At 69.2% G+C, this 57671-nt stretch carries 47 protein-coding genes and 4 pseudogenes (2 of these 51 cut by a window edge); 31 read left to right on the top strand and 20 right to left on the bottom strand.

All coding sequences use genetic code 11. The features are described from left to right. Window positions 1–808, top strand: the 3' portion of a protein-coding gene (thrS, locus tag NRF20_RS07955; RefSeq protein ID WP_413752288.1) for a threonine--tRNA ligase. The gene continues 467 nt to the left of window position 1, outside the view; the window shows 808 of its 1275 coding nt (coding positions 468–1275); its start codon lies beyond the left edge, outside the window; its stop codon occupies window positions 806–808. A 78-nt stretch (window positions 809–886) separates the two neighbouring features. On the opposite strand, the gene NRF20_RS07950 is transcribed toward thrS, so the two are convergent. Both NRF20_RS07950 and NRF20_RS07945 read right to left on the bottom strand, forming a co-directional pair. Continuing rightward, a complete protein-coding gene (locus NRF20_RS07950; protein ID WP_398630691.1) occupies window positions 887–1642 on the bottom strand; it encodes an IclR family transcriptional regulator in 756 nt (251 codons plus the stop codon). Then, window positions 1566–1922, bottom strand: coding sequence for an SDR family oxidoreductase (locus NRF20_RS07945; protein WP_413754543.1), 357 nt, complete (start codon window positions 1920–1922; stop codon window positions 1566–1568). Before NRF20_RS07945 ends, NRF20_RS07950 begins: the two co-directional genes overlap by 77 nt. Window positions 1923–2432: 510 nt before the next feature. Here NRF20_RS07945 and NRF20_RS07940 point away from each other — a divergent pair. From NRF20_RS07940 to NRF20_RS07915, 6 genes are all read left to right on the top strand, one after another. Beyond that, complete coding sequence (locus NRF20_RS07940; protein ID WP_413752287.1) at window positions 2433–4040, top strand: sensor histidine kinase; 1608 nt, start codon at window positions 2433–2435, stop codon at window positions 4038–4040. Next, window positions 4037–4444, top strand: coding sequence for a roadblock/LC7 domain-containing protein (locus tag NRF20_RS07935; RefSeq protein ID WP_093896207.1), 408 nt, complete (start codon window positions 4037–4039; stop codon window positions 4442–4444). The genes NRF20_RS07940 and NRF20_RS07935 overlap by 4 nt, the downstream gene beginning before the upstream one ends. Beyond that, on the top strand, window positions 4441–4812 hold the full coding sequence (locus NRF20_RS07930) for a DUF742 domain-containing protein (RefSeq protein WP_189279429.1): 372 nt from the start codon (window positions 4441–4443) through the stop codon (window positions 4810–4812). Before NRF20_RS07935 ends, NRF20_RS07930 begins: the two co-directional genes overlap by 4 nt. Continuing rightward, the gene (locus NRF20_RS07925) at window positions 4793–5407 is read left to right on the top strand and encodes a GTP-binding protein (RefSeq protein ID WP_413752286.1); all 615 of its coding nucleotides are present in this window, start codon (window positions 4793–4795) and stop codon (window positions 5405–5407) included. Before NRF20_RS07930 ends, NRF20_RS07925 begins: the two co-directional genes overlap by 20 nt. Before the next feature lie 65 nt (window positions 5408–5472). Continuing rightward, window positions 5473–7065: a cytochrome P450 gene (locus NRF20_RS07920; protein ID WP_398630694.1), complete on the top strand. Its 1593-nt coding sequence runs from the start codon at window positions 5473–5475 to the stop codon at window positions 7063–7065. Window positions 7066–7162: 97 nt separating this feature from the next. Then, window positions 7163–8509, top strand: coding sequence for a 6-phospho-beta-glucosidase (locus tag NRF20_RS07915; RefSeq protein WP_413752285.1), 1347 nt, complete (start codon window positions 7163–7165; stop codon window positions 8507–8509). Here NRF20_RS07915 and NRF20_RS07910 read toward each other — a convergent pair. The 7 genes from NRF20_RS07910 to NRF20_RS07880 form a co-directional block, all read right to left on the bottom strand. Continuing rightward, window positions 8506–10536, bottom strand: coding sequence for a hypothetical protein (locus NRF20_RS07910; protein ID WP_413752284.1), 2031 nt, complete (start codon window positions 10534–10536; stop codon window positions 8506–8508). The genes NRF20_RS07915 and NRF20_RS07910 overlap by 4 nt on opposite strands. Then, window positions 10533–11726 carry a VWA domain-containing protein gene (locus NRF20_RS07905; RefSeq protein ID WP_266355958.1) on the bottom strand — a complete coding sequence of 398 codons (1194 nt, stop codon included), beginning with the start codon at window positions 11724–11726 and terminating at the stop codon, window positions 10533–10535. Before NRF20_RS07905 ends, NRF20_RS07910 begins: the two co-directional genes overlap by 4 nt. Continuing rightward, window positions 11723–14071, bottom strand: coding sequence for a DUF5682 family protein (locus NRF20_RS07900; protein WP_413752283.1), 2349 nt, complete (start codon window positions 14069–14071; stop codon window positions 11723–11725). Before NRF20_RS07900 ends, NRF20_RS07905 begins: the two co-directional genes overlap by 4 nt. Continuing rightward, entirely contained in the window at window positions 14071–15207 is a 1137-nt protein-coding gene (locus NRF20_RS07895; RefSeq protein WP_413752282.1) for an AAA family ATPase, read from the bottom strand. Before NRF20_RS07895 ends, NRF20_RS07900 begins: the two co-directional genes overlap by 1 nt. Beyond that, the gene (locus tag NRF20_RS07890) at window positions 15204–18851 is read right to left on the bottom strand and encodes a DUF4132 domain-containing protein (RefSeq protein ID WP_413752281.1); all 3648 of its coding nucleotides are present in this window, start codon (window positions 18849–18851) and stop codon (window positions 15204–15206) included. The genes NRF20_RS07895 and NRF20_RS07890 overlap by 4 nt, the downstream gene beginning before the upstream one ends. 265 nt (window positions 18852–19116) lie before the next feature. Continuing rightward, window positions 19117–19557: a hypothetical protein gene (locus NRF20_RS07885; protein ID WP_266355952.1), complete on the bottom strand. Its 441-nt coding sequence runs from the start codon at window positions 19555–19557 to the stop codon at window positions 19117–19119. Then, window positions 19551–20009 carry an ATP-binding protein gene (locus NRF20_RS07880; protein WP_398630701.1) on the bottom strand — a complete coding sequence of 153 codons (459 nt, stop codon included), beginning with the start codon at window positions 20007–20009 and terminating at the stop codon, window positions 19551–19553. Before NRF20_RS07880 ends, NRF20_RS07885 begins: the two co-directional genes overlap by 7 nt. Before the next feature lie 207 nt (window positions 20010–20216). On the opposite strand from NRF20_RS07880, the gene NRF20_RS07875 reads away from it, so the two are divergent. From NRF20_RS07875 to NRF20_RS07855, 5 genes and pseudogenes are all read left to right on the top strand, one after another. Next, on the top strand, window positions 20217–21077 hold the full coding sequence (locus NRF20_RS07875) for a helix-turn-helix domain-containing protein (protein ID WP_266355948.1): 861 nt from the start codon (window positions 20217–20219) through the stop codon (window positions 21075–21077). Beyond that, entirely contained in the window at window positions 21077–21313 is a 237-nt protein-coding gene (locus NRF20_RS07870; protein WP_093896218.1) for a DUF397 domain-containing protein, read from the top strand. The genes NRF20_RS07875 and NRF20_RS07870 overlap by 1 nt, the downstream gene beginning before the upstream one ends. A 73-nt stretch (window positions 21314–21386) precedes the next feature. Next, the gene (locus tag NRF20_RS07865) at window positions 21387–22196 is read left to right on the top strand and encodes an SAM-dependent methyltransferase (protein ID WP_266355946.1); all 810 of its coding nucleotides are present in this window, start codon (window positions 21387–21389) and stop codon (window positions 22194–22196) included. Window positions 22197–22355: 159 nt separating this feature from the next. Next, window positions 22356–23116, top strand: a pseudogene (locus NRF20_RS07860) (GlxA family transcriptional regulator); the annotation flags it as partial. Window positions 23117–23146: 30 nt separating this feature from the next. Beyond that, a complete protein-coding gene (locus NRF20_RS07855) occupies window positions 23147–23596 on the top strand; it encodes a YchJ family protein (protein ID WP_398630703.1) in 450 nt (149 codons plus the stop codon). A 26-nt stretch (window positions 23597–23622) separates the two neighbouring features. On the opposite strand, the gene NRF20_RS07850 is transcribed toward NRF20_RS07855, so the two are convergent. From NRF20_RS07850 to NRF20_RS07830, 5 genes and pseudogenes are all read right to left on the bottom strand, one after another. Next, window positions 23623–25698, bottom strand: a complete 2076-nt coding sequence (locus tag NRF20_RS07850; protein WP_398630704.1) for an MDR family MFS transporter — start codon at window positions 25696–25698, stop codon at window positions 23623–23625. 58 nt (window positions 25699–25756) lie between these two features. Further along, window positions 25757–26584, bottom strand: coding sequence for a hypothetical protein (locus NRF20_RS07845; RefSeq protein WP_413752280.1), 828 nt, complete (start codon window positions 26582–26584; stop codon window positions 25757–25759). A 237-nt stretch (window positions 26585–26821) separates the two neighbouring features. Beyond that, a pseudogene (locus tag NRF20_RS07840) lies at window positions 26822–27010 on the bottom strand (acyl-CoA dehydrogenase family protein); the annotation flags it as partial. Between the two features lie 22 nt (window positions 27011–27032). Then, window positions 27033–27296, bottom strand: a complete 264-nt coding sequence (locus tag NRF20_RS07835; protein WP_398630706.1) for a hypothetical protein — start codon at window positions 27294–27296, stop codon at window positions 27033–27035. A 220-nt stretch (window positions 27297–27516) separates the two neighbouring features. Then, entirely contained in the window at window positions 27517–28731 is a 1215-nt protein-coding gene (locus NRF20_RS07830) for a helix-turn-helix domain-containing protein (RefSeq protein WP_398630707.1), read from the bottom strand. Window positions 28732–29504: 773 nt separating this feature from the next. Here NRF20_RS07830 and NRF20_RS07825 point away from each other — a divergent pair. Further along, on the top strand, window positions 29505–30119 hold the full coding sequence (locus tag NRF20_RS07825; protein ID WP_398630708.1) for a hypothetical protein: 615 nt from the start codon (window positions 29505–29507) through the stop codon (window positions 30117–30119). A gap of 157 nt (window positions 30120–30276) precedes the next feature. After that, a complete protein-coding gene (locus tag NRF20_RS07820) occupies window positions 30277–31788 on the top strand; it encodes a DUF6801 domain-containing protein (RefSeq protein WP_398630709.1) in 1512 nt (503 codons plus the stop codon). A 94-nt stretch (window positions 31789–31882) separates the two neighbouring features. On the opposite strand, the gene NRF20_RS07815 is transcribed toward NRF20_RS07820, so the two are convergent. Continuing rightward, a complete protein-coding gene (locus NRF20_RS07815) occupies window positions 31883–32815 on the bottom strand; it encodes a hypothetical protein (RefSeq protein ID WP_398630710.1) in 933 nt (310 codons plus the stop codon). A gap of 946 nt (window positions 32816–33761) precedes the next feature. Here NRF20_RS07815 and NRF20_RS07810 point away from each other — a divergent pair. The 14 genes from NRF20_RS07810 (at window position 33762) to NRF20_RS07745 (ending at window position 47137) form a co-directional block, all read left to right on the top strand. Next, complete coding sequence (locus NRF20_RS07810) at window positions 33762–34751, top strand: ABC transporter ATP-binding protein (protein WP_398630711.1); 990 nt, start codon at window positions 33762–33764, stop codon at window positions 34749–34751. Further along, a complete protein-coding gene (locus NRF20_RS07805) occupies window positions 34748–35602 on the top strand; it encodes an MlaE family ABC transporter permease (protein ID WP_398630712.1) in 855 nt (284 codons plus the stop codon). Before NRF20_RS07810 ends, NRF20_RS07805 begins: the two co-directional genes overlap by 4 nt. 6 nt (window positions 35603–35608) lie before the next feature. Further along, window positions 35609–36412 carry an MlaE family ABC transporter permease gene (locus NRF20_RS07800; RefSeq protein WP_114247782.1) on the top strand — a complete coding sequence of 268 codons (804 nt, stop codon included), beginning with the start codon at window positions 35609–35611 and terminating at the stop codon, window positions 36410–36412. Continuing rightward, a complete protein-coding gene (locus NRF20_RS07795; RefSeq protein ID WP_398630713.1) occupies window positions 36412–37710 on the top strand; it encodes an MCE family protein in 1299 nt (432 codons plus the stop codon). The genes NRF20_RS07800 and NRF20_RS07795 overlap by 1 nt, the downstream gene beginning before the upstream one ends. Further along, on the top strand, window positions 37707–38738 hold the full coding sequence (locus NRF20_RS07790; RefSeq protein ID WP_398630714.1) for an MCE family protein: 1032 nt from the start codon (window positions 37707–37709) through the stop codon (window positions 38736–38738). Before NRF20_RS07795 ends, NRF20_RS07790 begins: the two co-directional genes overlap by 4 nt. Continuing rightward, on the top strand, window positions 38735–39754 hold the full coding sequence (locus tag NRF20_RS07785) for an MCE family protein (RefSeq protein ID WP_413752279.1): 1020 nt from the start codon (window positions 38735–38737) through the stop codon (window positions 39752–39754). Before NRF20_RS07790 ends, NRF20_RS07785 begins: the two co-directional genes overlap by 4 nt. A gap of 1 nt (window position 39755) precedes the next feature. Further along, window positions 39756–40883 (top strand): MCE family protein, encoded by a 1128-nt coding sequence (locus NRF20_RS07780; protein WP_413752278.1) that lies wholly within the window; start codon window positions 39756–39758, stop codon window positions 40881–40883. After that, complete coding sequence (locus NRF20_RS07775) at window positions 40880–42124, top strand: MCE family protein (protein WP_398630717.1); 1245 nt, start codon at window positions 40880–40882, stop codon at window positions 42122–42124. Before NRF20_RS07780 ends, NRF20_RS07775 begins: the two co-directional genes overlap by 4 nt. Then, on the top strand, window positions 42121–43377 hold the full coding sequence (locus tag NRF20_RS07770) for an MCE family protein (protein ID WP_413752277.1): 1257 nt from the start codon (window positions 42121–42123) through the stop codon (window positions 43375–43377). Before NRF20_RS07775 ends, NRF20_RS07770 begins: the two co-directional genes overlap by 4 nt. Further along, window positions 43374–43892: a hypothetical protein gene (locus NRF20_RS07765; RefSeq protein WP_413752275.1), complete on the top strand. Its 519-nt coding sequence runs from the start codon at window positions 43374–43376 to the stop codon at window positions 43890–43892. Before NRF20_RS07770 ends, NRF20_RS07765 begins: the two co-directional genes overlap by 4 nt. A gap of 19 nt (window positions 43893–43911) precedes the next feature. Further along, a complete protein-coding gene (locus NRF20_RS07760; RefSeq protein ID WP_398630720.1) occupies window positions 43912–44511 on the top strand; it encodes a hypothetical protein in 600 nt (199 codons plus the stop codon). A gap of 66 nt (window positions 44512–44577) precedes the next feature. Further along, entirely contained in the window at window positions 44578–45108 is a 531-nt protein-coding gene (locus NRF20_RS07755) for a hypothetical protein (protein WP_398630721.1), read from the top strand. A 51-nt stretch (window positions 45109–45159) separates the two neighbouring features. Further along, window positions 45160–45900 carry a hypothetical protein gene (locus NRF20_RS07750; protein ID WP_398630722.1) on the top strand — a complete coding sequence of 247 codons (741 nt, stop codon included), beginning with the start codon at window positions 45160–45162 and terminating at the stop codon, window positions 45898–45900. Between the two features lie 22 nt (window positions 45901–45922). Then, window positions 45923–47137, top strand: coding sequence for a lytic murein transglycosylase (locus NRF20_RS07745; protein WP_398630723.1), 1215 nt, complete (start codon window positions 45923–45925; stop codon window positions 47135–47137). On the opposite strand, the gene NRF20_RS07740 is transcribed toward NRF20_RS07745, so the two are convergent. Then, window positions 47120–48187 carry an ATP-dependent DNA ligase gene (locus NRF20_RS07740; protein ID WP_398630724.1) on the bottom strand — a complete coding sequence of 356 codons (1068 nt, stop codon included), beginning with the start codon at window positions 48185–48187 and terminating at the stop codon, window positions 47120–47122. The two genes, NRF20_RS07745 and NRF20_RS07740, sit on opposite strands and share 18 nt — an antisense overlap. Before the next feature lie 98 nt (window positions 48188–48285). Here NRF20_RS07740 and ligD point away from each other — a divergent pair, with 98 nt between their 5' ends. Next, complete coding sequence (gene ligD / locus NRF20_RS07735; protein WP_398630750.1) at window positions 48286–49296, top strand: non-homologous end-joining DNA ligase; 1011 nt, start codon at window positions 48286–48288, stop codon at window positions 49294–49296. Then, window positions 49293–50372 (top strand): ABC transporter permease, encoded by a 1080-nt coding sequence (locus tag NRF20_RS07730; protein ID WP_398630725.1) that lies wholly within the window; start codon window positions 49293–49295, stop codon window positions 50370–50372. The genes ligD and NRF20_RS07730 overlap by 4 nt, the downstream gene beginning before the upstream one ends. Window positions 50373–50384: 12 nt before the next feature. On the opposite strand, the gene NRF20_RS07725 is transcribed toward NRF20_RS07730, so the two are convergent. Next, a complete protein-coding gene (locus NRF20_RS07725; RefSeq protein ID WP_398630751.1) occupies window positions 50385–52538 on the bottom strand; it encodes an OmpL47-type beta-barrel domain-containing protein in 2154 nt (717 codons plus the stop codon). Window positions 52539–52612: 74 nt separating this feature from the next. Next, complete coding sequence (locus NRF20_RS07720; protein ID WP_398630726.1) at window positions 52613–55105, bottom strand: ThuA domain-containing protein; 2493 nt, start codon at window positions 55103–55105, stop codon at window positions 52613–52615. A 298-nt stretch (window positions 55106–55403) separates the two neighbouring features. On the opposite strand from NRF20_RS07720, the pseudogene NRF20_RS07715 reads away from it, so the two are divergent. Beyond that, window positions 55404–56355 (top strand): annotated as a pseudogene (locus tag NRF20_RS07715) (multicopper oxidase domain-containing protein); the annotation flags it as partial. A 52-nt stretch (window positions 56356–56407) separates the two neighbouring features. Here the strand turns inward: NRF20_RS07715 and NRF20_RS07710 are convergent. Together NRF20_RS07710 and NRF20_RS07705 are read right to left on the bottom strand one after the other, a co-directional pair. Beyond that, a pseudogene (locus tag NRF20_RS07710) lies at window positions 56408–56587 on the bottom strand (pentapeptide repeat-containing protein); the annotation flags it as partial. 66 nt (window positions 56588–56653) lie between these two features. Continuing rightward, a protein-coding gene (locus NRF20_RS07705) for a DEAD/DEAH box helicase (RefSeq protein ID WP_398630727.1) crosses the window boundary here: on the bottom strand, window positions 56654–57671 show its final stretch. 1196 nt of this gene lie beyond the right edge of the window; only the last 1018 of its 2214 coding nucleotides appear in the window; its start codon lies beyond the right edge, outside the window; its stop codon occupies window positions 56654–56656.

The following is a 57671-nucleotide window of genomic DNA, read 5'->3' as shown; positions in this document are numbered from 1 at the left end:
CGAGGAAGCTCAGGCCGCGCTGGAGCTGATCCGCCGGGCGTACCGGGCGCTGGGCGTCCGCCCGGCCCTCTTCCGGCTCTCCCTTCCGGGACCCGGCGGGAAGTACGTCGCCGCCCCCGAGATGTGGCAGCGGTCGACCGCCCTGCTGACCGAGGTCCTCGACCACTCCGGCCTGCCCTACGAGGCGGCCGAGGGAGAGGCCGCGTTCTACGGCCCGAAGATCGATGTCCAGGTCACCGACAGTGCGGGCAGGGAGTCCACCCTGTCCACCGTCCAGGTCGACTTTCACCAGCCGGCCCGGTTCGACCTGCACTACATCGGCCCGGACGGCGGGAAGCACCGGCCGGTCATGATTCACCGCAGCATCATCGGCAGCGTGGAGCGAGCCGTCGCCCAGCTCATCGAGGAACACGGTGGGGCCTTCCCAGCCTGGCTCGCCCCCACCCAGTTGGCGATCCTCCCGGTCTCCGAAGCCGAGCTGTCGAATGCCGAGGCGCTCGCCCGGCGGTGCACCGGTCTCGGGCTGCGGACCGAGATCGCCGGACCGGAACGCGGCAGCCTGGGCGCCCGCATCCGGGACGCCCGCCTGGTGCCCTATCAAGCCGTCATCGGTGCCAGGGAAGCCGCCGACGACCATGTCGCCCTGCGCCTGCGCGACGGACGCCGGCACGATCCACAGTCCGCTGCCGAGGTCCTCGCCCGCATCGTCGCCCTGGTGGACGCCCACAGCACCGGCCTCTGGGACCAGGGAGAGGTGCCGGGCCCCGGAGCAGGCCGCCTGCTCAGGCGCCGACGAGCAGCACGATGAGGACGTATCCGATGCGGTGGAAATGACGGCGTATCCACCGGGCGGGGTGATGGCCTCCGGCTTGGTACGGAGCCCGCTTCAGAGTTCGCCCAACAGCGCGGCGGACCGTCGCAGTTCCTCGGCGCGGCGGATGAGTGCCGCGTCGTCGCCGCGGTCGGCGGGCGCCGATGCCATCAGGGCCAGCCGGTCCCGCCAGCTCGCCCCGGCCAGCGGAACGGCGACGGCGTTCATGCCCCAGACCGACTCCCCGCGGTTGAGGGCGTATCCGCAGGAGCGGATCTCGTCGAGCTCCGCGAGCAGTGCGGACCGCGAGGTGAGGGTGTTCGGGGTGACCTCCGGCAACTCCTCCTGCGGGTAGAGGGCGCAGACCTGTTCCGTCGTCATCCGGGAGAGCAGCATCTTGCCGCCCGAGGTGGCGTGGGCGGGATGCGTACGGCCCATCTCCAGCATCACCCGCACCGGGTGCGACGACTCGCGGCCGTCGGTGATGATGATCTGGTCGCCGATCAGCGCCGCACTCTGCACGGTCTCACCGGTGCGCCGTACCGCGTCGTCCAGTACCGCTCCGAGCTGTTCGCGGACGGCCGTGCCGAAGCCCGCCGGGCGGCCGAGCCGTACCAGTTCGGGACCGGCGGAATAGCCGCGGCCCGAGGAGTCCCGGATCGCGAAGCCGCGTCCCTCCAGGGTGCTGAGCACCCGGTGGGCGGTGGACCGGCCGACGGAGAGGAGCTCGGCGGCCTCGGAGACGGTCAGCGTGTCATGGGTGAGGAACAGCTGCATCAGCCGGAGCCCGGTGTCCAGCGATTCGATGGTGTAGCCCCGCGTCGGCCCCATGGTGTGTCCGTTCTTCTTCGTTTCCGGTACGTCGCTTCTTCGGTTTCCGGTACGTCCTGCGACGGGACGCACCCGGACATGATCCGGGGTGGTGGCTCAGGCCGCCGTCCACGACGAGTTCGGTGCCGGTCACGAAGCGGGATTCGTCGGAGGCGAGACACAGCACCCCGTACGCGATGCCCTGCGGGGAACCCCGGTGACCCATCGGGGTGGAGTCCAGCATCCGCCGGGCATGGGCGGCGGTCTCGGGGGAGGGGACGGCCGAGAGCGACCTGCTCAGCTCCGTCTCGATGGAGCACCGATACCGCCCGCACCGCCCGTCACTATGGCTACCTTGCCGCGCACCCGTCCTTCAGTCATGAAGGTGCTCCTTTCGATCCGTTTCGATCACATGTGCCCGTGTCCCTAACTGCGGTACGGAATGGATCGGCCTTGGGGTCGAGTCGTTCGGCTACTTCTCCTTCTGCCGTACTGATTCCGTAAGAGTGCTCGAATCGGCTTTCCGGGCGCCTTTGTGATTGTCCCTCTGTGAGGTACGAAGTGTGCTCCGCCTCGCGAAATTCCCCCCACTCGTTACTCCTTGTGTACGCGTGGAGGCGGTGCGTGCAAAAACTCGTGAGTGTATTACCGCGGGGGCGCTCGCGCAGGGGGTTGGGTGAATGTGCCGAAGCACTGTTCCGATCTGACTAAGCTCACGCGCAGCGAAGTCGAGTTGATATGAATTCGAGCGCTTGTTCCCGAGTGTCCTGCAAGCGCGTATACCTCCAGAATCAACCGCCAGAGGTTTTAGATGGTTCGTGTTGAATCACCGCCGATCGAACGAGAAACCCCCGTCGTTCGCGCCATGTTGCTGCCCGTGCTCCTGATGGGCGGTGCCACCGCCGCCGCGGTGGCACTGGTTTCCGCGGCCGCGCGGATACCAGTCGTCTGGTGCGGCGCGCTCGCTACCGTCGTGGTCGCCGCACTCACCCTTCAACTCGCCCGCCGGGCACGCGATCTGCGCACCCAGCGTGCGGTGTACGAACGGCGCTTCACCGACCTGGAGCGGCGCATCGCCACACACGACGACGAGACCGTGCGGATCAGCAAGGAGCTCCTGCCGGCCGCCATCCACCGGCTGCGCGTGGGCAATTCACCCGAAGAGGTGCTCCGGGACGTCGTCGACGCGGACGAGCTGTACCGCGACCTGCCCGACGCCCAGCGCACCCTCGTCTACACGGTGCTGAACATCGTCGACAACGAAGAGGCGATGCGTGACTCCGCGCAGCGCGCCTTCGTCAACGTCGCCCGGCGCGTCCAGGCGATCGTCCACCGCCAGGCGAGTGAACTGCGGGAGATGGAGGAGCACCACGGGCGCAACCCCGACGTCTTCGACGACCTGCTCCGCATCGACCACGGCACCGCACTGATCGGCCGCCTCGCCGACTCCATCGCGGTACTCGGCGGCGCCCGCCCCAGTCGCCAATGGCCCAAGCCCGTACCGCTGTTCAGCGTGCTGCGCGGCGCCATGTCGCGCATCCTGGAGTACCCGCGCGTCGATCTGCACTCGATCGCCAAGGTCGCCATCATCGGCACGGCCGTCGAACCGCTCATCCACGCCTGCGCCGAACTCCTCGACAACGCCACCCGCTACTCGCCGCCGCAGACCCGGGTGCACGTCACCGCCGTCGAGGTGCAGACCGGCATCGCCATCGAGATCGAGGACGGCGGCGTCTCGCTCAGCGAGGAGGCCCGCGCGCGGGCCGAGAACATGCTCGCCAGGGCCCAGGCCGGCTCCAACATGAACGACCTCGGCGAGTCCCCGCGACTCGGCATGGCAGTCGTCGGACGGCTCTCGCGGATGTACGACCTCCAGGTCTCGCTGCGGCAGTCCGCGTACGGCGGCGTCCGCGCCGTACTCATCGTGCCCCGCGCCATGATCACCACGGGACCCGCTCCCGGCATCGCCCACGGCATCGGCGCCACATCGAGGCCCACCAGCGACATCGACCAGGAGGCCATGAAGCACGTCGTGCCGGCACGACGCAAGCCCCGCCCCGTGGCCCAGCGACCCGCCACCGGACCGGTCGCACCCGTCACCCGGCCGGTCGTCCCCGCGGCCGCCATGGAGGACGACGTCCCCGTGGTGACCGAGTGGACCGCGGGCGGTCTCCCGCAACGCCGCAGCCGCGGCCGCGCCCCCCTGGGCTCGCACAACCTCCCCGCGCAGGCCGTCGCCCCCACCGCAGGACAGCGCAACGGCCACACCGGCGGCCACGGCCAGGGGAACGACAGCGGCAAGGCGCAGCCCCCCGGACTCTGGCTGGAGGCCTTCACCAACGCCGTCAACGGTGTGCCGCAGGAGCCGAAGACCGACGAAGACTCTGACGATGCCTGGGACAAGGGAGACCTGAAGTGATCCAGCAGCGGGGAAATATGGACTGGATGCTCAAGGAACTGGCAGACGACGTGCCGGACATCCACCAGATCGTGGTGCTCTCCGCTGACGGTCTGCGCATCGCCCGGCACGGCGGCGACCCCGATGTCGCCGACCGCCTCGCGGCGGCCTGCGCGGGGCTGCAGAGCCTGGCCGCCGCCGTCGCCTCCGAAATCCCGTACAGCGACGGCCTCATGCGCCTCGTCGTCATTGAAGTCACCGGCGGATTCTTCTACTTGATGGCCGCCGGAACCGGCGCGTACCTCGCGGTCCTTGCCGGCGAGACGGTCGACGCGGGGCTCGTCGGGTCGCGGATGCGCGACATGGTCGTCAGGATCGGTGCCCACCTGACGAGCCCGCCGCGCCATGACGGGCAGGCCGGATGAATTCTCCCCGACGAGAACGCCGAAAGGCCGATCCGGCACTGAGCGACCCGGAACGGCTGTACGTGATCACCGGCGATCCCGACGGCAGCGAGCGGGCGCCGCTCGACCTGGTCACGATGGTCGTCGCGAAGGCCCAGCCGACGCCGACGGTCCAGCCCGAGCAGGCCGTGATCCTGCGGCTCTGTCAGGCGCCGTTATCCGTCGCCGAGATCTCGGCGTACCTCGGTCTGCCCTTCAGCGTGGTGACATCGCTCCTCACGGAACTCCTCGCGACCGAACTCATCGAATCGCGCGCGCCCATCGTCCGCGCCACTCTCCCGGACAGGTCCCTTCTCGAAGCGGTGATGCATGGACTTCAGAAGCTCTGACACGATCACCGGCCCCCGGCGCGAGGACGTCCTTCCCACCACGGCGACAGCCGCGGTGAAGGTCGTGATCGTCGGAGGGTTCGGGGTCGGCAAGACGACCATGGTCGGATCTGTCAGCGAGATCCGGCCGCTGACCACCGAAGAGACCATGACCCAGGCCGGAGTCGGCGTGGACGACAACTTCGGGGTGGAGAGCAAGACCGCCACCACCGTCGCCATGGACTTCGGCCGGATCTCCATCAGTGAGGAACTGATCCTCTATCTGTTCGGCACGCCGGGCCAGGAACGGTTCTGGTTCCTGTGGAACGGCCTGTTCGAAGGCGCCCTCGGCGCGGTGGTCCTCATCGACACCCGCCGCCTCGAAGTCAGCTTCGACGTCATCGGGCGGCTGGAGGAGCGCGGCGTGCCGTTCGTCGTCGCCGTCAACACCTTCCCCGACGCCCCGAAACACCCCGTCGAGGCGCTGCGTGCCGCTCTGGACCTCTCCGAAGAGGTCCCGATGATCGACTGCGACGCCCGGCTGCGTGCCTCCAGCCGCGACGTACTGATGACGCTGATGCGCTATCTGCACAGTCTGGCCCTCCCGCTCGCCTGACAGCAGTACACACCCCCGCGCGTCCCATCCGTCTGGTCCTTGGAATCCTGATCCCTGGAGCGATCGTGACAACCCCATTCCACTACGAGCCCGGAGCGGCTCAGGGGCCGGTTCCGCCCCCCGAGTGCCCGGCCCACGGCCTCGGTATCGGTCCCGGCGGACTGCGTCGGCTCTACGGCCCGGAGGCCGAGCGGGACCCCCACGGGCTGTACGACAAGCTGCGCGCCGAACACGGCAGCGTGGCCCCCGTACTGCTGCACGGAGACGTACCCGCCTGGCTGGTACTCGGGCACAGCGAGAACCTGCACCTGACTCGTACCCCCTCGCAGTTCTCCCGCGACTCCCGGCGATGGCGGGCCCTGCAGGACGGCACCGTCGCGCCGGACCACCCACTGGCCCCGATCTTCACCTGGCAGCCGGTCTGTGTCTTCGCCGACGGCGCCACCCATGAACGCCAGCGCGGCGCGGTCACCGACAGCATGGGCCGCATCGACACCCGCGGGGTGCGCCGCCACGTCAACCGCTACAGCAACCGGCTCGTCAACGACTTCTGCCAGGAAGGCCGTGTCGACCTGGTCAGCCAGTTCGCCGAGCGGCTGCCGATGATGGTGATGTGCGCGATCCTCGGCATGCCCGAGGAGTACAACGACCGGATGGTCCAGGCCGCCCGCGACATGACCCGTGGCACGGCGACCGCGGTCGCGAGCAACGCCTATGTCCTCGAGGCGCTGACCCGGCTCGTCCAACGCCGCCGGCGCGAACCCGCGGACGACTTCGCCACCTGGCTCGTCGAGCATCCGGCAGGAATGAACGACCAGGAGGTCAGCGAGCATCTGCGGCTGATCCTCATCGCCTCCTACGAGGCGACCGCCAATCTGATCGCCAACGTCCTGCGCATGGTGCTCACCGACCCCCGCTTCCGGGCCAGGCTCAGCGGCGGTCATATGACGGTGCCCGAAGCGGTCGAGCAGACCCTGTGGGACGAACCGCCGTTCACCGCGGTCTTCGGCCGCTGGGCGGTCGGCGACACCGAACTGGGCGGTAAGCAGATCAAGGCGGGCGACGCCCTCATCGTCGGCATCGCACCGGCCAACGCCGATCCGGTGGTGCGGCCCGACTTCAACGCCGACATGGAAGGCAACCGCGCCCACCTCGCTTTCAGCGGCGGCCCCCATGAATGCCCGGGGCAGGACATCGGACGCGCCATCGCGGACGTCGGTGTCGACGCCCTGCTCATGCGGCTCCCCGACCTCGAACTCGCCGTCGACGAGAGCGAGCTGAGCTGGATCGGGAACATCATGAGCCGGCACCTGGTGGAGCTTCCGGCGGACTTCGCCGCGCGTGAGCCGCAGGACGACAAGGAACCGCCGTCCATGGGGAGGCCGAACCTGCCGCGCCAGGACTGGGAGGTGCAGTCCACGGTCCGGCACACCGCCCCCACACCCGGACGCCCTCCCGGTGCGGCACCGGCGCCTGCCTCGATGGGTGCGCCTGGTGCGCCTGGTGCGCCTGGTGTGACGTCCACTGCGACGGTGACCGACGAGTCCGGTGGCACGTCCGCCGGGCGGTCCGCCGCAGGCCGGATCCCGCAGCAGCGCAGCGAAGCCGCACCCACGAGGCTGTGGCGGGCCGTTTCCCGCTGGTGGCGCGGCAACTGAACCGGTGGGAGCCGAGACGAATCACCGGCCCGGTGGAGAGCTGCCGTCCGGCGTCGCCCGGGCCCCGTCCGGGCCCGCCCACGTACCATGCGGAAGCGTGAAGCTGACAATTCTGGGCGGCGGCGGATTCCGGGTTCCACTCGTGTACGGGGCGCTGCTCGCCGATCACGCCGAGGGCCGCGTGAGCGCGGTCACCCTCTACGACACCGACGCCGACCGGCTCACCGCCATCGCCCGGGTGCTCGGCGAACAGGCCGGGAACGTCCCGGACGCGCCCGCCGTCACCGCCACCACCGAGCTCGACGAGGCCCTGAGCGGCGCCGACTTCGTCTTCTCGGCGATCCGCGTGGGCGGCCTCGAAGGACGGGCCGCCGACGAACGGGTCGCCCTCGACGAAGGCGTACTCGGCCAGGAGACGGTCGGGGCGGGCGGCATCGCGTACGGGCTGCGCACCGTGCCCGTCGCCGTCGACCTCGCGCGACGCATCGCGCGGCTCGCCCCGAACGCCTGGGTCATCAACTTCACCAACCCGGCCGGCCTGGTCACCGAGGCCATGTCCCGTCACCTGGGCGACCGGGTCATCGGCATCTGCGACTCCCCGGTCGGCCTCGGCCGCCGAATCGCCCGGGTGCTCGGAGCCGACCCCGACCGGGCCCGGATCGACTACGTCGGCCTCAACCACCTCGGCTGGGTCCGGGCACTGCATGTCGACGGCCGCGACGAACTGCCGCGGCTGCTGGCGGACCCGGAACTTCTCGGTTCCTTCGAGGAAGGCAGACTCTTCGGCGTCGACTGGCTGCAGTCGCTGGGCGCCATCCCCAACGAGTACCTGCACTACTACTACTTCAACCGGGAAGCCGTACGCGCCTACCAGGACGCCGAGCAGACCCGGGGAGCCTTCCTCCGTGAGCAGCAGGAGGGCTTCTACGCCCGGGTGAAGGACCCGGCCGCCCCCGCACTGCCGGCCTGGGACCGCACCCGAGCCGAACGCGAAGCCACCTATATGTCGGAGAACCGGGAGGTCGCCGGAGTCGGCGAGCGCGACGAGAGCGATCTGGAGTCCGGCGGCTACGAGAAGGTGGCGCTCGCCCTCATGCGGGCCGTCGCCCGCAACGAACGGACCTCGCTCATCCTCAACGTCCGCAACCGTACGACGCTTTCCGTGCTCGACGCGGACGCCGTCATCGAGGTGCCGTGCCTGGTCGACGCGAACGGCGTCCGTCCCGTCGCCGTCGACCCGCTTCCGTATCACGCCGTCGGACTGGTCACCGCGGTCAAGGCCGTCGAGCGCGCGGTACTGGACGCGGCGGAAAGCGGCTCACGCGCCACCGCCGTGAAGGCCTTCGCGCTGCACCCGCTGGTCGACTCGGTGACCGTGGCCGGACGACTCCTCGACGGGTACACGAAGGCCCATCCCGGGCTCGCCTATCTGAACCGGCCCTAGACGGGTGCCGAAGCGGCTACGAACTCCGGTCGGAAGGACCGGAGTTCGCTGCTTACCAGGAGATGGAGCTGGGCTTCCAGCCACGCATCGGAGCGGGTGGCGAGGCCCTCCTCGTTCGGCGCGGCGCCGTTGTCCAGGGCGTCGAGGAAGGCGCGCAGCAGGGTCGCGGCACGGGTCAGGCCGGTGCGTGACAGCGCAGTCGCCGCCTCGTCGATACGGGAACGGGCGGGGCTGCTCAGATGGCGCAGTCCGCTGTGCGGCACCGCCGCCATGGCGGATATCGCCTCGTCCAGCACCGCCGTCAGCGGATCGGACGGATGGTGCGCCGCCGCCGCCAACGCCGTGGAACCGTCACCGGGCGCGAGATCGGGCACGACCACCCCGGCCGGGGTGAGCACCGCGATCGGATCGATCCGGATTCCACCGCCGGAGCGGTGCACCGAACCACTGACGTGCGTGGCGCCGCCCTCCAGCGCGTCGGCCAGGGCGTCCAACGCACCGGGGCACTGCGCCCGGTAGCCCGACGTCACCAGCGCGGGGGTCCCCGAGGCATCGCGCACGACGGCTTCGAGGCGCTGCTCAGCTGGGTCGTAACCGACGCTCTCCACCTGTGACAGGGCGACGACATGGACCGCCTCCGCCTCGATCCGCGGCCGGATCAGCCGGGGCGGCCTGCCCTCCCAGCCCGCCGTCAGCGCGGACAGATCCCGTACGAGCAACGGCTCCGGAAGCTCCGTCCAGGCGGCGCCGACGGGCGTGATGGTCGTCGTGCGCAGCCGGCCCCGGGTGACCGACAGCGCGCGGCTCGGCGTGCGCCGCACGCTCTCGCTGACCAGGTTTCCGGCAGCCAGTGAGCTCAGGGGCGTGGCGAGGACGCGGCGGGTGGACAGCAGATGGCCGGTGAGCTCCTTGCCCTCGGAAGCCGTCCAGGTCTTTCGCAGGACGAGGACGGTGCCCGCGCCGGGATGAGCGAAATACACCTCGCAGATCAGGGACTGCGGTGTGCCGTGGACACGGCAGCCGAGCGAGGTGAGCCGGACCCGGCGCAGCGGGGTGTCCCCGGTCTCGCGGGTACCCAGTACGCCGGGGAGCGCGGCGGCCCGCCTACGGGCGTACAACTCGGTGAGCAGGGCGGCGACCAGCTCCGGGCGGTAGTGGGCGTTGCGGTCGGCGTACGCCGTGAGCTGGTCCGTCAACTCGGCGAGCGCACCCGCGGGCCAGTGCAGCGACTCGGCGGTCAGCCCGGCACCGGCCCGTGCCAGGGCTCCGCCGTGGACCGGTCCGACATGGGCCACGCCCTCCGCCAGCAGCTCATCCGCCAGTCCGACGGCCGCGTCGAGCGCGGGCCCGACCGTGGACGGGGCGGTGGCGCGTCCGCCGACCTGGACGGGGACGGACCGCTCGTCGGTCCCTGCTGCGTCGGCGGCCCGGAACGCCCATACCGCGAGCGCCACCACCTCGCCGCGCAGCGCGGCTGCCGCATCCGTCAGCGCGTACGCGATCTCGCCGGGGACCGGGAACCGCACTGTGCAGGTGGGGAGTTCGACCCGGGGCTCGGGATGGTCCGGGGACGGACGGTGAACAACGGCGGCGTAACCCCGCTCGAAGGTGCGGCGGGCCGCGGCGAGCGGACGGGCGCCGACGGCTTCGGCCAGGGCCGCGTCGTCGGTGCTGCCGGGGGACCAGTCGGCGACGGGGGCGGGGGCGCCGCCGTCCGTTCGGGCCTCGGCCCGGCGCTGATAGGCCAGCACCAGGGCGATGAGGTGGCGGCACACGCCCGGGGCGATGCAGCTGCACTCGCGGTCGTCCAGACCCCTGCCGGGCGGCAGCACCGTGGTGGTGCCGTCGCCGAAGCGGGCTCGCACCGTGGTGTCCGGGTCGGTCGTGAGAGCGGGAACCGTGCCTGCGTCCAGCTCCTTCGTGGCCCGTTTGACCAGGCCGCGGTTGGCCAGTGCCGCGAGCGTGTCCGCAGTGAGGGCGAGCAGATCGGGGCGTGCGGCGACGGCGCCGCTCATTGTGTCGGTCATCGCCCCAGCCTCTCGGCGACGAACTCGGCGAGGCGGCCCGGTGTCATCGCCCCGATGTGCGCCCCGGCCGCTGCGAGCCGTCCGGCCAGTTCACGGTCGTACTCGGGGTTGGCGTCCTCATCGAGCGCGGCCAGCCCCAGTACGGTGCTGCCCTGCTCCACCAGCGCACGCACCGTGCGCAGCAGCCGGTAGGGGTCGCCGCCCTCGTAGAAGTCGGTGATCAGCGCGACGATCGTGCGCCGCGGATTCTCCACCAGACCCGCGCCGTACTCCACGGCCCGCGCGATGTCGGTGCCGCCACCCAGCTGGACCCGCATCAGCAGTTCCACCGGGTCGGTCACATCCGAGGTCAGGTCCACCACCTGGGTGTCGAAGGCCACGAGGTGCGTCTTGAGGCCGGGCAGGCCCCACAGACACGCGGCGGTCACCGCCGAGTGGATCACCGATCCGGCCATCGAGCCCGACTGGTCGACCAGCAGGATCAGTTGCCACTGCGTCACATGACGTTGGGTACGGGAGTGGAAGTGGGCGCGCTCGATCAGAAGACGCCGCTCGCCCGGCTGGTAGTGGGCGAGGTTGGCCCGTACGGTCTGCCGGAAGTCGAAGTCTCTCGCCAGCGGCACCCGGCTGGGTCTACGGGAGCGGGTGCCGTGGAATGCCCGGCGGATCTCCGGCCGGAGCTTGGCAAGGAGCTGTTTCACCACCGATTCGACGATGCGCCGGGCCAGTCGCAGCACCTGCGGGTTCATCAGATGCTTGGTACGCAGCACCGCCCGCAGCAGGGTGGGGCTCGGCTCGACCCGCTCCAGCACCGCGGGGTCGGTGACGATCTCCTGGATGCCGTACCGCTCGACGGCGTCCCGCTCCAGGCGCTCGATGGTCTCCTTCGGGAAGAGCCGGTGGATGTCGTCGAGCCAGTCGACCGCGGTCACGGCGGACGGGCCGTCACCTCCCGTACGGGGGGTGGTGCCGGAGCGGCGCACACCGCGTCTGGCGAGGTCGGGGTCGCGGCCGTAGAGCCAGTCGAGTGCGGCATCCCGGCCGGCGTTGCCCGGCCCCAGCGGTCCGGTGTGCCGTTCGGCGGCGGAACCGAGGACCAGCCGCCAGCGTTCCAGCCCGGCGTCGGGAGCCGTGTCGGCTCCTTCCCCGGGCGTGGGTGCCCGGCCGGGTACGTGTTCGGGCGTGGTCATGGGGTGGCTCCCAGTTCATAGCGGGCCAGCAGTCGGGACACGGACTCCTCCAGGGAGCGGGCCCGGGCGATCAGCAGCGGGTCCTCGGTGGTCCGCAGCAGGGAACGCGACGAGCCGCGCACCCCGCGCCGTTCCAACAGGCGACCGGCGATCCGGTCGCGTTCGCGTGGCGGGAAGAATGCGAAGGCCTGACGCAGAGCGGGCAGCCCCGACAGGAATTCGTTGTCGGGCAGCGCGCAGACCAGGCTGTCCAGCACATCGATCAGCGACTCCGCGCCACCGCCGCGCTCGTTCCGCACCGCGCCCGTCACCTCGTCGCGGGCGAGCGCGAACAGTCCGGCCAGCCAGTCGCCGAGCGCATCAGTACCGGCCGTCACGACCGTGCGTACCGCCTCGGCAGGGTCCCCGGAGGTGTCCGGGGCCTGCGCCAGGGTCCGGCGCAGGCCGAACGCGGCCCCGCGCAGATCGAGCGGCGCCTCCGGATCACCGCTGATCCGCCACGCGATCGCGGCCGCCGTCTCCCGCGGGACGGAGAGCAACTCCGGCGCGTGCAGCAGGGCGTCGCGCACCGCGACCACGGCCCGCAGACGAGGGAAGTCCACCCCCGACGCACCGCGCGCCCCCTCCAGAAGCCATAGCAGCCGACCCGTCGCCCCGTCGATCACAGCGGCGAGCAGCGGACCGTGCGCCACCCCGAACACCCGGTCGTGCCGCCACAGCCCCAGGGCCGTGGAGAGTATGTCGCCGAGCGATCCGGCGTCCTTCAACTCTCCTACGCCGGAGGCAAGTTCACCGAGCAACTGCTCGGAGAACCCGTCCATCCCGCACAGCACGGCGTCGAACAACGCCCGGGCCAGGCCATCGGCCTCGGCCGCGGCGTCCTGCGTGCGCTCGGTGAGCGTGGCCGCCGCCGCCTCCGAAAGGGTCGCGCCGTAGGCCCCCGCCTCCACCAGCGCGGCCTCGCGCCCCGAGACGGACTGCGCCTCCCAGCGTTCCGTGAAGACCGGGTCGATTCCGTGCTCGGGACCGGCCGTCCGGCCGTGACCGGGAATCCCCAGCACCCGCAGCCGGTGCAGCACCCGGCTGCGCTCCAGGTCGGTGGAGTCCGTGAGATCGAGGCGGTACGAGGCCTCGGGGCCGCCGTCGAGCGCCAGCCCGGCCAGCTGCGCCGCCACATCGTGAACCAGTGGCGGCGCCGGAGTGCGGGGATGGAGTTGCCCGGTACGGTCGCCGCTGCAGGCCGCCACCATCTCGACGACCGCAGGATGGGCCCCCGTCGTCAGCGTGCCCCGGCTCGTCCACGGGAGCGGGCGGTCCAGGTCGTCCGTGATCAGGGCGCCCGCGAGACCGTCCAGCACATCGATCCTGGCGGGGCGCGGATGGCCGCGCAGCGCCGTGAGCCCCTGGGCCAGACTCCGCGCGGCGATCAGATCGGCGGTGGACACCGGGAATCCACGCGCCCGCAGCCGCTCGACGACCACGCGCAGCAAGCCGTCCGCCGCGGCTTCGGGGCCCGCCTCCCACACCTGCTGGTAGTAGCCGGGAGACGGCATCCCCGACTGGTACCCGGCAAAGGCGTCCAACTGCCGGAAGGAGTAGGGCACGAGGAAACTCCCGGCCATGGCCCCGTCCGGCGGGGCGGGCACCTTTGGCCACCCGTCCGCGCCACGCTCCCAGCCGTCGCCGCCGGCAGCGCTCTCCCCGCCGGACCCGGTGAGCGCCCGGAGCGCGGGCTGGTGGAAGCCGCCGGTCACCACCAGCACCGGCCGGTCCCCGGCCTTGGCGACCGCCGCCCGGACCCACGTCGCCATGTACGTTTCGCGCGCCCGGTCGCCGGCATCGGCTTCCGCGTCCCCGCGCACCAGCGCGAAGTACGCGTCGAGCCGTTCGGCGAGACCGTCGTGGGGCTCGACCTCGAAAAGGCGGTCCCACAGGGCGTCCGAGGAGTCCACCGCGAAGTGCCGGCACAGCCGCTGTGTCGCCTGCGCGTAGCGGACCTCCGCATCGGCGTAGCGGTTGGTGCGCTCGGCGAACGCCGGGTGCCAGGCCGGCAGATCGATGAAGCGGACCTCCGCCCCGGCCGCCCGCCCCGCCCGCAGCGCGACCCACTCGGGCGAGTAGTCGCAGAGCGGCGCCCAGGACGTAGCGGACCGCTGCCCGTCGCGGTAGTGGCTGAACACCGCGACCGGCAGCTCATGCCCGAGCCGCAGCTCGTCCAGCCGTCCGTTCATCTCGGCGGGACCCTCGATCAGCACCTGGGCGGGCCGAAGCTCCTCGACGGTCCGCTCGACGAGCCGTGCGCAGGCGGGGGAGTGGTGACGCACCCCCAGGAACACCGCGGACATCAGTCGGCCAGCAGATGGCGTGCGTCGTACAGGGCCTTCCAAGCCGGGCTTCGACGGCGCGGCACCTGCTGCTCCAGATAGCGGCGCAGGCGGGCCAGGTCCTCCGGGCTGTCCTTGGCCGCCGTCCCCGCCAGACACGCCACCACATCGGCGGCACTGCCCGGCTCGCCGCGCAGGAACCAGCCGCGCACGCCCACGGCATGGGCGACCGAGACGGCCTCCGCGGTACTCATCACCGCCGAAGGACGGTCCGAGCCCCCACCGGGTCCGCCCTTCTCGCCGGCCCCCGCACGCAGCTCCCGGAACGTACCGACCAGGACCTCCAGCACATCCCGGTCCGGCGGCGGTTCCACTCCCGAACGCCGCAGGAGAGTGGTCACCTCCGCTTCGACGAGCGCCAGTTCGGTGTCCAGATCGGGGATCGGGAACACTGTCTCGAAGTTGAACCGCCGCTTGAGCGCCGCACTCATCTCATTGACGCCCCGGTCCCGGGTGTTGGCCGTCGCGATGACATTGAAGCCCTGCCGGGCGAAGACCATGCCGTCCGGCCCTGTCAGCTCGGGGATCGCCACCACCCGCTCGGAGAGCAGCGACAACAGCGAGTCCTGCACCTCCAGCGGACAGCGGGTGATCTCCTCGAACCGTACGAGCCTGCCTTCCGCCATGCCGCGCAGCATCGGAGCCGGGACCAGCGAGCGGGTGGAGGGACCCTCGGCGACCAGCAGTGCGTAGTTCCAGCCGTACTTGATCTGGTCCTCGGTGGTGGCCGCGCCACCCTGAACCGTCAGTGTCGAGTCCCCGCTGACCGCGGCCGCGATCAGTTCGGACAGCAGCGACTTGGCGGTGCCCGGCTCCCCGACCAGCATCAGCCCACGGCTTGTCGCCAGCGTCACCAGTGCCCGGTCCACCAATGAGGGATTGCCGACGAACTTCCGGCTGATACCAGCGTCCGCGTCACCGATGACGAAGCGGCGCGCAGCGCGCAGGCTCAGCTCCCAGCCCGGCGGCCGCGGATCACGGTCGCCGGCCCGCAGCGCGGCCAGCTCCTCGGCGTACCGCACCTCTGCCGGTGGCCGCTGCACCGGAGCCGGACCGCCGTCCGGTGTCTCGAGGCGCGTCTCGTTCCGTGCGGTCATGATGCGAGGCCCTCGGTGAGTTCCGTCAGGTCGCCGAGGAGTTCGGACACGGTCACCGCGTCCAGGTCGGCGAAACGGAGCAGGTGGCTGCGACTGTCCCAGTGATCATTGGGCTGTCCGTCGAGCCAGACCGTTTCGAGGATCTGGTCGGGGAACATGTCGACCACCCCGACCGCGATGCCCTCGTACAGCGCGATCACCAGGTAGCAGTCGTCGGTCAGCCGCTTGGAGATCCAGCGCTCCACTCCGGCGTCCTGCGGCGCCCCGCGCTCCCAGCCCCGCCGCTCCAGCCCCAGGACCTTCCCGGTCGGCACCTTGAGCCCCTCGAACCTGGTGAGCCGGTAACCCGACCTCTCCTCCTCGGACAGCTCGAACACGGTGCGTCCGAGCTGCGCGAACGGCTGAAGGATCTCGTAGTCGGCGAACACCTCGGACCAGGTGGTCAGTTCCTCCCCGAGATGCAGCGGGTGTGCGAGCCGCACGGTCGCGTCGTCGGCCAGGGCGAAGACATCGTCCTCCGCGTCGGCGAGCGTACGGTCCTCCGCGACCCGGAACGCCGTGCGCACGCCGTCGTCCGTCTCGCTCAGCCACACCAGCCGGCGTACCAGATGCCACAGCAGCGGATGACCGACGAACAGCTCCTGGAACTCCTGGGCCGTCCAGGAACGCCCGGTCACCATCGCGGCCTCGAGCCGGCGCACCTGGTCCGAGGCGATCGTCCGGACGTCCTTCTTGAGCGCCATGAACCGCTTGCGCTCCGCCGGGGCGAGCTCCGCGTCGTCCCGGGCGCCGGGCTGCGGCAGATCCTTGCGGCGCTTGCCGTCACCGTCCAGCACATAGGGCCGCAACTGCTCGTCGAAGCCGACCGTGAACGAACGGGTGCCGTAGTCGACGACCGTCGAACCGTCCGCGTCCAGACCGAAGTCCGGCACCAGACGGTCGGAGAGCTGTTCCCCGGTCAGTCCGAGCCCCGCGGCAACCTCGGCGATCTTCTCCTGGGCGCGTGCCTTCAGCGCCTTGAACTTCACCCGCTGCGAGATGCCGTGCAGATGCAGGAGCGCGACATCGGTGCCGATGGACGCCAGCACATCGAGGCCCTCCACCGCCCGGTGGTGCGCGCCCTCACCGGGCCAGGAGCGGATGACCGGTGTGAGCCGGCGGACCGTCTCGTCGTTGCCCAGCAGTCCCAGCGCGTGCAGCGCCCACGACTCCTTCGCGGGCAGATTGGCCAGCTGCCACTGCTCGAACAGGGCCCATGCGAACTCGGAGAGTGAAGCGGCATCGGCCGTCTCGACGAGCGAAGCGACCCCTGGGTACACCTCGCCGGGCTTCGACAGCGCCAGCATCGTCAGGGCGTGGCGCACCGACTGCACCGGCAGCGCACCGCCGGACCGGACCGTGATCTGGGGCAGCAGCGAGGGCTCCGCCCAGCCCGGCAGCACAGGCATCTTGGCGGGCAGCGCCCGCTCCAGCGGGTCCGCGGCCAGCAGCGCCTCCACCGCGGCAACCGTCTCCGTGCCGTACGCCCGAGCGGCATCGCGCACCACGGTGTCGCCGTGCACCGTGGCGATCAGCGTCAGTGCCTGTTCGGCGGCGCGCCGTGCGGCGCCCGCCTTGCCCACGGCGTCCGGCACCAGGAGCGGGGCGGCCGCGACGCCGTGCCGGGTGAACCAGGAACGGGCGGTCGCCGCAGTGGACTTGAGCCGTGCCGCCCAGTCCGCCATGTGCCGGGCGACCTGCGCATCGACGAACGGGAGCAGCAGCGGGGCGAGCGAACCGGGCTGCCGGGGCACGGCGCGCAGCAGCAGTGGCAGCGCTGCGAGGCCGAAGCGGGCGGCGATCGGCTTGAAGGTGTCCTCGCCGTCCCACAGGTCGGTCGGATCCCAGGTGGCGAGCAGCGGGGCGACCAGTTCCTCGGGCCCGTGCACGAAGACCCAGGCCGGCTGTAGACCGCCCGCGGCCAGGTCGTGATGCAGGGTGGCGGTGTCCTTCTCCCAGTCGCCGTTGCTGTGCCTGGCCGTGTACCAGGAGGAGCTGGCCGCCCATGCCGACTGCTCCTCGGGCAGCCACTCCAGCGAGGTCTCGGACACCGCGGCCAGCCCCGTCACCACCGCGGCCTTGGCATGGGTGCGGGGCCGGGACCACGGCGGCGCCGTCAGCACGGTCGGCAGGGCGTCCACGGGTGCGTCGGCGATCAGGTCCGCAGGGTTGAGCAGCGGTTCGACGATCTCCACGACCTCGGCGTCCAGCTCCCCGAGCGCGAGCGAGACCAGTTCGTGGTGGGCGCCGATATGACCGCGCAGCAGTTGCAGCGTCCGGCTGGACGACGCGTCCGAGCTGCCGCGAACCTCGGCGGCCAGCAGTCGCACCGCACGCACCGGATAGCGGCGCATGGCGTCGAGGAGAGCGGGGCGGACGTGCTTCGAGTCCGCGTGGGCGAGCAGAGCGAGGAAGGCCTCGTCGGTGGGAAACTCGACCAGGGAGTTGGCGGCGAGCTTCACGCCGTCGGCGTAGTAGTGGTTGCCGTTGAGGGAGTCGGCCAACAGCGGAGCGATCGCCGGTCCGATGCCCTCGGCGACCGTCGCGATGAACGCGACTCCGTCGGTGAAGTCCGGCCGGTAGGGGAATTGCGTCATCTGGTCGGCCGAGTTCAGTGAGCTGAACACCATGGTGCGCAGGGTGCGGTCCTGCTCCGCGCTCACTTCGGGATCCGCGCAGAGCTCGTCGACCCAGCCGGTCTCGCTCGGTACCAGATAGGAGACGATGATCTTGCGCAGTGCGTCGGTGCGGCACTTGGCCAGCATTTCGACCGTCGCCCGGTAGGTCTCCTCGTCGGCCGCCGCGAGCAGCGCACGGACCCGGTCCATCGGCAACCGTCGGTCCCTCGCCCAGTACGCGTGGCGCGGGCCTGCGAGCGCCTCCAGCCGGGGCGCGCTCCGCCGGTGGCCGCTCTGGTGCCAGTCGGCGTCGACCGAGAACATCTCGACCGCGGCTCGTGCGGCGAACGGCAGTCCGTAGCGCCCGGACCAGTGGTCCGCCCACGCGGAGTCGGGCACGGGAAGCCTGACGACCGAGGCCATAACGGCCGCTCCGACCGGCGAAGGGCTTCCGGCGGCATGCGCCCGCAGATGGTCGGCCAGTCCGGCATCCGAACGCGGCGCGTCCACGAACTCCTGGATCCAGGCGGCCTCTTCGGTGATCCGGTCCTCGACCTTGCCGAGCGCCTCCTGCCGCGCCTTGCCGGGCACCCGGTGCACTCCGCCGCGCCGGGGGTGGAGCGTTCGCCGCCAGTTCGCGGGAAGAACAAAGGTGTCCTCGTCGGGCAGAACAAGAGCGTCCGCTTCGGGAAGCCCGGAAGTGTCCGCTCCGGGAACCGCGCCCGGCGCGGCCGCAGTCGCCGCGGCAGCCCCTGTTGCCGTTGCGGTGCCCGCAGCCGACGCCCCCACCTCGCGGTACCCCTTCTTCTCCTTCTCCGCGATCGTCTTGCGGACCTGCGCCGACGCGGCCTCGGCCGACGCGTACTCCTTCGTCTGCGTACGTCCGTCGCTCCCGCACCGCCCGTAGCACACCGTCACCACGGCACCCTCGGCCTCGGTCTCCCAGAACTTCGAGGCACTGCCCTCGACGTACTCCCAGCGGCGCACAGTCCCGCCCCCTTCACACCCGGACAGCCCGCCTGCCGCGGGCTTTTCGATCAGTGGTGCCACAGTAGAACGCACCACTGACAACGCAGCGTGACCGGGGTGTCCGGCAAGTGAAGCAGCAGGTCAACCGCTGTGTGAAAGCTCTTCCCTGCGCACGGAGCGAGCGAATGGCAGTCCCGAGGCCAGCCGCTCTGACGTTCCGTAGGCGAGCGAGCAGAGGGGGGCGGGGTGCCTGAGGGAAACCCCGCCCCCTCTCAGGGCCGGGTCAGGGAGCGGAGACGGCCCGTGCACCGCCGGACGGTGCCCACGACGGCGTCACACCGGTGACCTGGCACACCATCAGGAAGAGCGGGATGGGCGGGGTGTACGGCGTGCGGTTGTCGGGCTGGTGGATCAGCCGGGGCCGTACTGCCGGAACGCAGGCCCCTTTCGCATAGGCGGCCTGCGCGGGCCAGTCCAGATCGAGGTCGGAGCCGGCGGGCACGATCCACCACCAGCGGTCGGCATCCGCGAAGACGCAACCGGTGCGTGGCAGATGAGACATGAGCCGGAAGCCGTACCGGGACGGCACCCCCACCGCGTCGCAGCCCAGGCTCGCCGACAGTGCGGGCGGCAGCGGCAACTGCACTGTGTCCGTGGCGACGGCGATCTGGGGCTCACGGGAGCGGCGCGCTCCGAGCAGATGGGACATGGCGTTCTTCAACATGACCGCTCCGAGCCGTGCGGCAGTTCTGCCCAGACGATGCGGCCCGAGCCGTAGCCCGCGTCGCGGGAACCCCAGGAGCTGCTCATCGCGTCGACGAGCAGCAAGCCGCGTCCGTGCTCGTCATCGGCGGTGCGGCACAGCTGCGGCCCGCCGGGCTGGTGTCCTTGGTCCTGTACGGCTATGCGGAGCCGTCCGTCGAGGCAGTGCAGCTCGCACACGACGCGAGCGCTCTCGGTGTGCACCACCGCGTTGGTGACCAGTTCCGAGACGATCAGGATCGCCGCCTCGTGCGCGTCCTCGTCCAGCCGCCACTCGTCGAGCCGAGCCCTCGTCAGCCGCCGTGCACCGGCAACCGATTCGGGGCGCGCAGGCAGCGCGAAGCAGTACCGGAGCGCTTCCGTCCCGGGGCTGAGATCCATGAGCCGGGGGATAAGCGCACTGCCAGGTGCCACAACCGATTCCTCACAGTGGGGGCTGCGTCACACTCCGCGGTCCCACGTAAATGAGGGCGGTCGTGACTACGTGAACTGGTTCACTCACCAACTCTCCCCCTGTCGAGAACACTTGGCAAGGGGCACTCTGAAAATTTCAGAGTGCCTGTGTCTTGGGCGGCCCGCGCATGGCACACTGCTGGCAAACAGCGCATCGGGAGGTCTGAAGTGAGCGAACCGCGGTCCGCCCCGACCGTGGGTCAGGTCGTTCTCGGCAAACGCCTGCAGGATCTGCGGGAGCGTGTCGGCCTGAGCCGTGACCAGGCTGCCAAGGTGCTGCGGGTCGCACCTGCGACGATACGCAGGATGGAGACCGCCGAGGTCGCTCTCAAGATCCCCTATGTCCAGCTGCTGCTGAAGGCGTACGGGATCGCCGACGACGAGGCCGACGCCTTCGTGGAGCTCGCCGAGGAGGCCAATAAACCCGGCTGGTGGCAGCGCTTCCACGATGTGCTGCCCGACTGGTTCAGCATGTACGTCAGCCTGGAGGGCGCCGCGAGCCTCCTGCGCATGTACGAGCCGCACTTCGTCCCCGGACTGCTGCAGACCGAGGACTACGCGCGCTCGGTGATGCGCACCGGAGCCGTCGGCCAGACCAGGCCCGAAGACATCGAGCGCCATGTGGCGCTGCGGATGGAGCGTCAGTCCCTGCTGACCAGGCCGGACTCCCCGAAGCTTTGGGTGGTGATGGACGAGACGGTGCTGCGCCGTCCCGTCGGCAGCGCCGACGCCATGCGCGGGCAGATCGACCGGCTGCTCGAAGCGACCGAGATGCCGCATGTGACGCTGCAGATCGCGGAATTCTCGACCGGCCACCATCCGGGCACCTACGGCCCCTTCGTCCTCTTCCGCTTCGGCGTCCCTGAACTCCCCGACATGGTTTACAGCGAGTACCTGACCGGAGCCGTCTACTTCGACGCGCGCCCCGAGGTGGCCTCCTACCTCGAAGTCATGGACCGCATGGCGGCTCAGGCCGCAACTGCACAACGCACGAAGGAAATCCTCCGGGACTTCCGCAAGGAGCTGTGATGGAACCCATATACAACGGCATGCCGGCCGCCGAACTCGGCTCCGAGGGCTGGTACAAGCCGTGGAGCGGTGGGAACGGAGGCAATTGCGTCGAAGCCATGAAGCTGTCGGACGGCAGAGTCGCCGTGCGCCAGTCCGCCGATCCCGACGGCCCCGCCCTGATCTACTCCCACCGTGAGATCGCCGCCTTCATCCAGGGGGCCAAGTCCGGCCAGGCGGACTTCCTTCTCACCTGAATCCGCAGCGCCGAAGTCCCTCCCTGCCCCACACTCTTGCTGTTCGCCGACCTATGGACCCATGGAGCGCGCTATGACCGGGCACGAGCCCCAAGCCATCGAGATCGACACCAGCAAGCCGCATCCCGCCCGGATGTACGACTGGTTCCTCGGCGGCAAGGACAACTACCCGGTCGACGAACAGATGGCCCAGCAGTTGCTGGCCCTCGACGCCAGAGGGCGCGACATGGCCCGGGTCAACCGGGCCTTCATGCACCGGGCCACCCGGTGGCTGGCCGAGAACGGCATCCGCCAGTTCCTCGACATCGGCACCGGCATCCCCACCGAGCCGAACCTCCACCAGATCGCCCAGCGGACCGCCCCGGACGCGCGCATCGTCTACTGCGACAACGACCCGATCGTCCTCGCGCACGCGGCGGCCCTGCTGCGCTCCACCCCACAGGGCGCCACCGAGTACATCCAGGCCGACGCCCGCAAGCCGGAAGTCATCCTGGAGCAGGCCGGCAAGGTTCTCGACTTCGACAAGCCGATCGCGCTGTCGCTGCTGGCCCTGCTGCACTTCCTGGACGACGAGGACGGCGCGGCCGAACTCGTCGACCGTCTGGTGGAGCGGCTCCCCTCCGGCAGCTATCTGGTGCTCTCGCACACCACCGGGGACTTCGACCTCGAGGGTGCGGCGCAGGCGTCAGCCCTGTACAAGGCCCGCGGGATGACGCTGCGCCTGCGTTCCCACGCCGAATTCACCACGTTCTTCGACGGACTCGAACTCGTCGAGCCGGGTGTCACACTCTCCGCGGACTGGCATCCGGAGCTCGGCGAGGCCATCGACGTCCCCGGCGACGAGCCGATCCCGGGCTACGCCGGCGTGGCCCGCAAGGCCTGACCGCCCGGCCCGGCGCCTGTTCGAAGTGACAGCCGGTCAGCAGCACCGCGTACTCGGCCGTCGCGTACCGCACGTTCAGGGAGCCCGAGACGCGTGCGCCCGTCACACGCAGCGCGGCCACCTCGCCGTCCTCCTGCCGGCCGCTGATCAGCAGGGCCCGCAGTACCTCGCGCCGACACCGTCATCGTGCCGAACCGCCCCGACCCGGAGACCGAACCCGATCCGGTCGTCCTCGACGCGATCAGACGCGCGGACGCCCGGGGGGCCGGGCTGGTCAGCTCCTGTACGGGTACGTTCACGCCGGCCGCCGCCGGAGTGCTGGACGGCCGACGGGCCACCACCCACTGGCGCTGGGCCGACGCCTTCACCGCCCGTCACCCGTAGGTCCACCTCGACCCCGATGTGCTGTTCGTCGACGACGGCCGGGTGATCACCGCAGCCGGCAGCGCCGCCGCCCTGGACACCGGTCTCCACATCATCCGCACCGACCACGGCGCGGAGATCGCGGCCGCTGTGAGCCGCCGTCCGGTCTTCGCGGTCCACCGCGACGGCGGCCAGCGCCAGTTCGTCGAGTACCCCCTGCCCGACGTCCCCGACAGCTCGCTCCGCCCGCTCCTCGACCGGGCCGAGGGACACCTCGGCACGGACCTCACCGTGACCGGCCTCGCCGCCCGCGCCGCCGTCAGCCCGGCCACCCTGCACCGCCGTTTCCGCGCCCAGCTCGGCACGACCCCGCTCGGCCGGCTGACCGAACGCCGGATCACCCTCGCCTGCCGGCTGATGGAGCGCGGCGAGGAACGCCTCGACGTGGTCGCCCGCACCAGCGGACTCGGTACGGCGACGAATCTGCGGACCCAGCTCCGCCGCCGCACCGGACTGCCCCCAGCGAGTACCGTCGCCGCTTCACCCCGGCCGGCTGAACCGGCCGGCCCGCAGGTGACAATGGACGCATGTCACGACGCACCACACGACCGAAGCGGTCCGCCACCGCCGGAGCGCGGACGCCCGCGATCACCGCGGAGTCGCCGTGCCCGTGCGGCCTGCCCGCCACCTACCCGGACTGCTGCGGCCGCCTGCACGCCGGGACCGTCGCAGCGTCGACCTGCGAAGCGCTGATGCGCTCCCGGTACGCCGCATTCGTCGTCCGGGACGAGGCGTATCTGCTCCGCACCTGGCACCCCGACACCCGGCCGCCCGCCGTCGACTTCGATGCCGGGATGCGCTGGGTCCGCCTGGAGATCCTGGAGACGACGGACGGCAGCGCGTTCCACACCACAGGAACGGTCACCTTCCGCGCGCACTACACCGACAACGGGCGGCCGGACTCGCTCCACGAGAAGAGCCGCTTCGTCCGGTCCGAGGGCGCCTGGGTGTACTCGACGGCGGTCTTCGTCGACTGACCCGGCCGCGCGGTGACCGGGCCCGTTCAGATGGCGGCCGCCACCCGCGGCTTCTCCGGCGAGAGCGCCTGCGTCAGGTCCTCCGCCAGCAACCGCTTGGCGATCACATCCACCGCAACCCGCAGCTGCCGGTCGTCCGGGCGTGCCCCGCTCTCGTCCAGGCGCTCATTGAGCCACCGCGCCCACGCGTCGTTGATCGCTGCGGCCTCCCGTCTCCCGGCGGCCGTATGCATGAACAGATGACCGTCGCCGGTGAGATAGCCCTCCTCGATCATCCGGTCGAAGACCGGCACCAGCACCTCCGGCGGAACCCGGTGCCGGGCCGCGATCAGGTTCAGACCCGCATGGCCGACCATCCGGGTGAACAGCTCGACCTGCATCACCGCCCAGGCCCCTGCCATGTCCAGCCGGGTGTCCGACTCCGCGACGATCCGCCGTGCCGTGTCCCCACGCGCTCCGTGCAGGATCTTGGCCACGGAGAATTCCAGGAGCTTGGCCGAGTCGCCGGCGCCGGGCTGGGCGAACCCCTCGCCCATGTCCGTAGAGCCGACCCGCGCCGTGTCGCGCAGCTTCACCTGCTTCAGGAAGAGCGCCACGACGAACCCCAGGACCGCGACCGGCACCGTCCACAGGAACACGGTGTGCAGTGTGTCGGCGTATGCCTGGGCCAGTGGCGCGGACTGCGCGGCGGGCAGTCCGTGCAGCCCCTGCGGGCTCTGCGCGGCCTTCGCCAGCACCGCGGGGTCGCCGCCCGCCCGGGCCGCCGCCGCGACGCCGTCGGTCAGATTCGGCTTCAGCGCATTGGCGTAGATCGTGCCGAAGACCGCCGTACCGAAGGAACTGCCGAGCGTACGGAAGAACGTCACGCCCGACGTCGCCGTACCCAGGTCCGAGTAGTCGACCGTGTTCTGCACCGCGATCGTGAGCACCTGCATGCACAGGCCGATGCCGACCCCGAGCACCAGCATGTAGAGCGATTCCAGCCACACCCCGCTGTCCGGGCCCATCCGGGAGAGCAGAAACAGCCCGACCGCCATGATCAGCGAGCCCATGATGGGGAAGATCCGGTACTGGCCCGTCTTGGAGACCACGTTGCCGCTGAAGATCGAGGCGACGAGCAGCCCGATGACCATGGGCAGCGTCCGCACACCCGACAGGGTCGCCGAGTCGCCGTCGACGTACTGCAGATACGTCGGCAGGAAGATCATTGCGCCGAGCATCGCGAAGCCCACGATGAAGCTCAGGATCGAGCAGACGGTGAACACCGGATTCCGGAACAGCCGCATCGGCAGCATGGGTTCCCGGGCCCGGAACTCCACGAGGCAGAAGAGCGCCAGCGCCACGGCACCGCCCGCGAAGAGACCGATGATGACGGGCGATCCCCAGGCGTACTCATTGCCGCCCCAGCTGGTCGCCAGGATCAGTGCGCTCGCGCCGACCGTGACCATCGTGATGCCCAGATAGTCGATCACGGGCCGCCCGGCGGCCTTCACCGACGGGATCGTCCGGGCGGCGGCGATGACCACCACGATCGCGATCGGCACATTGACGTAGAACGCCCAGCGCCAGCTCAGATGGTCGGTGAAGAGCCCGCCCAGCAGCGGCCCGATCACCGTCGACACCCCGAAGACCGCACCCAGCGCACCCTGGTACTTGCCGCGCTCGCGCAAGGGGATAACGTCGGCGATCAGCGCCATCGAGGTGACCATCAGCCCGCCCGCGCCGATGCCCTGCAGTCCGCGCCAGACGATCAGCAGCGTCATATTGGTCGCGAGGCCGCACAGGAACGAGCCGGTGATGAAGATGATCGCCGACAGCTGGAAGATGATCTTCCGGCCGAACAGGTCGCCGAACTTTCCGACCAGGACCGTCGCCACCGTCTCGGCGAGCAGATACGCGGTGACCACCCAGGACATATGCGCGGCGCCGCCGAGATCCGAGACGATCGTCGGCAGTGCGGTGCCGACGATCGTCTGGTCCAGGGCGGCCAGCAGGATCCCCAGCACGATCGTTGCGAAGACGATGTTCCTGCGGCGCGGATCGAGTACGGGTGGCGCGGCGGCACTCTGCGCGGCGGGGGCGGTCTCGCTGGCAGTGGTCACGCTTGCACCCTCACACCGGCCCCCGTCCCCCGCATGTGGGGGACGGCCGGACGTGGCGTCAGGTCAGCAGATCCCGCACGGAAGCCTTCATACGGGTCACGAACGCCTCCCGCACCGGCTCCGCCACCCGGTGCAGCGAGAGATACGGATTGAGGTCCTCCAACTCGACGAGCAGCAGCTCGCCCGCCGCGGTCCGGCAGGCGTCGACCCGCTGGATGCCATGGCCGAGACTGTTCCACTCCACGAAACTCCGGGCGAACTCCAGATCCGCCGCGCTCGGCTCGTACGGCTCCAGCACCCACCGCTGCTCCGGATGCGGTGCGTACAGCGCGTACTGGAAGTCGCGGTCGATGAAGTAGAACGACACCTCGTAACGGAAATCGATCCGCGGCTGGACGAGCAGCGTGCCGTCCTCGCTCGCCGGCAGCGCGGCCTCCCGTATGAACCGCAGCCCGACCGAGTCCGCCCCCAGTTTCGGCTTGACCGCATACTCCGCGGCCGCGGGCAGCAGCCCCAGATCCGCCGCCCGGTCCACCGTGGGGATCACCGGATATCCGGCCCGGCTCAGATCGACCAGATACTGCTTGCCCGCCATGTCCCCGCGGCCGTGCAGCGGGTTGTAGACGCGTACGCCCAGTTCCCGCGTCCGCGCACGGAACGCGTCGTACGCCTCCTGGTAGTGCAGCACCGGACCGCTGTTGCGTACCACGACCGCTTCGAAACCGTCGAGCAGCGCGGCGGCGTCCCGGGGGTGGCAGAGCGCGACATCGAATTCCTCGCGCAGCCGCGACGTCAGAAAGATGTCCTCGTCGCAGTAGCGGCGACCACGGGCCTCGTAGGAGAGGTCGGTGACGAAGAGGACGGACGGGCGCGGGCCGGCGGGCATGGCGTTCCCCCATGAGGTGTGTCGGCGGACGGTGGACCAACGACGTCGACGGCGTTGCCCGGCACGGACCCGGAGGTGATGAGGTCCGCCCCGAACGAGTCGACCGCATCGCAATCGCCGCCACTGCCCGACATTCTCACGCCGGCCGCGGCCGATCCCAATCCGGGCGGTGACCCGGATGCGGCCGGAGATGCCGGGGCGCGCGAACGGGCGCTCCCTGCATCCGTGCAGGAGTGATCAGCGGATGGGGCGCCCGGAGATCGCCCGCGCGATCACCAGCTGCTGGATCTCGCTCGTCCCCTCGAAGATCGTGTAGATCTCGGTGTCGCGGTACATCCGCTCGACGGGATGCTCCCTGCTGTACCCGGCGCCGCCCAGGATCTGGATGGCCTTCTCCGTCGCGGACACCCCGAGTTCGCCCGCGCGCTGCGGGGGAGGTGCGGGCGGCTCACCAGGAGCTGCCGGGGTGCACCGGCAGCCGGGGGTGGTGGGCGGCGAGGATCTTGTTGGCGCGGGCCAGCTCGGCGAGTGCCTGCTCGCGGTCGGCCTGGTCCTCGACGCAGAGCCGCGGGCCGCGGAACCTGCGCACCTCGCGTGCTGCGCATTCGGCATCGAACTCCGCCTCCACGATGTGCGGCGGGATGCAGGACCCGATCAGCGCGGCGACCCGGTCCGGGATCGGCACGGGGACGAGGAGGTGCGAGGCGGTCATGGGGCGTTCCCTCTCGGATGGTTGGCCAGGAGGCGGTTCTCGGCGCGGCCGCCGGGTGGGCGGCCGGCTTCTCCATGTGTACGGGACGCACTTCCGGGTTTCTCGTTGAGAACGTCTCCGTGTGGCAACCGTTTGGGAGTGACCGGCTATTTCCCGTTACGGGTAAGTAAGTTGACTCCGCGTGAGGAACGTGCTCGGGTCGGGATCCGCGCTGCGCCGGTCAGAGTGGTGTGTCGTCGCCGCGGGCGCGCAGCCGCATCGCGCGGAGCACGGCCTCGGTCGAGAACCGGGACTCGGGGTCGACGAGTTGCTCGCCGAAGATGGATTCCAGATTGCGCATCCGGTAGCGGACGGTCTGCGGGTGTACGTCGAGCAGCTCGCCCATCTGGGCTGCGGTGCCACGGGTGTCGAGCCAGATCCGCAATGTCTCGGTCAGCCGCTCGCGCCGATTGGCACTGATACCGGCCATCGGGGCGAGTTCACGCCGTGCGAGCTGGTCCAGGAGGACCGGGTCGGAGAGGAGCCACAGGGTGATGAGGTGGTCCGCGCAGAGAATGACGGGTGCATCGTCGATGACGCCTGCGTCGACGAGTTCGAGCACGCGACGGGCCCAGCGGATCGAGTCCGAGGCGAGGGCGGTGGGAACGGTCAGGCCGATTGCGGCGCGGGCACCCGGGAGCGCGTGATCGAGCATGCGTCTTCGCATCTCGTCGAACGGTCCCGGGATCAGTAAGTGCGGCTGCGGGTCGGTGAAGTCGACGAGGATGTCGCGGTCGGCGCCGAGCCGCCCGAGGTCCGCCGAGTGGCGCACCGCAACGAGAGTCACCTCGTCTGGCAGCACCCAGCCGGTCCGCTCACAGAGTTCGGCGATGGCGGTACGGGGCACGGGCCGGCCGGCGAGTACCAGATGCAGCAGACGCCGCCGAAGAGTGTCCGTGTGGTCGCCGGAGGCCGCCCGGACCTCCAAGTAGCCCTCGCGGGACAGTGCTTCGAGCTCATCGACGTACGAGAAGAGGGCGTCGGCGAAGGTGAGCATCATCGTGGGGGAGAGGTTGTAGCGCCGGCCCACCTTCTTGGCCCGGCGCAGCGCGATCCGGGCGCCCAGTCGGTATGCGCCCTGCAACTGGTCCAGGCTGCGCCCCTCGTACGCCTCGAACCTGCCGAACCTGCGGCACATCTCGTCGCGCAGTGCGGAGGGAGCGGCCGGCTCGGCGACCTGGTCCACGAAGACGGAGATGCTCTGCTCCACGCCGACCCGGATGCCCTGGCCGTAGGGGCCGTCGAGCAGTCGCGCATACTCGGGGTAGGCGCGCGTCACCTCCAGCCCGATCTCCTTGATCAGGCTGGGGAGTTCGGGCCGCACGATCGCGGCGAACTCCTGCGGCAGCGGTCCCAGTGGTTCTCCGAGGTCCGAGGGCTGTACAACTCCCGGCATGCCTGCATCCCTTGCTCTCCGGCGCCCGATGGGTGGTGGGCCGTGGGAGGAGCGCTCCCAAGCCGTCAGGTGCGTACCAATGTGGGCTGCTGAAGATAGTCCAAGCAGAGGCGCGTGGACACAGTCGTGACAGCACGAGATGCAAGGGGCACGTATCGCCGTGCCGGGTCCGGGCCGCACGTGCCCCGGGACGGCCGGAGTTCCGGCGGCCGGAGCGGGCCCGCAATCAGGTTCGGCGCGGGGTGACAAGAAATTCCCGGAGCGCCGGGGAATCCTTGTACGGCCGTCACCTGTAATGGAGAGCGAGTCGCGATCGGTATTCCGATGGTAATTCGACTGTGCGGGCGCGGCGAAGTCAAGGGCCCTCGCTCCGGCGACCGCGCAGCGCGCCGGCCGGGACTGGCATCGTCTCGTAGTAGTGGTCGTGACGTGGGGCGTTGCCGGGTGGTCCGGTCGCCGACCGGCCGATCCGACGGGTGCGCGCCGCACCACCGTCGGGCCGGAACTACTCACTTCCGGATAAGAACCCATGAGCCCGTACTCGCCCCGGAACAAATTATTGAGCGACGAGGGTGCATTCGGAGATTCTTCGTCCCGAGTGTTGCGAAGCAACATTACTCGCCCGTAGCGTCTTCGCCGAACGCAAGTGGTCGCGCAGTCGGTCAGGTCGGACTGCCACTTCTCTGTCCTGTGACCCGGCCCCGGAGTTCCGCCCCATCCGGCCGGAGGCGAGTCCCGGCACCGGGTCACACATCCTGAAGGGATACGGATCCGTGAACACCCTTGCACGCAGAGCCGCAGTCGTAACCGCCGCCCTCGGCGCGGCCATCGGAATGACGGTGTCGTCGGCCTCGGCCGGTGCCGCCTCGTCGTGGTCGGTCACGCCGTCGGGCGCCTTCACCGCCCATGCCGACGGCCCGACGCTGGACGTGCCGCTCGCGTCCCTCTTCTGCGATTCCTCCGACGCCGGCGGAACCCTTCTGGCGAGCGACAGCGACGGCCTTGGAATCGGTGACATCAACACCATCAAGTTCAACACGTGTGATGTGGCCGGAATCTCCTTCACCGTCACCATGAAGGCGTCCCCCTGGAAGATCGACGCCCTGTCGGTCGACTCCGCGAACCCGAACAGGGTCAAGGGCAATGTCAGCTCCATCTCGGCCCACGTCTCGGGGGTCGGCTGCAGCGCCGACTTCACGGGAACGGTCCACGGCTACTACGACAACAGCGCAGGTGACCTGGTCATCGACGGCACCGGAAACAACCTCGTCGCCTCGAACGCCAGCTGCCTCGGCCTCATCACCAACGGCGACGTCGCCAGCTTCAACGCGTCGTATCACGTGACCATGACGTCGACGGGCACGTCCCCGGTGATCTCCACTCCGTAATACGTGCCGTGAACAATACGTGCGGTGAACATGGGCCGGGCCGTAGGTGCGCAGATTCTGCCGCCTTCGGCCCGGACCGTTCAATGTCCCGGCGCCGTGGGCACGGCGCCGTACAAGGCAACACGCTGGACGGCAGGAAGCAGAGGACAGGGCCGACATGACCGTAGAGACACCTGTATCCGCCGGCAGACGGTCCGTACGCCTGGCCTCGGTTGCGGCGGCCGCCACGCTGGCGGGGCTGCTGTCCGGTCCCGGATCGGCCGCAGACCAGTCGGATGCCGTTGCCGCGGTGTCATATGACTGCCAACTGCCCTCCGGCCCCGAGCAGGTGTCGGTGGAGGTGCGCGCGGACTTTCCGGAATCCGGAGAGGTGGGCGTGGAGATGAGTCCGCATGACGTGAGTATCACGGTGGAACTGGCGGGCACCGACCTTGCCTCGCTCCTGCCGTCCGACGCCACCACGGTGGTGAGTTCGGCGACGCTCGATGTCGAGGTGGCGCAGAACAATCAGGCGGCCCAGGCGCAGTGGACGGACTTCGCTTCCCCCGCCACGTCACTGACCGCCGACGAGGACGTCCGGCTGGTCCATGCCGGACAGGTCCCCTCGGTCACTGCCGGTGCGACGGGCGATGTCACGTTCACCGCGGGGAAGCTGACACTGGAACTGCACGTCGCCGCCGACGGGCAGAGGACCGAGGCCGATCCCGTCGTCCTGCAATGCGAGAGGGGCGCAGAGGAGTCAGGGCGCCTCGGCGCGGTCCCGGTAGTGGGTGAGGAGCCATCGGGAGCACCGCAGACCACGAAGCCGGGCGAGCCCGGAGACGGGAGCGGCGAGAAGAACAACGCCATCACGGTGACGCCGCAGGACGAGCCGGCCGAGGACCCGGCCAATCCGTGTCCGGTCGACCCTCCCGTGGGCGAGATGGACACCAGCGACGCGCCGAAGCCTGCCCCGGGCGCCGACCTCGTCGTGCGGGACCTGCCCGGGGTCTACCCCGGTTGTGCGTACGCCGTGGGGGTGGCCAATGTCCGCAAGCTCAATGGCGCGATGATCATCAATGATCCGGCGAAGAAGCCCGCGCTGATCAGCGTCTACGCGAACAAGCGGTCGTCGACCCGTCGGCCGACACAGGCAGGGGGAGCGTTCACCCAATTCGACTCGATCGGCAATCTCAAGCTTCCCGACGCCGAGTCCACCTTCCTGACTTTCGGGTTCCAGCCGGTCTCCGCCAAGGTGGAGTTCGAGAACGGACCCTTGACGATCTCTACGGGAACCGCGATCCCTCATCCCCCCGTACGGGAGAACTTCGCGGTGGCTTCCTTCAAGCAGTCCTTGAGGCTGTACGACGTGAAGGTGAACGGTGTCGCCCTGGATGTGGGGAACGACTGTCGGACCGCTTCCCCCTTCAAGGTCGTTCTTCGCGGAGATTTCACCAAGGATCCGAAGTACACGAATGTGCTTCAAGGCGGCTTGATGAGCGGCGTGGTGACCATTCCGGCGTTCTCCGGCTGCGGAACAGGTGGTGAAGACCTTGACTCTCTGTTCACTGCCTCCATCTCTGGTCCAGGAAACGCGATCATCATGAATCAGGGCACCACCTGTATTCCCATTGAGCCCTCGACCATCTGTCCGGCGACCATGCCGGTGATTCCTGGCGCAAAGCCGTGAAGCGTCCGTCCGCGATGCGCTCGTACGCCCCGGTGGGGCCACCTCCGCCAGGAGCGTGACCCCACCGGGGCGTTGGGTACGGCACGGGCAGTGGCTAATGGGCCGCCGAGTGCCAGTACTGCGACAGCAGCTTGCCCGCGTCGGGGGCGACGCTGCCGGGGTTGTTGATCGTCGCGACGTACGTCTGGGCGTTGTTGAGGACCACGTTGTTGTTGCCCGAGGCGGACGGCAGCCCGGTCTTCAGGTTCACCGCCCAGTTGAGCAGGCCCAGCCCGCAGCCACTGGCCCCCGGGACCGCGTACGTCGTGTCGGTCTGGTTGGCGCCCACGAGGCTGATCCGGCCCATGGGGCCGGTCGCGTCGGTGGTGCCGTCGCCGGCGAACTGCTGGGTGCTGATGGCCGGGCGCGTCAGGTTCTGCGGGCGCAGCAGGATCGGCTCCGAAGCGGAGCCGATGTAGCACGAGTTGCCGAGGAACGGGTTCTCCAGGTGGATACGTACCGGCAGCGTGATGATCGGCTTTCCGGTGGTGGTTCCGGCGAGGAGCTGGAAGTCGCTGGGGCTGTTGACGGACTCGATGGTGGCGATCACCCGGTTCAGAGTGTTGTCGGTCAGCTGGTTGCAGATGCCGGTGATCACGGGAATGTCGCTGGGGCACATCAGGCCGAGGAGCCCGCCGGGGATCTGCGCGGAGTCGGCGACCAGCGCGCCGCCCGGAGGCGAGACCACGGTCGCCCCGCCGCCCGGATGCGTGACCACCCCGACCTGGAGGTCGCTGGCGCCCACCGGCACCACGGTGTTGCCGAGCTTGATGGAGCCGCTCGCCGAGTGTGAGGAGACGCAGACGGCGGTGTCGGTCGCCCCGTCCGCGGCCAGCATGGCGGGAGCGTCCACCGGACAGCGGGTGAAGGGCGCCCAGTTGCCGTTCAGGCTCGTGGCGGCGGTGGCCGACCCCATGGACGCGAAGGCGGCAAGTGCGGTGAACGAGGCCAGCAGCCCCACGCGCGCCCGGTTCGAACCAGATCTCATGTCTTCCCCTTTTTGAGGCAGCCGTCATCGAGGCGGCCCCGGTGAGTCCGGAGTTGCTCGGTCTGCCTGCGGCGCCCCGAAGCAGGCATGGTTCGGTCATGGCGTGAGGGGTGCGCAGACCATAGGTGTGCGGAATGCGGGTGCCGGGGTCCGGAGCGACCAATGCCGGTTCGGACTCCCCATTCACCGAGCCGTGAGGTTACTGGCGAGAAACACTGGCGCACAATCCCGCCGTTTGAGAATCTGCCCGCGAATGCGACTTCTCGTCCGCGGGTGAGTACGGCGCAAGGAGACCTTGTCAATCGGTGCGCATGGCCCCAGGACGGAACTCGACGGCGGCGCGACTCGTGACCTATACGGAATTCGGTCTCCCGCTTGTGTGTTCACGCCGGTCCGTGCGGTCGTCGGGCGGTCGGCCGTGATCGCTGAGATCTCGCCACCAGGGCTGAGGAACTTGTCACTTGCCGCTAAATTCCCCGGGGCTCCTGCTCAGACAATGCAAAGAACTCGACGGCTCTGAGCGGGCTCGCGAAAACTTGGAGAACTGGTATTGCGGGCCAGGTTACTCAGCCGTAACGTCGCCCTCGTCGGCAGCTCGGGCGGTGCGTCCGGAGATTGCTCACCCGTCAGAAAGGAACTCTGTCGTGGCCCCCCACGCCGGGATTCCCTGCACGGGAGCACCCAGTCCCGTACCTCCAGGCGGGGCGGTGTTCTCACTCCGGGGCCCCGCGGCTCCGGCCCTCTGGGTCGTGCGGCTCCAGCCTGCACCGACTGTTGCGAATGCGCAGTTCTTTACAAGGTATGAGTGAAAGTTTGTCACTGGATGACAAGTGGGTCGGTCGTTCATGAATTGGCTGTTCAAGGGCTTGTCCTGGCGGTGTCGGTGAACTTAACGTGCGCCCCTCGGCGCACTTCTGTCACTTCGTGAGCGCATGCAGGAGGTGGGATGGGAATCGAAGTAGTGGTCGAAGGCCTTACCAAGTCTTTCGGCAAGCAGAACATCTGGCAGGATGTGTCGCTCACGCTCCCCGCCGGCGAGGTCAGCGTCATGCTCGGCCCGTCGGGTACGGGAAAGACTGTCTTCCTCAAATCCATCATCGGCCTGCTGAAGCCCGAACGCGGTCGCGTCCTCATCAACGGCGTCGACATGGTGAACAGTCCCGAACGAGACATCATGGAGACCCGTAAACTCTTCGGGCTCATGTTCCAGGACGGTGCCCTTTTCGGATCGATGTCGCTGTTCGACAACATTGCCTTCCCCCTGCGCGAGCACACCCGGAAGAAGGAATCCGAGATTCGCCGCATCGTCATGGAGCGGATCGACATCGTCGGGCTTCTCGGTGCCGAGGGGAAGCTGCCCGGTGAGATCTCGGGCGGCATGCGCAAACGGGCCGGTCTCGCCCGTGCGCTCGTCCTGGACCCGCAGATCATCCTCTGCGACGAGCCGGACTCCGGACTCGACCCCGTCCGCACCGCCTACCTCTCCCAGCTCCTCATCGATCTGAACGCGCAGATCGATGCCACGATGCTGATCGTCACCCACAACCTCGACATCGCGGCGACCGTCCCCGACAACATGGGGATGCTGTTCTGCCGCAACCTCGTCACCTTCGGGCCGCGTGAGGTACTGCTCACCAGCGACGTGCCGGTCGTCTCCCAGTTTCTCTCCGGACGCCGCGAAGGCCCCATCGGCATGTCCGAGGAGAAGGACGCCGCCACCCTCGCCGCCGAGCAGCTCAACGGCAACGGCAACGGTTACAGCTCCGCCCCGCGGACCGTCGTACCGCAGCTGGAACCCTCGCCCGGGATGCCGGTCCGCCAAGCCGCCCTGCGCCGCCGGGAGCGGGTCCTCGGCATGATGGGCCAGCTCCCGGAGGCCGCCCGTACGGCCATCATGAACAGCTACACCCCGGCCGCCGGCGGTGCACGCCCGTGACGGCCGAGATTCCGGTGCGGCCCCCCGAGCCGCCCGCCACGGATGCGACGCCCCTGCAGCAGACCCCGGTGCAGAAACAGCCGACCAGGCTGCTCGCACCGCTGCGCGAGACCGGGAAGCTGTTCGCGCTCGCCCTGTCCGTGACCCGCTCGGTCTTCCGAAGACCTTTCCAGGTAAGGGAGTTCATCGAGCAGTTCTGGTTCATCGCCAGCGTCACCATCCTGCCCGCGGCCCTCGTCTCCATCCCGTTCGGCGCGGTCATCGCCCTCCAGGTCGGCTCGCTCACCGAGCAGCTCGGCGCCCAGTCCTTCACCGGCGGCGCCAGTGTCCTCGCCGTCATCCAGCAGGCCAGCCCACTCATCGTGGCGCTGCTCATCTCGGGAGCGGGCGGATCGGCCATCTGCGCCGACCTCGGGTCCCGGAAGATCCGCGAGGAGCTCGACGCGATGGAGGTCATGGGTGTCTCGCCCATCCAGCGCCTCGTCGTCCCGCGCGTCCTGGCCACCATGTTCGTGGCCGTCCTGCTCAACGGCCTGGTCTCCGTCGTCGGTACCCTGGGCGGCTACTTCTTCAACGTGATCATGCAGCACGGGACCCCCGGCGCGTACCTGGCCAGCTTCTCCGCCCTCGCCCAGCTGCCCGACCTCTACATCAGCGAGTTCAAGGCGCTGATCTTCGGGTTCATCGCGGGCATCGTCGCCGCCTACCGCGGGCTGAACCCGCGCGGCGGTCCCAAGGGCGTCGGCGACGCGGTCAACCAGTCCGTCGTCATCACCTTCATGCTGCTGTTCTTCGTGAACATGGTCCTCACGGCGATCTATCTCCAGATCGTCCCCGCGAAGGGGAGCTGAGAGAAGATGTCCATGCTCGGCTGGCTGGATCGCTCAGGCGATCAACTCACCTTCTATCTGCGCGCGTTGATCTGGATCCCGCGGACCCTGCGCCGCTACCTCAAAGAGGTGCAGCGCCTCCTCGCCGAAGTCGCGTTCGGCAGCGGCGGCCTCGGTGTCATCGGCGGAACCATCGGCGTGATGATCGCGATGACGCTCTTCACGGGGACGGTCGTCGGTCTCCAGGGGTACGCGGCTCTCAACCAGATCGGCACCTCCGCCTTCACCGGCTTCATCTCCGCGTACTTCAACACCCGTGAGATCGCCCCGCTCGTCGCCGGACTCGCTCTGTCCGCCACTGTCGGCGCCGGCTTCACCGCCCAGCTCGGAGCGATGCGGATCAACGAAGAGGTGGACGCACTCGAAGCGATGGGCGTGCGATCCATGCCCTACCTCGTCACCACCCGGGTCATCGCGGGAGTCGTCGCGATCATCCCGCTGTACGCGATCGGGCTGCTCTCGTCGTACGTCGCGTCCCGTTACGTCACCGTCCTGTTCAACGGACAGTCGGAGGGCACGTACGACCATTACTTCAACCTCTTCCTCTCTCCGGACGACGTACTGCTGTCGGTACTCAAGGTGCTGATCTTCAGCGTGATGGTGATCCTCGCCCACTGCTACTACGGATTCCGGGCCGAGGGCGGGCCCGCCGGGGTCGGTATCGCCGTCGGGCGGTCGGTGCGCAACGCGATCGTGCTGATCAGCGTCACCGACTTCTTCCTCTCGCTCGCCATCTGGGGCGCCACGACGACCGTGAAGGTGGCCGGATGATGAACCCGCAGACGGTACGCCGCCGGCTCGCCGGAGTCAGCTTTCTGCTCGTCCCCGCCGTACTCGTGTGGGTGTCGGTCGCGGTGTACAACAAGGACTTCACCCACGACGCCACCGTGACCGTACGGACCGGGACCGTCGGCAACGAGATGCACGACAACGCCGATGTGAAACTGCGCGGCGTCGTCGTCGGCCAGGTCCGCAACATCGCGGCCGATGGGGACGGGGCCCGGCTCACCCTCGCCATCCAACCCGACAAACTCGACCGGATCCCGGCCGACGTCACCGCCCAGATGCTGCCCACCACCCTCTTCGGGGAACGGTTCGTGGCACTCGTACCGCCGGAGATTCCCTCCGCGCAGTCGCTGAACGCGGGGGCCGTCATCCCTCAGGACCGCTCCAGCAACGCCATCGAGCTGGAACAGGTCCTCGACAACGTCCTGCCGCTGCTCACCGCCGTACAGCCACAGAAGCTCTCCGCGACCCTCACCGCCGTCTCCCAGGCACTCGAAGGGCGGGGCGACAAGCTCGGCGAGACCCTCGTCACGCTCGACGCCCACCTGAAGAAGCTCAACCCCCAACTGCCCGAGCTCAACGCCGACATCAAGGAACTCGTCAAGGTGAGCACCGTGTACGCGGATGCGGCACCGGACGTTCTCGACGCGCTCACCGACTTCACCACCACCAGCGGCACCCTCGCCGAACAGCAGGCCGGGCTCGCCGACCTGTACGGGTCCACGACCGCCTCCGCCCAGGACGCCACCACCTTCCTGCGGAAGAACAAGGACAACCTCATCCGGCTCTCCGCAACAGGCAGACCGACGCTGGAGATCCTCGCGAAGTACTCGTCGGAGTTCCCCTGCACCCTGCGCACCATGGCCGGGTTCGTCCCGGCCATGGACAAGGCACTCGGCAAGGGCACCGATGAACCCGGTCTGCACGTCACGCTGAAGACCGTGCCCTCCAAGGGGAAGTACGTGGCCGGGAAGGACACCCCGGTCTACGACGCGACCGGCGGACCGCACTGCTACTCGCTGCCCTACATCGGCAACACCGTGCCGACCGCGGACGCCCGTGCGGGGGCCGGCCAGGACACCCGGGCGGATTCCGCGCCCGGCGCCCCCGAAGAAGTGGCGGCAGCCGACGCGTCCCTCGGCATGCCCAACTCCCCGCAGGAGAGCCGGCTCGTCAACGAGCTGGTGGCTCCCTCACTGAAAGTCCAGCCGCAGGCCCTGCCCGAGTGGAGCAGCGTGCTCATCGGTCCGGCCTTCCGCGGTGCGGAGGTGAAGCTCAAGTGAAGCGCCGCTCCCTCGCCGGGCCACTCGCGAAATCGATCGTCTTCATCCTGGTCACGGTCCTGGCCACGACCGTGCTGGCCCTGTCCATCGCCAACACGGGCGTCGGCAGCACCGCTGCGTACAAAGCCCGGTTCACCGACGCGACCGGACTGATCGTCGGCGACAGCGTCCGGATTGCCGGGGTCAAGGTCGGGCAGGTCGAATCCATCGAGGTCGCCGACAGGCGGCTCGCCGAGGTCGGCTTCAGCGTCCAGAAGGGCCGGAAGCTCCCGGCGTCTGTGACCGCGTCCATCAAGTACCTCAACATGGTCGGCCAGCGGTACATCGACCTCGACCAGGGGGCGGGCCCGGTCGGCGAGAGCTTCACCGCCGGCTCGACCATTCCGCTCTCCCGCACCACCCCGGCACTCGACCTCACCCAGCTCTTCAACGGTTTCCAGCCGCTCTTCGAAGGGCTCTCCCCGCCGGACGTCAACGAGCTCGCCGGCTCCATCGTCCAGGTGCTCCAGGGCGAGGGCGGCACCGTCGACAGCATCCTGCAGCACGTCGGCTCGCTGACCGGCACCGTCGCCGCCAAGGACAAGGTGATCGGCGAGGTGATCAAGAACCTCAACACGGTCCTGAAGACCGTCAACGACCGCGAGGCCGGCTTCAACGACCTCGTCGTCACCCTTCAGAAGCTCGTCACCGGCTTCTCCGGGGACCGCAAACCGCTCGGCCGGGCGGTCACCGCGATGGGCGCGCTCACCACCGTCACCGCGGACCTGCTCAACGAGGGCCGGGGGCCGCTCAAGGACGACATCAAGCAACTCGGGCGCCTCTCCGACCGGTTGGCGGACAACTCGCCGAAGATCGAGAACTTCCTGGAGAAGACCCCGGCCAAGATGGCGGCGATCAGTCGCCTCGCCTCGTACGGCTCATGGCTCAACCTCTACCTCTGCGAGGCCAGGATCAGCGGTGTGACGACCAGCGACGGCAGCACACCGCCCACCGGCATCGAGATCACCCAGCCGAGGTGCCTGTCATGAGAATCAAGCCCGTACGGGAACGCAACCCCGTCGCCGTCAGCATCGTCGGCCTGCTCGTCCTGGCCTTCGTCGGACTCGCCGCCTACCGCGCCGACTCGCTGCCCTTCATCGGCAGCGGCACGACATACAGCGCCGACTTCACCGAATCGGCCGGCCTCGCCGACGGCGACGAAGTACGGATCGCCGGAGTGAAGGTCGGTGAGGTCACCGGGATCTCCCTCGACGGCGCCAAGGTGAAGGTCACCTTCCGGGTCAAGGACGCCTGGATCGGCAACTCCAGCACCGTCGGCATCGCCATCAAGACACTGCTCGGGGAGAAGTACCTCGCCGTCGACCCGCTCGGCAACGCCCCGCAGGACCCGCACGAGCGCATCACGGCGAGCCGCACCACATCCCCGTACGACGTCACCCAGGCGTTCAACGGCCTCGGCGAGACCATCGGGGAGATCGACACCGCACAGCTCGCCAAGAGTTTCGAAACGATCTCCGCCACGTTCAAGGACTCCCCGCCGGACGTGAAGAGCGCCGCGAACGGGCTCACCGCACTCTCCAGGACCGTCTCCGAACGCGACGCCCAGCTCGCCACCCTCCTCAAGGGCAGCAAACAGCTCACCAAGACCCTCGCCAACAAGAAGAGCAGCTTCGAAACCCTCCTGGAGGACGGCAATCTGCTCCTCGGCGAGATTCAGGCGCGCCGCGACTCCATCCATCTGCTGCTGACCGGCACCCGCGATCTGGGCACCCAGCTCACCGGGCTCGTCGCCGACAACAACAAGCAGCTGAAGCCCACGCTCAACGCGCTCGGCCGGGTCACCGCGGTCCTGCGAAAGAACCGCAAGAGCCTCGACAAGGTGCTGTCGCTCGCCGGGTCGTACAACAGGCTCGTCGGCAACACCCTCGGCAACGGCCGCTGGTTCGACAACTACGTCTGCGGTGTCGTTCCGAAGAACTACCTGCCCGCCGACACACCACCGGCGACCGGGTGTATGCCTCCCAAGCAGGAAGGCGGCAGCTGACATGAGACTCACGCGCATCGTCGGTATCGGCGCCGGACTTGCCGTCCTGGCCGTCGCGGCCACCACCGGGGTCATGGCCCTGGACGAAGAAGGAACGACGACTGTCACCGCGTACTTCGACCAGGCCACCGGTGTCTACGCCGGATCGGACCTCCGGATCCTCGGTGTGAAGGTCGGCACCGTCGATTCGGTGAAACCGCGCGGCAAGGAGGTCAAGGTCGTCCTGCGCGTCGACAAGGGCATCAAGGTCCCCAAGGAGGCGCACGCCGTCGTCGTCGCGCCCAGTCTTGTCGCCGACCGGTACATCCAGCTCGCACCCGCCTACAACGGGGGAGCGGTCCTGGCAGACGGTGCCGAACTGCCCGCAGCGAACAACGCGACGCCGGTGGAGGTGGACCAGTTGTACGAGTCCATCACCGAACTCGCCGGCGCGCTGGGACCGGATGGGGCGAACGCGCAAGGAGCGTTTGCCGGGCTCCTCGACACCGGGGCGAAGAACCTCAAGGGCAACGGCAAGGACATCGGGGACTCCATCGAACAGTTCGGCAAGGCCACGAAGACCCTCGACAAGAGCAGTGGGGACCTCTTCGACACACTGTCCTACCTGCAGACCTTCACCACGATGCTGAAGGAGAACGACGGCAATGTGCGCGCCGCCGAGCAGCAGCTGAACTCCGTGACCGGCTTCCTGGCCGACGACAAGAAGAACCTCGGTGCCGCGCTCAAGGAGCTGGGCACCGCACTCGCCCGGGTCAAGACCTTCATCCAGGACAACCGCGGGGCACTCAAGAAGAACGTGGACGCCCTGGTACCGCTCACCCAGACCCTCGTCGACCGGCGGGCCTCGCTCGCCGAGTCCCTCGACACACTGCCGCTCTCCGCGGGCAACGTCATCAACGCGTACGACCCGACGAACCGGACCCTCAACGGTCGGACCGACCTCAACGAGCTCAGCATGGGCGGGCCGCTCACCGAATCCACGGTGAGTCTCGACGGACTCTCCCCGGTGACCGCCGAACGGCAAAAGACCCTGCCCTCGCTGCCGCTCCCGGCCGTGGGCACCGTCTACGGCACGCCGGAGGACACCCGGACAACGAAGAACAACGAGAACAAGGGGGCGAACCGATGAGCCGTACCCTCCGCAGACCCGGAGCCCTCGCGACCACCGGTGCCGCCACCCTGATCGCCTTCGGCCTCTGCTGCGTCCTCGTCGTCAGGGGCTGCGAGCCAGCGCGATTCAGCGGCATCGAACAGCTGCCGCTGCCCGGTGGCGCGGACCTCGGAGACCATCCGTACGAGATCACCGCCGACTTCGCGGACGTACTCAGCCTCGCCCCGCAGTCCTCGGTGAAGGTCAACGACGTCTCCGTCGGTCGCGTCACCAAGATCTCCCTCGCCCCGGACAGCTGGCAGGCCAGGGTCACCATGCGCGTCAACGGGAAGGTCGGACTGCCCGCCAACGCGTACGCCCACCTGGAACAGTCCAGCCTGCTCGGTGAGAAGTACATCCAGCTCTCATCACCCGCGACCGGCACCGCCCGGGGCACACTCACCGACGGTGCGAAGATCCCGCTCACCCGCACCAACCGGAACCCCGAGGTCGAAGAGGTCCTCGGCGCCCTGTCGATGCTCCTCAACGGCGGCGGCATCAACCAGCTCAAGACCATCACGACCGAACTCAACAAGGCGTTGGCCGGGCAGGAACCACAGATCCGGTCCATGCTCAGCCGCGTCGACACCCTCGTCACCAACCTTGACGACCACAAGAAGGACATCACCGAGGCACTCGACGGCGTCAACCGGCTCTCCACCACCCTCGCCACCCGCAAACAGGACGTGGGCAAGGTCCTCACCGGGCTCAGCCCCGGGATGAAGGTCCTGGAGAAGCAGCGCGGCTCGCTCCTCACCATGCTGCGCGCACTCGACACCCTTTCCACCGTCGCCGTCGACACCGTCAACAAGAGCAAGGCGGACACGATCGCCGACCTGAAGGCCATCGCCCCCACGCTCAAGGCGCTCGCCGACTCGGGCAACGACCTGCCGGACTCCCTCCAGGTGCTGCTCACCTACCCGTTCACGGACGAGGTGCTGCGCGGTGTCAAGGGCGACTACCTCAACGTCTACCTGGACATGACCGCCGCCCCCGGGACACAGATCATCCCGGCCTACGACCCGGACGCCGGCACGGCGACCGGAACGCCGGCAACGGCCAGGTCGGCCGGCCCGGGACTGCCACTGCCGCTTCCCTCGGTCACCACTGAGGGAACGACCACGACCACGCCGTCCGGAACGCCTTCCCGGGAGCCGTCCCAGAGGCCTTCGGACAAACCGTCGGACATGCATTCGGCCTCGGAGGGGAGCCACGGATGATCACCCTCGCCATCCGGCTGAAGAACATCTCCTTCCTGATCATCGCAGTGCTGGTGCTCGGCTATCTGGGTGTCCGCTACGCCGACCTCGGCCACTACATCGGCATGCGTGACTACTACACCGTCAAGGTCCAACTCGTCCGGACCGGAGGACTGTTCACCCACTCCAACGTCACCTACCGGGGGGTCTCCGTGGGCCGCGTCGGCCCGATCGAACTCACCGACGACGGTGTGGAGGCCGAGCTGCGCATCGACAAATCCGCACCCCCCATCCCCGACGACCTGAAGGCCGTCGTCGCCAATCTCTCCGCCGTCGGCGAGCAGTACGTCGACCTGCGGCCGACCCGCACCGACGGGCCCTACCTGGAGAACGGCTCGGTCATCGACCTGGCCGACACCACCGTCCCGGCACCGGTGACGAATGTCCTCACCAGTGTCAACGACCTCGCCGGTTCCGTCGACCTGGAGTCGCTGCGGACCGTGGTCGACGAGTTCGGCACCGCGTTCGGCGGGCGCGGTGACGACCTCCAGGTCCTCCTGGACACCGGCAGCGAATTCGTGCAGGCGGCCGACGACGCACTGCCCACCAACACCAAGCTGATGGCCGACGGCGAGATCGTGCTGCGCACTCAGGCCGAACAGGGCGAAGCACTCAAGGGATTCGCCTCCGGGGCCAAGGAGCTGGCAGCTCAGCTCAAGGGCTCCGACACGGACCTCCGCAAGCTGATCGCCGCCGCGCCCGATGCGACCGAGCAGATCAGCGGAGTGCTGCACGATCTCGACCCCGGTTTCGGGATCGTCGTCGCGAACCTCCTCACCACGTCCGAGCTTGCCGTCACCCGGCAGCGCGGAATCGAGGAGCTCCTCGTGAAACTGCCCGCGGTCGCCGCGGCCGGTGCCAGCGCCGTGGACGAGGACGGCGCCCGGTTCGGTATGTCGGTCACCTTCTTCGAACCGCTGCCCTGCACCGCCGGGTACGGCGGTACGACCTATCGCAACGGTCTCGACACGACAACCGGTCCCGAGGTCAACACCAAGGCGCGCTGCACCTCCTCACCCGGCACCGGCATCAACGTACGCGGCAGCGCCAACGCGCCGAAGGGCCCAGCCGTACCCGAACCCGCCAAACCGGGCTCCATGCTCCTGGGCGCCGACGCGGGAGGCACGCTCCCGGGCGCACTCGGGGCCACGGCGAACACGTCACCCGCCACGAACGGCATGGCCGGGCTGCTGGGACTGGAGGCCGGCGAGTGAACTCCCGTACCAGGGGTCTCATGGGCTGGGCGGTCGTGCTCGCCGCCGTACTGATCTGCGCCTTCGGCGTCTCGTCGTACACACAGGCGCGTGGCGACGACACCCTCGCGTACGCGAAGAGCCGCGACGCGGCCCTGGCAGCGGGCAAACACCATCTCGCCCGGCTGAACAGTCTGAACGGCAAGGACGCCACGAGCGTGGACGCGGGGCTGCGGCAGTGGCTCGAGGTCTCCACCGGGCCGCTGCACGACCAGCTGAAGCGGACCCGGAGCAAGGATACGAACGACCTGAAGAAGAGCGGCAGCACGGCCCGCGGCACGGTCACCGACATGGCGCTCACCGCGCTCGACGAACGTGCCGGTACGGCAGAGCTGATCGCGACCGTCGATGTCCGGATCACACCGCGCACCGGCGCGGCCGGCACCGAGCGCAAACGGTTCGAGGCCACGCTCGCCCGTACTCCGGACGGCTGGAAGGTCAAAGCACTCACCGCGATTCCGGTGGGTGCCGCATGAGGCATGGGGGAGGACGGCGATGGTGAGCACCGAGGAGAAGACCGAAGCCGGGGTGGAGGAGCCGCAGAGCCCGGAGACCACCGGGGACGAGCCCGACGAGGCCGGGGAGTCCGGGTCCACCCGCCGCCTGCGGCGCACCGCGGTCGTGCTGCTGGTCGTCGCCCTGGTCGTGACGGGAGCCGGATTCTTCGTCCGGGCCCAGCAGTTGAGGGACACTCCCGCCACTGACAATCTGGCGCTCAGCGACACCGGGACGACGACCCGCGTCGTGGGCGACGTGAGCAGCGCACTGGGCAAGGTCTTCTCGTACGGTCCACAGGACACCGCAGGCACCAAGGAGTCCGCGAAGCAGCTCCTCGGCGGAAAGGCGCTGCGGCAGTACGCGGCACTGTTCGGCCAGGTCGAGAAGCAGTCCAGGGACCAGAAGCTGACCCTCACCACGCATGTCGTACGCGCCGGGGTCAGCCGGCTCTCCGGCACCAGCGCCCATCTTCTCGTCTTCCTCGACCAGGTTTACGAGCGCCGTGGCAAGCCCGCCACCACGGCGGCCGCCCAGCTCTCCGTCACCGCCGAACTCCGGGACGGGAACTGGCGAATCGTGGACATCACCTCCAGATAGCCAGGGCCGCAGCCACAGTCCATCGGACATCCACCGCTCAGCTCAGCCGGCAAGGGAGAGACAGCAATGGCACGGGTACGGACGACGAAGAATCCGCTGGTGGTGGCGGTGATCGTGCTGACGGCCCTGGTGGCCGGCAGCGCGGCCTGGGGCGGTTGGTCCTGGTACGGGGCCGCGCACGACGACTCGGCCGGCTACGGGCAGACCCGCGACGACGCCCTGGCGGCGGGCGAGCAGGCCGTGCAGAACCTGAACACGCTCGACCATCAGAAGCTGGACCAGGGTCTGGACAGGTGGGAGGACTCCACCACCGGCGATCTGCATCAGCAACTCGTGGACGGACGCAGCGGGTTCGAGAGGCAGATCCAGGAGGCGAAGACCGTGAGCACCGCCAAGGTGCTGTCCGGTGCGGTCACCGAACTCGACGACCGGACCGGGAAGGCATCAGTGATGGTGGCCTTGCGGATCACCGTGACGGCACCGAAAGGAAAGCCCGCGGTGAAGGAGAGCCGGATGCTCGGCCGGCTCACCCGCACGTCCGAGGGGTGGAAGCTCAGTGCCCTCGGTCAGGCGCCGGTCGGGAACACGGCCGGCTGAAGCCACCCGGTTCCCATCCGATCCATTCCATCACCGAGAGGAACTCCGGACATGTCGACGACCCGCCACCTCGTGAACCGTCAGCGCCGGTTGGCGACCGTGGCCGCCGCGGAGCGCACGACCGCATCACCGCGAAGGAAAGGGCGGACCGGCGAGGACGAGCAGCAGTCCGTGGTCACGCCGGACCTCGAGGAGTCATCGGATTCCCGCGACGCAGAGCAGACGGAGGAAGAGGAGGCGGACGAGGCGCGGGGTGAACCGCCGCGCACCATGCCCCGCCTGCGGATCCGGCTCCCTGTCGTGCTCTGCGCACTCACCGTCCTCCTCGGCGCCTTCGCCGCCTGGTCGTTCACCGCGGCCGACGGGCTGCGCGGCGACGCGAGCCGCCGGAACACCGCGCTCACCGACATCGGCCGTACCAGTGAGGTGAAGGGACAGATCTCCGAGGCGGTCGGTGCGGTCTTCTCGTACAACTACGCCGCCACCGCCAAGTCCGAGCAGGCGGCGCGGACTTACCTGGTCGGCAAGGCCGTTCAGCAGCACAAGGACATGCTCGCGGAGGTACGGGCGCAGGCACCGAAGCAGAAGCTCGTCCTCACCACGACCGTCACCGAGAGCGGTGTGGAACTCCTCGACGGCGACCGGGCCCGGCTGCTGATCTTCGCCGACCAGAGCAACACCCGTACCGGCAAGTCGGACGAGACGACCTACGCGGCGGCCATGTTCGCCGTGGACGCTGTTCGCCGCGGCCACACCTGGCGGATCTCCGCCATCGATACGTTCACCCAGTGACCCGGGGGAGAGGGGAGCACGCATGAGGTTCAACGGCACCATGCGCCGCGGAATCGGCGGCACGGCAGCCGCGGTCGCCGCGATGGCCGCGCTCGCCGCGTCCCAGGCACCGGGACTCGTCCGCCACGAACAGACCGCGAAGGAGCGCCAGGAGGCCGACGAGATCAAGTGGTCGCATGTGCCCAACGACGACTCCTACCACACCGAACTGCCGCCGCTGCAGCAGCCGAAGCCGCCGAAGGCAGGTGTGAGGCAGAGCCCGGCCGTCGCCCGGTCCTGGGCCGAGGCGGGCATCCCGGCCACGGTGCTCGCCGCCTACCGCAAGGCGGAGAGCGTGCTCGGCCGCACCGACCCCGGATGCCGCCTGCCGTGGCAGTTACTCGCGGCGATCGGCAAGGTCGAGTCCGGCCAGGCCGGCGGGGGCCGGGTCGACGCCCACGGTACGACGCTGAGCCCGATCCTCGGGCCGGTGCTCAACGGCTCGGGCTTCGCCAACATCCCGGACACCGACGGCGGCGCGTACGACGGTGACAGGACGTACGACCGGGCGGTCGGCCCGATGCAGTTCATCCCCTCCACCTGGGCCCATTGGGGCAAGGACGGAAACGGCGACGGCCGCCGCGATCCGAGCAACGTCTACGACGCCGCCCTGGCCGCCGGGTACTACCTCTGTGCCGGACCGCGCAATCTGTCGGTGAAGGCCGATCTGGACCGGGCGATCCTCAGCTACAACCACTCGGACACCTATCTGCGCACCGTGCTGTCCTGGCTGGAGTTCTACCGCAAGGGCATCCACCCGGTGGCCGACGGCAAGGGCCCCGCACCGAAGAGCCCCGGCGCGGGCGGACCGAACAAGCCGACGCACCCGGTGGGCGGCCCCGGTGCCCCCGGCGGCGGCATCATCGTGGGCCCGCAGCCCGGCGGTTCGCCCGGCCCCTCGTCATCGGCGTCCCCGAAGCCCACCGGATCGCCGACCGGTTCCCCGGACCCGAGCGGTTCCCCGGACCCCACCGATCCGGGCGGCTCCCCCGATCCGACCGACAGCGGACCGGCCTCCCCGGACCCCGGTACGTCGAGCCCCGACCCCAGTACCTCGCCACCCGACCCGGGCTGTCCGACGGACTCCGCATCCCCCGATCCGACCGACTCGGCCGGAGCCACCGAGTCCCCGTCGCCCGACCCGGGAACCAGCGAGGACCCGTGCGCCACGCCGTCGGGCTCAGCGTCCGCCGGCTGACAGCACCTCGGCCAGGTCGTACCGCACCACCTCTTCCAGCTGCGCGTAGGTGCAGCTGTCCGGGGCGCGGTCCGGCCGCCACCGGCGGAACTGGGCGGTGTGCCGGAAACGGTCGCCCTCCATGTGGTCGTACGCCACCTCACAGACCCGCTCCGGGCGCAGCGCCACCCACGACCGGTCCTTCTTCCCGGACCAGCGGCTCGGCGTCCCGGGCAGCCGGGCGTGCCCGTGCGCCTCGGCGTCCGCCCAGGCCGCCCACGGATGGCCGGCGAATTCGATGCGCAGCGGCTCCAGCTCCGCGACCAGCTCCTCGCGCCGCTTCATCGAGAAGGCCGCACAGACTCCGACGTGCTGCAGTGCGCCATCGGAGTCGTACAGGCCCAGCAACAGCGAGCCGACGACCGGGCCGCTCTTGTGGAAGCGGTATCCCGCCACCACGCAGTCGGCGGTCCGCTCGTGCTTGATCTTGTACATCACCCGGGTGTCGGGGCGATACGGCAGATCGAGCGGTTTGGCGACCACACCGTCGAGCCCCGCGCCCTCGTACCGTTCGAACCACTCCTGGGCGAGGGCCGGATCCGTGGTCGCCGGTGCGAGATGGACGGGTGCCGACGCACCGGACAGGGCCGCCTCCAGAACGGCGCGCCGGTCGGACTGCCTGGTGGAGAGCAGCGAATCGTCGCCCACCGCCAGGATGTCGAAGGCGACGAGACTGGCCGGGGCCTGCTCGGAGAGCAGCCGCACCCGGGAATCGGCGGGGTGGATGCGCTCGCTGAGCCGGTCGAAATCCAGCCGGCCGTCGTACGCGATCACGATCTCGCCGTCGATCACACAGCGCGGCGGCAGATTGTCCCGGACGGCGGTGACCAACTCGGGGAAGTAGCGGGTGAGCGGCTTTCCGGTGCGGCTGCCGATCACCACCTCGTCGCCGTCGCGGTGCACGATCGCTCGGAAGCCGTCCCACTTGGCCTCGTACTGCATACCGGGCGGGATCTTCGAGACGGACTTGGCGAGCATCGGCTTCACAGGCGGCATCACCGGCAGATCCATGGCCCCGATTCTTGCCCAAGGGTGGACATACGTCTCCCGATATGCGGCATATGTGAGCCAGGCCTACCGTGACCGTCATGGGTGCAGCGGGGAAAGCGGTGGAGCTGGAAGCCGACGGACGGGCCGTAAGGCTGTCCAGTCCGGACAAGGTCTACTTCCCGGAGAAGGGCTACACGAAGAGGGACGTGGCCGAGTACTTCCTGGCCGTGGGCCCCGGCATCACGCGCGCCCTGCGCAATCGGCCGACCACCCTCCAGCGCTTCGTGGACGGTGTCGAAGGCGAGTTCTTCTACCAGAAGCGGGCCCCGAAGAACCTCCCCGACTGGATCCCCACCGCCAGGATCGCGTTCCCCAGCGGCCGGCAGGCCGACGAGATCTGCCCCACCGAGCTCGCCGCCGTCATCTGGGCCGCCAACCTGGGCACGCTCACCTTCCACCCCTGGCCGGTCCGGAGCGCCGACACCGACCATCCGGACGAGCTGCGCATCGACCTCGACCCACAGCCCGGTACGGACTACGCCGACGCGGTGAGGGCCGCCCATGAGCTGCGGTCCGTGCTCGACGACCACGGTCTGCGCGGCTGGCCCAAGACCTCCGGCGGCCGGGGCATCCATGTCTTCGTACCCATCGAGCCGCAGTGGACCTTCACCGAGGTCCGGCGCGCCGCCATCGCCGCCGGGCGCGAACTGGAACGCAGGATGCCGGACCGGGTGACCACCGCCTGGTGGAAGGAGGAGCGCGGCGAGCGGATCTTCGTCGACTTCAACCAGACCGCCCGCGACCGCACGATCGCCTCCGCCTACTCCGTACGCCCCTTTCCGCACGCCCCGGTCTCCGCCCCGCTGCGCTGGGAGGAGATCGACGACGCCGAACCGGGCGACTTCGACATCAGGACCATGCCGAAGCGCTACGCGGAGGTGGGCGACGCGCACGCGGACATGGACGAGCACGCCTTCCGGCTCGACGGGCTGCTGGAGCAGGCGGACCGGGACGAGCGGGAGCGCGGCCTCGGCGACATGCCGTACCCGCCGGAATACCCGAAGATGCCGGGTGAACCTAAACGGGTCCAGCCGAGCAGGGCCCGGCACGACGCGGACGGCGATGCATGAGCGCACCCGACCTGGAGCCCTCCGCACCGCACGGAGTACACGGCCGGCCGCCGAGCCGTGGCCAGAGATGGGCCGCGTACAAGAACTCGCCGTACTTCCCCGCAACCGTCCTGCTGTTCATCGTCGCTGCCGCCGCGGGACTCTTCGCCGGCTCCTACACCTACGCGATGGCCAACCCGACCCCCCACCAGATCCCGACCGCCGTGGTCAGCCGGCCGGAGACGGAGCGCGGCAAGGAATTCGTCGCCGCCATGGACAAGGCGCTCGACGCCTCGCTCGTCATCCACGTGTTCGCGACACCGGCACAGGCCCGCGAATCACTGGAGGAACAGGAGGTCTTCGCGATCATACGGTCGAACAACCGTGGTGTGGCACTGGACGTCGCCGGTGCCTCCGGTGCCGCCGTCGCCCAGTTGCTCACCGAATCCGCGGCGAAGGTGGGGTCCGAGCTCGGTGTGCCGGTTGCGGTCACGGACGTCAAACCACTGCAGAAGGGTGACCCGCGCGGTCTCGCCCTCTTCTACATCTCGCTCGCCGCCGTCATCGTCGGCTTCGTCGGCGCGATCCAGCTGAATGTGCACGTCCCCGATCTGATCCCGCTGGAACGGATCGCGTTCACCATCGCCTACGCCGTGCTCGGCGGGTTCGCCATCACCGCGGTGGTGGACTGGTGGCTGGGCGCGGTCGATCTGCCGTTCTTCGAGTCCTGGCTGATCCTGTTGTTCACGATGTTCACCTCGGGCATGGTCTTCACCATGTTCAACACCCTGATGGGGCGCTGGGCCATGATCCCGACCTGGGGCCTCATGGTGATCCTCGGGAACCCCTCCTCCGGCGGCGCGGTGTCCTGGCCGCTGCTGCCGTCGCTGCTCGGACGCATCGGGCGCTGGCTGCCGCCCGGTGCCGCCGTCAACGCCCAGCACACCGCGGTCTACTACCAGGGCCACCAGCGGATCTTCCCGTTCCTGGTCCTCGCCGGCTGGTCGCTGGTCTCCTGCACGGTGTTCTGGGTACGGCGCCACCGGCACCCGGGAGGCCGTGACCACATGCCTCAGCATGCGGTCACGGCCACCTGACGCCGGTCCGGGCTACAGCTCCTTGACCCGGATGTCGCGGTACGAGACCACGTCCGTGGTGCTGTGGACCTGGAGTCCGATGTAACCGGAGGCGTACCGCCGGCCGTCGGTGCCCGGATCGTCGCCCCGCGGCGGCTCGAAGACCTGGCCGCCGTTGTTGTCGAACTCGTTCAGCAGGACACCGTTGCGGTAGACCGAGTAATGCTGGTCCACCACCCGGATCTCGTAGTCGTTCCAGGTGCCCTTGGGGGTGACCCCGGCACCGGCCAGACCGATCCGGTCGAAGCCGTAGATCGAGCCGGTCTTGTACATGTCGCCGTCCGGACGGTCGAGGATCTGCACCTCATGGCCGTACTTGATGGCGACCCACTCCGGACGTGACTCCTCCGGGTTGTCGTGGACGTTCGGGAAGCGGACGAACACACCGCTGTTGGCGTTGCCCGTGCCGGGGGCGTCGTCGCGCCACTGGAGCTTGAGCGAGAAGTCGCCGTACTGCCGGCCCGGGAACCAGAGCATGCCCATGCCGTCCACCGTGGTGGAGCTGGTGATCGTGCCGTCCGGATTGAGCCCGAACTTGCCGCCACCCACGTGTTGCCACTTGGCGAACGACTCCGCCGTGCCGTCGAAGAGCTTCTTGTAGCCCTCGTCCTGGCCCGGCTTGCCGATCCCCGACTGCTTCGCCGCCCGGTAGATCTTCCTGTGCTCGCGTGCGTCGATCACACCGGCGGCGAGCAGCTTGTCGAGGACGCTGTCGACGTGCTTGAGGAACAGGGCGTGCGACGACCAGTCCTTCTCGTCCTCGATCAGCTCATTGATCGTGCAGCGGTTGCCGGTGATGCGGTTGGGCACCCCGGTGTCGACCGTGCCGACGATGACGGTGAGCCGCTCGTCGAACTCCGGGCAGTTCGGCGCCGGTACGCCCCCGCTCTCCGCGACGGTGAACGACACCTGCTTGGCCACGGAGGTGTTGCCGGCCCTGTCCGTCGCCCGGTGGGCGACGGTGTGATAGCCGACGCGGTCGACGATGACGGTGGTGGTGTACGCGAGGTACGGGCCACCGTCGAGCGAGTACTCGACCTTGTCCACGCCCGATTCGGCGTCGGTCGCGGTGACCGTCACCTTGGCGCTGGTGATGTAGGCGTTGTCGGAGTTCTTGTCGCCCTCGACCTCGGCCGAGGTCTCCGGCGGCGTCTTGTCCTGCGTCGGCGGTGCGACGACCGTGAAGTCGACCGACTTCTCGGCCGCCGCGTTGCCGGCCTTGTCGGTGGCCCGGTAGCGGACCTGGTGCGTGCCGGTCTCGTGCACCATCACGGGCGCGGTGTACGGCTGCCAGGCGCCGTCGGCCCCGATTGCGTACTCGATGGTGTTGACGCCGGACCCGGTGTCGGAGGCGGTCACGGTGACCGTCGCCATCCCCAGGTACTGCCCCTGGTCGTCCTTCTCACCGGACACGGTCGCCGAGGTCTCCGGCGGCGTCTTGTCGTCCGTCGGCGGCGCGGCGACCGCGAAGTCGACCGGCTTCTCCGCTGCCGTGTTGCCTGCCTTGTCGGTGGCGCGGTACCGGATCGTGTGCGTCCCGACCTCGTTCACCACGATCGGTGCGGTGTACGGCTGCCAGGCGCCGTCGGCCCCGACCGCGTACTCGACGGTGTCGACACCGGAGCTGTCGTCGGTCGCCGAGAGAGTGACCGTCGCCTGACCGATGTACGCGCCGTCGGCGTTCTTGTCGCCGTCGACCTTCGCAGAGGTCTCGGGCGCGGTGGTGTCCGTACCACCGCCGTCCGTCACAGTCAGAATGCCCTGCATCGCCTCGTGCCCCGGCATGGTGCAGTGGTAGAAGTACCGGCCGGGGGAGAGCGTGACCTCGGCGGTGTGCTTGCCGCCCTGGTCGTCTGCCGGGTTGGCCAGGATGTTCAGCGCGACGTCGTCGTTGAACTCCGGGTCCGAGACGCTGAAGGTGAGGGTGTGCGGCATCCCCGTGGTGTTGCCGGTCGCCGCGCTGTTCTCGAAGACGATGGTCGCCTTGCCGGCCACCGCGGTCTTCGGAGCGGACAGATAGTGGTCGATGGGGTCGCCCGCCGTCCAGGTGAGGACCTGGTCGGCCGCCGCAGCGGCGGGAGCCGCCGTACGGCCGTAGGCCGCCGTCGAGGTCAGCCCCAGCACCATCAGGAACGAACCCAGCAGGGCGAGCCACAGCCGCTTGGGCCGGTGCCGCTGTCGCGAAAAGATCGAACGGTGTCTCACTGCACTGCCGCCTTCCTGGCCAGATCCTCGGCGGCCGGGGTCGGACCGCCGCCCTTGTACGTCACACGCCACAGCGCGGACTTGGAGTCGGAGGTGAAGAAGCCGCGCCCGTAGTCGAGGACGTACAGCGAACCGTCCGGGGCGAACTTCCAGTCCATCAGGTTGCGGATGCCGTCCGCGCCGACCGGGACGATCTTCTTCAGGGACTCGGCGTGTGTGGGCAGACCGCCCTTGCCGACCGTCTTCGGGTCGGTGAGCACGGCGTGCCGCGGCTGGGTGCCGTCGTAGAAGTCACCGACGAACCATTTGCCGTCCCAGTAGGAGGGCCACTTGTCGGCGCTGGTGCTTGCCGCGTCGTACCGGTAGACCGGGCCGTTCATCGTGGCCTGACCGCCGCCCTTGAGCCACGGCAGCAGCTCCTTCTGCTCCTCCACCTTGTAGCTCGGGATGCCGTTCGCGTCGCGCGGATAGTCCACGCCACCGCCCTGCGGCGAGTACCAGATGGTGTTGGACGTGATCGGCGGCAGGTTCACCAGGCCGTCGTTGTTCGGAGACTCGTTCTTGGGGTGGTCGCAGTCGTACCAGCCGAGCGGCTTGCTCGGGTCGGGCAGATTGCGGTCCCGGTAGGGCTGCTTGTTGCCCATGCAGTACGGCCAGCCGTGGTTGCCCGCCTTGGTGATCGCGGCGAACGTGTCGTACTTGGCCGGACCCCAGGTGGCGCTCGGCGAGCCCGCGTCGGGGCCGACCCAGCCCGCGTACAGCGTGTCGGTGGTCTTGTCGACGGAGATCCGGGCCGGGTTGCGCACCCCCATCACATAGATCTCTCCGCGGGTCTTGCCGCCGCCTTCATCGGGCTCCTTGCCGGTGAAGAGATTGCCCTCGGGCAGTGTGTACGTGCCGTCGTCCTCGGGGTGGATCCGCAGGATCTTCCCGTTGAGGTTGTTCGTGTTGCCCGCGGTGCGCCGGGCATCGGCGAAGGAGACGCCCTTGTAGTTCGGCTGCGGGTTGTTTCCGGAGTAACCGTCGCTGAAACCCGAGGAGTTGTTGTCACCGGTCGCGATGTACAGATTGCCCTTGGAGTCCCAGGCCATCCCGCCGCCCGCATGGCAGCAGCTGTGGATCTGGACGGGCCAGTGCAACAGCACCTTCTCGGAGGACAGATCCAGCTTGTTGGTGGCCGGATCGAGGGTGAAGCGGGAGACCTGACGTACCGCCATCTGCTTGTCGCGGTCGATCTTCGAGTGGGGCGTGTAGTGCAGATACACCCAGCCGTTCTTCTCGAAGTCCGGGTCCAGCTCGATCCCGAGCAGCCCCTCCTCGACCTTGACCAGTTCGTCGCCGCCGCCCTTGTTGCCGAAGATCGTCAGCTCACCGGCGAGGGTGACCTTCTTGGTCTTCGGGTCGTAGACATGGATCTGTCCCAGACCCTTGCCGATGTCCTGGTTGTTCCAGTCGGTGACGACCGGCTTGCTGCTGTCGGCGCCACCGCGCCCGATGTACAGCACCCGTCCGTCCGGGGCGACAACCAGGCCGTGCGGCTCGCCGATCTGGTCGTTCTGGCCCGGCTGATTGGGCTGGGTGACGCGCTCCGCCTTGTAGTTGGAGGTGATCGTCGCCTTGCAGTCGGCCTGCGAGATCCGCGTCGTCCAGTCGAGCGCGCCGCGCAGATGGTCGCGGAAGTCGGTCTCCGCGAAGCTGTCGGCCGTACCGCCCATCGCCGTGTAGAAGGACCTGCCGCCGTCGTAGTCCCGGCACCAGGAGACCGGGTGGTCCCAGCCGTTGGCGCTCGTGCCCGGCTTGTACGTGATCTCCCGGACGCGCGCCACGGTGTGCACATCACCGGACGGATTCTTCGTCCAGTTGAGCCACTTGTCCGGGCGCTTCCACTCCAGCGGCAGGTTCTTGGTCGCCGGATGCTGCCGGTCTCCGATCTCAACCGTCGCACGTTGCACGTTGGTTGGACTGCCGGCTGCCGGACGGGCTCCGATCAGACCGGTGAACCAGTCCGAGTACGGCTCGGTGCGCGCCGCGTCGTGGATGCCGAGGAATCCGCCGCCCGCCTCCATGTACGCCTCGAGGCCGGCCTCCTGCTCCGGGTCGAGCACATCGCCGCCACCGGTCAGGAAGACGACGGCGTTGTATCTGCCGAGCTGCTTGCCGTTGGTGAAGACGGCAGGGTCGTCGGTGGCGACGGTCCGGAACCGACCGGCCTCCGGCCCGGTGAGCCCGATCTTCTCGATCGCCGCGATCCCGGCGTCGACGGTCGGGGACTCCTCGGTGGCGGAGGCATGGAACACCAGCACCTTGACGTTGGCGCCGCCCGGTGGCGATGGCAGCGACAACGTTGTCGCAAGGCTTCGCGGAGGTTCCGGATAGGGTCTGGCGCTGGCGGCGTTGCCGCCGAGCAGGGAAGCGGTCAGTGCGCCGGCTGCCAGGGCCGCCGCAAGTCCGCGTCGCGATCTGGACCTGTGATGTGGTGTGCGCTGCATGTGGTCACCCACCCCTCTTTGGTCACTGCAACAGCGGATGAAGCTAGACCTCTTTTCGCGGCTCGCCAATAGTTATGGCAGCAATGGCACGAACTTTGTCCTGGGTGTGGATAAACGAAGATCCCCCGGCTACGGTGTGGGCCGTCCGGGGGGCACGTGTGCCCCGCCAACCTCTGCTACCTCTGAAGCCGCCGCAATCCCCGTAACCTCCGTAATCTCCGCGGTCTACGCAGTCTCCGCGTTCTGGGCAAGTTCGCAAAAAACTCCGTAAATTCCTTAGTGCAGTGGGGAGTTCGACATGGATAGAAGGAGCTTCAACCGGCGGATTCTGGTCGGCGGTGGGGTGGCGGCCGCCACCGGCGTGACATCGTTGTCGCTAGGTACGATCGAGGCCAGCTCGGCGGAACCCCCGCCCAAGACCGCCCCGGCCGGAGGCGTCGTCCGCCATCTCAAGCTGTACGCGGAGAAGCTGGCGGACGGTCAGATGGGATACGGCCTGGAGAAGGGCAAGGCGTCGATCCCGGGACCGCTCATCGAGATCAACGAGGGCGACACCCTGCACATCGAGTTCGAGAACGTCATGGATGTGCCGGCCAGCCTTCATGCGCACGGCGTCGACTACGACATCGCGAGCGACGGCACCCGGATGAACAAGAGCATCGTCGAACCGGGCGGCACCCGCACGTACACCTGGCGCACCCATGCGCCGGGCCGGCGCAAGGACGGCACCTGGCAGCCGGGCAGTGCGGGCTACTGGCACTACCACGACCATGTCGTCGGTACGGATCACGGCACCGGCGGTATCCGAAAAGGCCTGTACGGTCCGGTGATCGTCCGGCGCAAGGGTGACATCCTGCCGGACAAGACGATCACGATCGTCTTCAACGACATGACGATCAACAACAAGGCGGCCCACAAGGCACCCGACTTCGAGGCCACGGTGGGGGACCGGCTCGAAGTGGTCATGATCACGCACGGCGACTACTACCACACGTTCCACGTCCACGGTCATCGCTGGGCGGACAACCGGACCGGTCTGCTCACCGGCCCCGACGACCCGAGCCGCGTCGTCGACACAAAGATCGTCGGCCCGGCGGACTCCTTCGGCTTCCAGGTCATCGCGGGCGAACACGTCGGCGCCGGTGCCTGGATGTACCACTGCCATGTGCAGAGCCACTCCGACATGGGTATGGCCGGACTGCTGCTGGTCGCCAAGGCGGACGGCACCGTGCCGGGGTACGACCCGCACGACATGACGACCCACGACACGGCCGCGCCGGACAAGACGGCGCCGGACAAGACGGCGCCGGACAAGACGGCGCCGGACAAGACCGCGCCGGACAAGACCGCGCCGGACAAGACCGCGCCGGACAAGACCGCGCCGGACAAGACCGCGCCGGACAAGACCGCGCCGGACAAGACCGCGCCGGACAAGACCGCGCCGGACAAGACCGCGCCGGACAAGACCGATTCGGGTGACACCGCGCCCGGCAAGACGGCGAAGGAGTCGGCCGCCCACGGCCCGGCGGCGCACGGGTCCTGACGCAGTCAGTTCTCCGACACCGCTCCGGCTGCTTCGGCCGTTCCGGTGGTGAGGCGCAGCTGTTCCTCCTCGACGATGCGTCGGGCCAGAGCCCCGTCCGACACATCCATGGCGTCCGGCGTCGTCTCGGCGACGTCGCTGCGCCGTGCGTACAGGTCGAACAGCCGCTCCTTGCGGGCCAGGATGTTCAGCATCCGCTCGTCGACGCTGTCGGCCGCGAGGAGCCGGTGCACCTGGACGGTCCGTATCTGACCCATCCGATGCGCGCGGGCCACCGCCTGGTGCTCCATCGTCGGCTTGATCTGCGGTTCGCAGATGATGACGACGGAGGCAGCCTGCATGTTCAGTCCGACACCGCCCGCCTGGATCTGGCTCAGCAGGACGGCATGGCCCTCGACGGCACCGAACCGGTCGATCATCCCCTGGCGCCGGGCAGCCGGGAGACTCCCGGAGAGCGGCCCGAACACACCCGTTCCCAGGGCCCGTTGGACCGTGAGCAGCACTTCTCGGAAGTACGAGAACACGATGACCTTGAGGCCGTTGTCCGCGGCCTCTGCGACCAGCTCGCGCAGCCGGTTCAGTTTCGCGGACGTGGCGGGCCGGGCGTACGCGGCACGGCGCATTCGCATGAACTGCCCGGCGCCCACCGCCTCGCGGTAGGCATCGAGATCGTCGTCGCTGAACTCCTCCCACTCGTCGACCTGCACCAGCGCCGGGAGTTCGGTCAGCACATCCTCCTGATTGCGCCGCAGATAGGCCGGGGCGACGGCCCTGCGGAACGCGTGCGAACCGGCGGCCCCATGGGTGGTGTGGATCGAGGGCGCCAGTTCGGGCTGAAGATGGCGGACGAGGCTGCGGAACTCCTCGACCCGGTTCTCCATCGGCGTACCGGTCAGGAACAGCACCCGTTCGGTGCGTTGCGTCCAGCCGGACACCGCCCGGGAGCGGCGGGTCTCGGGGTTCTTGACGTAGTGCGCCTCGTCGACCACCAGCATGCCGGGCCTCATGCCGCAGTCCCGGGGG

The organism is Streptomyces sp. R-74717, from assembly GCF_047305335.1.
In the GTDB taxonomy this organism is placed as follows: domain Bacteria; phylum Actinomycetota; class Actinomycetes; order Streptomycetales; family Streptomycetaceae; genus Streptomyces; species Streptomyces atratus.
This window is presented reverse-complemented; position numbering and strand designations above follow the sequence as displayed.

Bases quoted from the DNA above. Each gene is read 5' to 3' on its own strand.
- NRF20_RS07835 (WP_398630706.1), bottom strand. From the start codon at position 27,296: ATGACCGCCTCGCACCTCCTCGTCCCCGTGCCGATCCCGGACCGGGTC.
- NRF20_RS07940 (WP_413752287.1), top strand. From the start codon at position 2,433: ATGGTTCGTGTTGAATCACCGCCGATCGAACGAGAAACCCCCGTCGTT.
- NRF20_RS07810 (WP_398630711.1), top strand. From the start codon at position 33,762: ATGGGAATCGAAGTAGTGGTCGAAGGCCTTACCAAGTCTTTCGGCAAG.
- NRF20_RS07785 (WP_413752279.1), top strand. From the start codon at position 38,735: ATGAGAATCAAGCCCGTACGGGAACGCAACCCCGTCGCCGTCAGCATC.
- NRF20_RS07930 (WP_189279429.1), top strand. From the start codon at position 4,441: ATGAATTCTCCCCGACGAGAACGCCGAAAGGCCGATCCGGCACTGAGC.
- NRF20_RS07750 (WP_398630722.1), top strand. From the start codon at position 45,160: ATGTCGACGACCCGCCACCTCGTGAACCGTCAGCGCCGGTTGGCGACC.
- NRF20_RS07925 (WP_413752286.1), top strand. From the start codon at position 4,793: ATGGACTTCAGAAGCTCTGACACGATCACCGGCCCCCGGCGCGAGGAC.
- NRF20_RS07725 (WP_398630751.1), bottom strand. From the start codon at position 52,538: ATGGTGCTGGGGCTGACCTCGACGGCGGCCTACGGCCGTACGGCGGCT.
- NRF20_RS07865 (WP_266355946.1), top strand. From the start codon at position 21,387: ATGACCGGGCACGAGCCCCAAGCCATCGAGATCGACACCAGCAAGCCG.
- NRF20_RS07830 (WP_398630707.1), bottom strand. From the start codon at position 28,731: ATGCCGGGAGTTGTACAGCCCTCGGACCTCGGAGAACCACTGGGACCG.
- NRF20_RS07815 (WP_398630710.1), bottom strand. From the start codon at position 32,815: ATGAGATCTGGTTCGAACCGGGCGCGCGTGGGGCTGCTGGCCTCGTTC.
- NRF20_RS07730 (WP_398630725.1), top strand. From the start codon at position 49,293: ATGAGCGCACCCGACCTGGAGCCCTCCGCACCGCACGGAGTACACGGC.
- NRF20_RS07910 (WP_413752284.1), bottom strand. From the start codon at position 10,536: ATGACCGACACAATGAGCGGCGCCGTCGCCGCACGCCCCGATCTGCTC.
- NRF20_RS07845 (WP_413752280.1), bottom strand. From the start codon at position 26,584: ATGCCCGCCGGCCCGCGCCCGTCCGTCCTCTTCGTCACCGACCTCTCC.
- NRF20_RS07885 (WP_266355952.1), bottom strand. From the start codon at position 19,557: ATGTTGAAGAACGCCATGTCCCATCTGCTCGGAGCGCGCCGCTCCCGT.
- NRF20_RS07800 (WP_114247782.1), top strand. From the start codon at position 35,609: ATGTCCATGCTCGGCTGGCTGGATCGCTCAGGCGATCAACTCACCTTC.
- NRF20_RS07900 (WP_413752283.1), bottom strand. From the start codon at position 14,071: ATGTCCGCGGTGTTCCTGGGGGTGCGTCACCACTCCCCCGCCTGCGCA.
- NRF20_RS07820 (WP_398630709.1), top strand. From the start codon at position 30,277: ATGACCGTAGAGACACCTGTATCCGCCGGCAGACGGTCCGTACGCCTG.
- NRF20_RS07905 (WP_266355958.1), bottom strand. From the start codon at position 11,726: ATGACCACGCCCGAACACGTACCCGGCCGGGCACCCACGCCCGGGGAA.
- NRF20_RS07870 (WP_093896218.1), top strand. From the start codon at position 21,077: ATGGAACCCATATACAACGGCATGCCGGCCGCCGAACTCGGCTCCGAG.
- NRF20_RS07795 (WP_398630713.1), top strand. From the start codon at position 36,412: ATGAACCCGCAGACGGTACGCCGCCGGCTCGCCGGAGTCAGCTTTCTG.
- NRF20_RS07740 (WP_398630724.1), bottom strand. From the start codon at position 48,187: ATGGATCTGCCGGTGATGCCGCCTGTGAAGCCGATGCTCGCCAAGTCC.
- NRF20_RS07770 (WP_413752277.1), top strand. From the start codon at position 42,121: ATGATCACCCTCGCCATCCGGCTGAAGAACATCTCCTTCCTGATCATC.
- NRF20_RS07780 (WP_413752278.1), top strand. From the start codon at position 39,756: ATGAGACTCACGCGCATCGTCGGTATCGGCGCCGGACTTGCCGTCCTG.
- NRF20_RS07895 (WP_413752282.1), bottom strand. From the start codon at position 15,207: ATGACCGCACGGAACGAGACGCGCCTCGAGACACCGGACGGCGGTCCG.
- NRF20_RS07775 (WP_398630717.1), top strand. From the start codon at position 40,880: ATGAGCCGTACCCTCCGCAGACCCGGAGCCCTCGCGACCACCGGTGCC.
- NRF20_RS07745 (WP_398630723.1), top strand. From the start codon at position 45,923: ATGAGGTTCAACGGCACCATGCGCCGCGGAATCGGCGGCACGGCAGCC.
- NRF20_RS07950 (WP_398630691.1), bottom strand. From the start codon at position 1,642: ATGGGGCCGACGCGGGGCTACACCATCGAATCGCTGGACACCGGGCTC.
- NRF20_RS07720 (WP_398630726.1), bottom strand. From the start codon at position 55,105: ATGCAGCGCACACCACATCACAGGTCCAGATCGCGACGCGGACTTGCG.
- NRF20_RS07760 (WP_398630720.1), top strand. From the start codon at position 43,912: ATGGTGAGCACCGAGGAGAAGACCGAAGCCGGGGTGGAGGAGCCGCAG.
- NRF20_RS07855 (WP_398630703.1), top strand. From the start codon at position 23,147: ATGTCACGACGCACCACACGACCGAAGCGGTCCGCCACCGCCGGAGCG.
- NRF20_RS07755 (WP_398630721.1), top strand. From the start codon at position 44,578: ATGGCACGGGTACGGACGACGAAGAATCCGCTGGTGGTGGCGGTGATC.